50 protein-coding genes (2 of these 50 cut by a window edge) are annotated in these 57,671 nt (G+C 44.7%); 24 read left to right on the forward strand and 26 right to left on the reverse strand.

Annotation, left to right across the window (positions count from 1 at the left end; all coding sequences use genetic code 11):
* Window positions 1–801, reverse strand: the 5' portion of a protein-coding gene (locus HGH47_RS04680) for a helix-turn-helix domain-containing protein (protein WP_212565866.1). The gene continues 177 nt to the left of window position 1, outside the view; only the first 801 of its 978 coding nucleotides appear in the window; it begins with the start codon at window positions 799–801; its stop codon lies beyond the left edge, outside the window.
* A 205-nt stretch (window positions 802–1,006) separates the two neighbouring features.
* On the opposite strand from HGH47_RS04680, the gene fusA reads away from it, so the two are divergent.
* From fusA to HGH47_RS04700, 4 genes are all read left to right on the forward strand, one after another.
* On the forward strand, window positions 1,007–3,097 hold the full coding sequence (fusA, locus tag HGH47_RS04685) for an elongation factor G (protein ID WP_212565865.1): 2,091 nt from the start codon (window positions 1,007–1,009) through the stop codon (window positions 3,095–3,097).
* Between the two features lie 10 nt (window positions 3,098–3,107).
* The gene (locus tag HGH47_RS04690) at window positions 3,108–3,791 is read left to right on the forward strand and encodes a hypothetical protein (protein WP_432910699.1); all 684 of its coding nucleotides are present in this window, start codon (window positions 3,108–3,110) and stop codon (window positions 3,789–3,791) included.
* Between the two features lie 466 nt (window positions 3,792–4,257).
* Entirely contained in the window at window positions 4,258–4,425 is a 168-nt protein-coding gene (locus tag HGH47_RS04695; protein WP_016522731.1) for a hypothetical protein, read from the forward strand.
* A gap of 12 nt (window positions 4,426–4,437) precedes the next feature.
* On the forward strand, window positions 4,438–5,595 hold the full coding sequence (locus HGH47_RS04700) for a hypothetical protein (protein ID WP_432910702.1): 1,158 nt from the start codon (window positions 4,438–4,440) through the stop codon (window positions 5,593–5,595).
* 43 nt (window positions 5,596–5,638) lie between these two features.
* Here HGH47_RS04700 and HGH47_RS04705 read toward each other — a convergent pair whose 3' ends face one another.
* The gene (locus tag HGH47_RS04705) at window positions 5,639–7,651 is read right to left on the reverse strand and encodes a hypothetical protein (RefSeq protein ID WP_432910705.1); all 2,013 of its coding nucleotides are present in this window, start codon (window positions 7,649–7,651) and stop codon (window positions 5,639–5,641) included.
* A 227-nt stretch (window positions 7,652–7,878) separates the two neighbouring features.
* Here HGH47_RS04705 and HGH47_RS04710 point away from each other — a divergent pair, with 227 nt between their 5' ends.
* Genes HGH47_RS04710 through HGH47_RS04720 form a run of 3 tightly spaced genes read left to right on the forward strand, consistent with a single transcriptional unit; the run spans window position 7,879 to window position 11,248 of the window.
* On the forward strand, window positions 7,879–9,345 hold the full coding sequence (locus tag HGH47_RS04710) for a tetratricopeptide repeat protein (RefSeq protein WP_212565860.1): 1,467 nt from the start codon (window positions 7,879–7,881) through the stop codon (window positions 9,343–9,345).
* A gap of 9 nt (window positions 9,346–9,354) precedes the next feature.
* Complete coding sequence (locus HGH47_RS04715; RefSeq protein ID WP_212565859.1) at window positions 9,355–10,530, forward strand: TraB/GumN family protein; 1,176 nt, start codon at window positions 9,355–9,357, stop codon at window positions 10,528–10,530.
* Between the two features lie 22 nt (window positions 10,531–10,552).
* Entirely contained in the window at window positions 10,553–11,248 is a 696-nt protein-coding gene (locus HGH47_RS04720; RefSeq protein ID WP_414162754.1) for a DNA alkylation repair protein, read from the forward strand.
* 59 nt (window positions 11,249–11,307) lie between these two features.
* On the opposite strand, the gene HGH47_RS04725 is transcribed toward HGH47_RS04720, so the two are convergent.
* The 4 genes from HGH47_RS04725 to HGH47_RS04740 all read right to left on the reverse strand — a co-directional run bounded on the left by HGH47_RS04725 (window position 11,308) and on the right by HGH47_RS04740 (window position 15,057).
* Window positions 11,308–12,015: an ATP-binding protein gene (locus HGH47_RS04725; protein WP_212566510.1), complete on the reverse strand. Its 708-nt coding sequence runs from the start codon at window positions 12,013–12,015 to the stop codon at window positions 11,308–11,310.
* Between the two features lie 61 nt (window positions 12,016–12,076).
* On the reverse strand, window positions 12,077–12,724 hold the full coding sequence (locus HGH47_RS04730) for a helix-turn-helix transcriptional regulator (RefSeq protein WP_212565857.1): 648 nt from the start codon (window positions 12,722–12,724) through the stop codon (window positions 12,077–12,079).
* Between the two features lie 15 nt (window positions 12,725–12,739).
* Window positions 12,740–13,666: a tetratricopeptide repeat protein gene (locus tag HGH47_RS04735; protein ID WP_212565856.1), complete on the reverse strand. Its 927-nt coding sequence runs from the start codon at window positions 13,664–13,666 to the stop codon at window positions 12,740–12,742.
* A 71-nt stretch (window positions 13,667–13,737) separates the two neighbouring features.
* A complete protein-coding gene (locus HGH47_RS04740; RefSeq protein WP_432910710.1) occupies window positions 13,738–15,057 on the reverse strand; it encodes an OmpA family protein in 1,320 nt (439 codons plus the stop codon).
* A 347-nt stretch (window positions 15,058–15,404) separates the two neighbouring features.
* Between HGH47_RS04740 and vapB the strand changes: the two genes are divergently transcribed.
* From vapB to HGH47_RS04775, 7 genes are all read left to right on the forward strand, one after another.
* Entirely contained in the window at window positions 15,405–15,635 is a 231-nt protein-coding gene (gene vapB / locus HGH47_RS04745; RefSeq protein ID WP_212565854.1) for a type II toxin-antitoxin system antitoxin VapB, read from the forward strand.
* Window positions 15,635–16,039 carry a type II toxin-antitoxin system tRNA(fMet)-specific endonuclease VapC gene (gene vapC, locus HGH47_RS04750; protein WP_212565853.1) on the forward strand — a complete coding sequence of 135 codons (405 nt, stop codon included), beginning with the start codon at window positions 15,635–15,637 and terminating at the stop codon, window positions 16,037–16,039. The genes vapB and vapC overlap by 1 nt, the downstream gene beginning before the upstream one ends.
* 1,124 nt (window positions 16,040–17,163) lie before the next feature.
* Window positions 17,164–17,286: a hypothetical protein gene (locus tag HGH47_RS04755; RefSeq protein WP_269140250.1), complete on the forward strand. Its 123-nt coding sequence runs from the start codon at window positions 17,164–17,166 to the stop codon at window positions 17,284–17,286.
* Between the two features lie 54 nt (window positions 17,287–17,340).
* Window positions 17,341–17,550, forward strand: a complete 210-nt coding sequence (locus HGH47_RS04760) for a hypothetical protein (protein WP_212565852.1) — start codon at window positions 17,341–17,343, stop codon at window positions 17,548–17,550.
* Entirely contained in the window at window positions 17,537–17,911 is a 375-nt protein-coding gene (locus tag HGH47_RS04765) for a type II toxin-antitoxin system VapC family toxin (RefSeq protein WP_212565851.1), read from the forward strand. Before HGH47_RS04760 ends, HGH47_RS04765 begins: the two co-directional genes overlap by 14 nt.
* Window positions 17,912–18,339: 428 nt before the next feature.
* Window positions 18,340–19,779 carry a potassium/proton antiporter gene (locus HGH47_RS04770; RefSeq protein WP_212565850.1) on the forward strand — a complete coding sequence of 480 codons (1,440 nt, stop codon included), beginning with the start codon at window positions 18,340–18,342 and terminating at the stop codon, window positions 19,777–19,779.
* A gap of 84 nt (window positions 19,780–19,863) precedes the next feature.
* A complete protein-coding gene (locus HGH47_RS04775; RefSeq protein ID WP_212565849.1) occupies window positions 19,864–20,121 on the forward strand; it encodes a SemiSWEET family transporter in 258 nt (85 codons plus the stop codon).
* A 69-nt stretch (window positions 20,122–20,190) separates the two neighbouring features.
* Here the strand turns inward: HGH47_RS04775 and HGH47_RS04780 are convergent, their stop codons facing one another.
* Together HGH47_RS04780 and HGH47_RS04785 are read right to left on the reverse strand one after the other, a co-directional pair.
* Complete coding sequence (locus tag HGH47_RS04780) at window positions 20,191–22,101, reverse strand: bifunctional metallophosphatase/5'-nucleotidase (RefSeq protein ID WP_212565848.1); 1,911 nt, start codon at window positions 22,099–22,101, stop codon at window positions 20,191–20,193.
* A gap of 93 nt (window positions 22,102–22,194) precedes the next feature.
* Window positions 22,195–23,331, reverse strand: a complete 1,137-nt coding sequence (locus tag HGH47_RS04785; protein ID WP_212565847.1) for a YibE/F family protein — start codon at window positions 23,329–23,331, stop codon at window positions 22,195–22,197.
* 159 nt (window positions 23,332–23,490) lie between these two features.
* Between HGH47_RS04785 and HGH47_RS04790 the strand changes: the two genes are divergently transcribed.
* Entirely contained in the window at window positions 23,491–25,587 is a 2,097-nt protein-coding gene (locus HGH47_RS04790) for a methyl-accepting chemotaxis protein (RefSeq protein ID WP_212565846.1), read from the forward strand.
* A gap of 89 nt (window positions 25,588–25,676) precedes the next feature.
* On the opposite strand, the gene HGH47_RS04795 is transcribed toward HGH47_RS04790, so the two are convergent.
* Complete coding sequence (locus HGH47_RS04795; RefSeq protein WP_432910717.1) at window positions 25,677–29,174, reverse strand: UvrD-helicase domain-containing protein; 3,498 nt, start codon at window positions 29,172–29,174, stop codon at window positions 25,677–25,679.
* Window positions 29,175–29,505: 331 nt separating this feature from the next.
* On the opposite strand from HGH47_RS04795, the gene HGH47_RS04800 reads away from it, so the two are divergent.
* Window positions 29,506–29,628: a transposase gene (locus HGH47_RS04800; RefSeq protein WP_212565845.1), complete on the forward strand. Its 123-nt coding sequence runs from the start codon at window positions 29,506–29,508 to the stop codon at window positions 29,626–29,628.
* Window positions 29,574–29,894, forward strand: coding sequence for a hypothetical protein (locus tag HGH47_RS04805; RefSeq protein ID WP_212565844.1), 321 nt, complete (start codon window positions 29,574–29,576; stop codon window positions 29,892–29,894). Before HGH47_RS04800 ends, HGH47_RS04805 begins: the two co-directional genes overlap by 55 nt.
* Before the next feature lie 360 nt (window positions 29,895–30,254).
* Here HGH47_RS04805 and HGH47_RS04810 read toward each other — a convergent pair whose 3' ends face one another.
* The 8 genes from HGH47_RS04810 to HGH47_RS04845 form a co-directional block, all read right to left on the reverse strand.
* The gene (locus tag HGH47_RS04810) at window positions 30,255–30,377 is read right to left on the reverse strand and encodes a hypothetical protein (RefSeq protein WP_269140249.1); all 123 of its coding nucleotides are present in this window, start codon (window positions 30,375–30,377) and stop codon (window positions 30,255–30,257) included.
* A gap of 351 nt (window positions 30,378–30,728) precedes the next feature.
* Window positions 30,729–31,577: a carbohydrate ABC transporter permease gene (locus HGH47_RS04815; protein ID WP_432910721.1), complete on the reverse strand. Its 849-nt coding sequence runs from the start codon at window positions 31,575–31,577 to the stop codon at window positions 30,729–30,731.
* 31 nt (window positions 31,578–31,608) lie between these two features.
* The gene (locus HGH47_RS04820; protein ID WP_432910723.1) at window positions 31,609–32,544 is read right to left on the reverse strand and encodes a carbohydrate ABC transporter permease; all 936 of its coding nucleotides are present in this window, start codon (window positions 32,542–32,544) and stop codon (window positions 31,609–31,611) included.
* Window positions 32,545–32,713: 169 nt separating this feature from the next.
* Window positions 32,714–34,018 (reverse strand): ABC transporter substrate-binding protein, encoded by a 1,305-nt coding sequence (locus tag HGH47_RS04825; RefSeq protein WP_432910860.1) that lies wholly within the window; start codon window positions 34,016–34,018, stop codon window positions 32,714–32,716.
* Between the two features lie 198 nt (window positions 34,019–34,216).
* Entirely contained in the window at window positions 34,217–35,992 is a 1,776-nt protein-coding gene (locus HGH47_RS04830; protein WP_432910726.1) for a hypothetical protein, read from the reverse strand.
* A 115-nt stretch (window positions 35,993–36,107) separates the two neighbouring features.
* Window positions 36,108–36,497, reverse strand: a complete 390-nt coding sequence (locus HGH47_RS04835; RefSeq protein WP_253676050.1) for a cupin domain-containing protein — start codon at window positions 36,495–36,497, stop codon at window positions 36,108–36,110.
* A gap of 18 nt (window positions 36,498–36,515) precedes the next feature.
* On the reverse strand, window positions 36,516–38,090 hold the full coding sequence (gene lsrK / locus HGH47_RS04840) for an autoinducer-2 kinase (protein ID WP_432910730.1): 1,575 nt from the start codon (window positions 38,088–38,090) through the stop codon (window positions 36,516–36,518).
* A 202-nt stretch (window positions 38,091–38,292) separates the two neighbouring features.
* On the reverse strand, window positions 38,293–39,219 hold the full coding sequence (locus tag HGH47_RS04845; RefSeq protein ID WP_432910733.1) for a sugar-binding transcriptional regulator: 927 nt from the start codon (window positions 39,217–39,219) through the stop codon (window positions 38,293–38,295).
* Between the two features lie 298 nt (window positions 39,220–39,517).
* Between HGH47_RS04845 and HGH47_RS04850 the strand changes: the two genes are divergently transcribed.
* From HGH47_RS04850 to lsrF, 5 genes are all read left to right on the forward strand, one after another.
* Window positions 39,518–41,020 carry a sugar ABC transporter ATP-binding protein gene (locus tag HGH47_RS04850; RefSeq protein WP_432910736.1) on the forward strand — a complete coding sequence of 501 codons (1,503 nt, stop codon included), beginning with the start codon at window positions 39,518–39,520 and terminating at the stop codon, window positions 41,018–41,020.
* Window positions 41,021–42,025 (forward strand): ABC transporter permease, encoded by a 1,005-nt coding sequence (locus HGH47_RS04855; protein WP_432910739.1) that lies wholly within the window; start codon window positions 41,021–41,023, stop codon window positions 42,023–42,025.
* A gap of 4 nt (window positions 42,026–42,029) precedes the next feature.
* Window positions 42,030–43,022, forward strand: coding sequence for an ABC transporter permease (locus HGH47_RS04860; RefSeq protein WP_044014764.1), 993 nt, complete (start codon window positions 42,030–42,032; stop codon window positions 43,020–43,022).
* Window positions 43,023–43,101: 79 nt separating this feature from the next.
* A complete protein-coding gene (locus HGH47_RS04865; protein WP_315441810.1) occupies window positions 43,102–44,181 on the forward strand; it encodes a substrate-binding domain-containing protein in 1,080 nt (359 codons plus the stop codon).
* Window positions 44,182–44,263: 82 nt separating this feature from the next.
* Complete coding sequence (lsrF, locus tag HGH47_RS04870; protein ID WP_432910744.1) at window positions 44,264–45,148, forward strand: 3-hydroxy-5-phosphonooxypentane-2,4-dione thiolase; 885 nt, start codon at window positions 44,264–44,266, stop codon at window positions 45,146–45,148.
* A 129-nt stretch (window positions 45,149–45,277) separates the two neighbouring features.
* Here the strand turns inward: lsrF and HGH47_RS04875 are convergent, their stop codons facing one another.
* On the reverse strand, window positions 45,278–45,940 hold the full coding sequence (locus HGH47_RS04875) for a methionine ABC transporter permease (protein WP_432910747.1): 663 nt from the start codon (window positions 45,938–45,940) through the stop codon (window positions 45,278–45,280).
* Window positions 45,937–46,938, reverse strand: coding sequence for a methionine ABC transporter ATP-binding protein (locus tag HGH47_RS04880; RefSeq protein WP_212565832.1), 1,002 nt, complete (start codon window positions 46,936–46,938; stop codon window positions 45,937–45,939). The genes HGH47_RS04875 and HGH47_RS04880 overlap by 4 nt, the downstream gene beginning before the upstream one ends.
* Window positions 46,939–47,628: 690 nt before the next feature.
* Between HGH47_RS04880 and HGH47_RS04885 the strand changes: the two genes are divergently transcribed.
* A complete protein-coding gene (locus tag HGH47_RS04885) occupies window positions 47,629–49,131 on the forward strand; it encodes a Do family serine endopeptidase (RefSeq protein ID WP_212565831.1) in 1,503 nt (500 codons plus the stop codon).
* 199 nt (window positions 49,132–49,330) lie between these two features.
* Here the strand turns inward: HGH47_RS04885 and HGH47_RS04890 are convergent, their stop codons facing one another.
* From HGH47_RS04890 to HGH47_RS04905, 4 genes are all read right to left on the reverse strand, one after another.
* On the reverse strand, window positions 49,331–51,709 hold the full coding sequence (locus tag HGH47_RS04890; protein ID WP_230974540.1) for an adenylate/guanylate cyclase domain-containing protein: 2,379 nt from the start codon (window positions 51,707–51,709) through the stop codon (window positions 49,331–49,333).
* Window positions 51,710–52,085: 376 nt separating this feature from the next.
* Window positions 52,086–53,492 carry an ATP-binding protein gene (locus HGH47_RS04895; RefSeq protein ID WP_432910863.1) on the reverse strand — a complete coding sequence of 469 codons (1,407 nt, stop codon included), beginning with the start codon at window positions 53,490–53,492 and terminating at the stop codon, window positions 52,086–52,088.
* Window positions 53,479–54,165 (reverse strand): response regulator transcription factor, encoded by a 687-nt coding sequence (locus HGH47_RS04900; RefSeq protein ID WP_212565830.1) that lies wholly within the window; start codon window positions 54,163–54,165, stop codon window positions 53,479–53,481. The genes HGH47_RS04895 and HGH47_RS04900 overlap by 14 nt, the downstream gene beginning before the upstream one ends.
* A complete protein-coding gene (locus tag HGH47_RS04905) occupies window positions 54,165–54,740 on the reverse strand; it encodes a hypothetical protein (RefSeq protein WP_212565829.1) in 576 nt (191 codons plus the stop codon). The genes HGH47_RS04900 and HGH47_RS04905 overlap by 1 nt, the downstream gene beginning before the upstream one ends.
* A gap of 169 nt (window positions 54,741–54,909) precedes the next feature.
* Between HGH47_RS04905 and HGH47_RS04910 the strand changes: the two genes are divergently transcribed.
* Window positions 54,910–55,503 carry a hypothetical protein gene (locus HGH47_RS04910; protein WP_212565828.1) on the forward strand — a complete coding sequence of 198 codons (594 nt, stop codon included), beginning with the start codon at window positions 54,910–54,912 and terminating at the stop codon, window positions 55,501–55,503.
* Window positions 55,504–55,721: 218 nt separating this feature from the next.
* Here the strand turns inward: HGH47_RS04910 and HGH47_RS04915 are convergent, their stop codons facing one another.
* From HGH47_RS04915 to HGH47_RS04925, 3 genes are all read right to left on the reverse strand, one after another.
* The gene (locus HGH47_RS04915) at window positions 55,722–56,141 is read right to left on the reverse strand and encodes a TOBE domain-containing protein (protein ID WP_212565827.1); all 420 of its coding nucleotides are present in this window, start codon (window positions 56,139–56,141) and stop codon (window positions 55,722–55,724) included.
* Window positions 56,142–56,173: 32 nt separating this feature from the next.
* Complete coding sequence (locus HGH47_RS04920) at window positions 56,174–57,220, reverse strand: ABC transporter substrate-binding protein (protein ID WP_212565826.1); 1,047 nt, start codon at window positions 57,218–57,220, stop codon at window positions 56,174–56,176.
* Window positions 57,221–57,326: 106 nt separating this feature from the next.
* Window positions 57,327–57,671, reverse strand: the final stretch of a protein-coding gene (locus HGH47_RS04925; RefSeq protein WP_212565825.1) for an ABC transporter ATP-binding protein. It continues 435 nt past the right edge of the window; only the last 345 of its 780 coding nucleotides appear in the window; the start codon falls outside the window, past its right edge — the gene reads right to left on this strand; it ends in the stop codon at window positions 57,327–57,329.

Genomic DNA, 57,671 nt, shown 5'->3' on the forward strand with positions numbered 1-57,671 from the left:
GATCGGTTTTCCGTATACCGCCTTAAAACAGTCTTTCATTACCGTTAAACCGATGCCGTATTTTTGCGACAAATCTTTTAACCGCGGATTTTCGCTCCAGTGTTCCGTAATATCAGCTTTAATCGCTTTTATCTTTTTTATATATACTCCTGAAAAACAGGTATGTGCCGCAGACTGCTTTTGCGGTTTATAGTGCTGCAATAAAAACAACAGCTCTAAAACTTTCAGCCGCAGGTAGCCGTTTGTTGTATCAGAGGGAAAGCGGCAATCTTGGGATGCTTCATATAATTCATTGAATATACGGAGCAGCATTGGCGGTGTTTTAATAACTGCGCATTTATTGTCGGGACAATAGTTTTGCAGTAGTGCCGCTAGGTCAATGGATATGCCTTCGATAGTATTCTGAAAAACCATACCTGTCTTTTTGACATCGATAATGATTGTACAGCCGGTGTAATATCCTAACGGGAAATAAGGCTTTTCGGTTTGAGCTTCCAAAACACCGATGGCAAAATCACCTTCACCGATATATGTAAAATAACCGCTTTTATATTCGCATTCAAACCTGCCTGATTTGCAATAGGCTATTTCCAGAATATTCGGTACCGGCTCTTTTCGGTAATCACATGAGGCTGCTTCAAAAGTTGTAAGTGCATAATCAATCCCCGGAAATAAATGAAAGGTTTTCATACGCCCGTTCGGTGTATCGCAGTTGATAGCATATTCCGTTATCAAATTGGTATTAGATATAATAGCGGCGCGTGTCCCGTGCCATTCGGTTGCGTGTACACAAGAGTTCATATTAGACCTTCGCTTTTTTTTAAGAGTATATACAATCTCTATATATGTCAATAAAAAATGAATTTAAAAAACTTTACTCTTGCAATCCAAAACCGTTTCCAGTATAATTTATAATCTTGCTTACAGGCAGCTTACGAAAATTGATATTTTTAGCTGTCGGTTTTTGTGACGTAAAAAAATCTATTAGAAATGAGGTAGAAGAATTATGAGTAGTGATATTTCAAAAATGAGAAATATCGGTATAAGTGCGCATATCGACTCGGGAAAAACAACCCTTTCAGAGCGTATCTTGTTTTATTGCGACCGTATTCATACCATTCATGAGGTACGCGGAAAAGATGGTGTCGGCGCCGTTATGGACAATATGGAATTGGAACGGGAGCGCGGTATCACCATTCAGTCCGCATCGACACAGGTAACATGGAAAGACCACACCATTAACGTTATCGACACGCCCGGACACGTTGACTTTACTATCGAAGTTGAACGTTCATTGCGTGTTTTGGACGGCGCTATTTTGGTACTTTGCTCCGTTGCCGGTGTACAGTCTCAGTCTATCACCGTTGACCGCCAGCTTAAACGCTACCATGTTCCGCGTATTGCCTTTGTTAACAAGTGCGACAGAACCGGCGCTAATCCGTTAAAGGTGCGGATGCAGCTGCGCGAAAAACTGGGACTCAACGCTTACATGATGCAGCTCCCAATCGGCCTTGAGGATAAACTCGAAGGCGTTATCGACCTCGTAACGATGAAGGCGCTTTATTTTGAAGGAGACAGCGGTACCGAGCTCCGCGTGGCCGAAATCCCGGCACACCTTCTTGATGATGCAAAAAAATATCGCGAGGAAATGATCGATGCGGCTTCGATGTTCTCCGATGAGCTTGCAGAAGCATATCTTGAAGGCGCCGAAACGGAAGAGATGATTCGTGCAGCGGTACGTGTCGGTACTTTAAAAGAAGCCTTTGTGCCGGTATTCCTCGGTTCGGCCTATAAAAACAAAGGTATCCAGCCATTGCTCGATGCCGTTACCTACTACTTGCCCAATCCGACGGAAATTACCAATAAGGCGCTCGATTTGGATAAAAATGAAGAACCCGTTGTGCTGACCTCCAACCCCGATGATCCGGTTGTGTCGCTCGGCTTTAAGCTGGAGGATGGAAAATACGGTCAGTTGACGTATGTGCGTATCTATCAGGGAACGCTGAAAAAAGGCGGTGAATTGTACAACACCCGCTCACGCAAAAAGTTCAAGGTTGGACGTCTTGTCCGCATGAACTCTGCCGAAATGGAAGATATTTCCGAAGGCGGCCCGGGAGACATCGTTGCGCTCTTCGGTATCGAATGCGCATCGGGCGATACGTTCTGCGGCGGCGACCTCAACTACGCCATGAGCTCCATGTTCGTTCCCGATCCGGTTATTTCGCTTTCGGTTACCCCCAAGGATAAAAAATCCGCCGACCAGATGGGCAAGGCATTAAACCGCTTTACCAAAGAAGACCCGACCTTCCGCACATACGTTGATCCGGAATCGAACGAAACGATTATTCAAGGTATGGGTGAACTCCATTTGGATGTATATATCGAACGGATGCGCCGCGAATACAAGTGCGAGGTAGAAACCGGTATGCCGCAGGTTGCCTACCGCGAAGCAATCAGCCAGCGTGCGGACTTTAACTACACCCATAAAAAGCAGACGGGCGGTTCCGGTCAGTTCGGCCGTGTTGCAGGCTTTATCGAACCTACCTCCGAGCAAGACTACGAGTTTGTCGATCAAATTAAAGGCGGCGCCATTCCTTCGGAATTTATTCCGTCTTGCGATAAGGGCTTTAGAGCGGCCGTTAAGAAGGGCACGCTTATCGGCTTCCCGATTGTCGGCGTACGGGTTACCATTAACGACGGTCAAACACACCCGGTAGACTCTTCCGATATGGCATTCCAAGCCGCAGCTATCGGCGCTTTCCGCGAAGCGTACAAAAAAGCAAATCCGATCGTTCTCGAACCGATTATGAAGGTTTCAATCGAAGGCCCGCAGGAATTTCAAGGAAATATCTTTGGACTTATTAACCAACGTCGTGGTATAATACTTTCGTCCACTGAAGATGAACAGTTTACCCGCGTTGACGCGGAAGTCCCGTTAAGCGAAATGTTCGGATTTTCAACCATTTTGCGCTCTTCAACACAGGGTAAAGCAGAATACTCAATGGAATTTGCGAAGTACGGCAAAGCTCCCCAAAGCGTTACGGAAGCTTTAATTAAAGCGTACGAAGAAAAACGCAAAGCGGAACAACAAAAATAGGAGGCGGGAAATGGTTAAAGAGGATTTAATCGAACGCAGCGCTGTTCGTAATTTTGAAAAAGCGCTCGGAGGGGCGTTACAACCGGGGGAAATCGGTATTGTAACGGCTAAAAGAGGCGTTGGAAAAACTTCCATGCTGGTTCAGCTCGGATTGGATCAGCTGCTGCAAGGTAAACCGATTGTACATATCTCGTTCAGTCAGCAAACCGATTATGCCATTACATGGTATAACAATATGTTTGACGAAACAGCCGAGAAAAAACACCTTGAAAAAGCTGCTGAATTAAAATCTGAAGTTATCGCACGGCGCATCGTACTCAATTTTAATCAAGATATCGTGCGTACCACTCAGATTATCAAGACCGTAAAGGCGCTGTTTGAAGTAGGTTCAAAGCCTTCCGCACTGATGATCGATGATTTCGATTTTTCTAAAGCGGTTCCCGAAGCGATTCAGCAAATAAAGGCTTTTGCCAAAGAAACCGGTATGTTCGTCTGGTATACGGCTTCCGCCGATGTACGCGAAAAGGCGATCCACCCCGACTTAAAGCCTTATGCCAACGATCTTGATGTTATCCTGTATTTGGAACCGTCGCCGGAAGCGATTAAAATATACGCGCTGAAAGCCCGCGGTAAAGCGAATTTTGATACCGGCTGCAAGCTTGACACCAAAACAATGCTTTTAGCGGAAAAATAACTTTCCTTATAGCCCTGCTCAGTGCCGTAGCTATAAAAACTATTGCAGAAAGCCCTGTCGATTACGTTCGGCAGGGCTTTTTTTATGCGGTGACCATTTGAACCATCTTCAACTGTTGTACATCCGTGTACAACAGTTGAAGGCGAGTTTTGTGCGCGCACAAAACATCGCTGTACTGACAGGAAGTCAGTGGTTCCAAACAGTATCGAGTTTTTCATCAGGAAAACTCGAAGCTAAACAATGTACAAGGATGTACATTGTTTAGCGATGCCATCCTTGGCAGTTCTGTTCGAATAGTCTCAATTTTTCCGCGGGGCTGTTAAAAAAACGGCCTGATGCGTTTTCCCCAGCTCATTTTTGTTTTTCTCTTGACTTTTGAGGGGGGGGGGGGGTATAATGGAAGAAAAGTTCTAAACATGAATCAATTCCATAGTTTGGGACACCTTAACGAAAAAGGAGGGCAAAAATGCCGAATACGACAAAACGTCCGGCGGGAAAGAATCATCCTGCGGATATCCAAAATGCCAACAAAGGAACTAACGGAACCAATATTACCTATGATAAAAATCAAGGTAATCGCGGCGCTCAGTTGAATCCGAATCATGCGCCTAATAACAACGGGCAGAGTAAGTAGGAGATATTGATAATGAAAGTTATAAAAAAATATATCTCCGTTATAAGCGCTATTTTATTACTCTGCCTCGCGATTGGGTGCAAAGGATCTGTTGATAATTCGAAGCCGACACCAACACCAACACCAACGCCGACACCTACGCCAACACCGACACCTACGCCTACGCCAACACCAACACCAACGCCGACACCTACGCCAACACCTACGCCAACACCGACGCCTACACCAACACCTACACCTACACCTACTCCGACGCCGACACCGACACCTACTGCAAACGGGGCGTATGCGCCGACGGATGTAAAGGTTGAACTTGACAGTAACACGGTTAATGGCATAACTATTTCGTGGACAGATACCGGCGCAAAAACTTACTGGGTGTATTACAACACAAGTAACGATTCATCTACAGCAAAAGTTTTGACTGATTATACATTTTTATCAAAGTATTCCGCCACATTATCGGAGACAGGTACCTACTATTTTTGGGTAAGGGCCGCCGACGACTATTCACCATCAAGCAGTTTGAGTAGCTTCAGTAATGTTGCCTCATTATCGTTTACCTATAAAGCTCTTCAAGTACCGACTAATGTACAAGTAGCGCTTTCTACGACAGAACTCAATACGGTTACGGTGAGCTGGACTACGACCGGAGCAGAACGCTACTGGGTTTATTATGGGACAACCAATGATACGGCATCTGCAAAATTATTAAGTAAGAGTGTTTTTTCAACACGTTATTCTAAGACTTTTTCGGCTTCCGCTACCTACTATTTCTGGGTGAAAAGCGCCGACGGATACAACGATACCGACCCGACGAGCGATTTTAGCGCTGTCGTAAGTTATGATTTTGTTCACCAAGATTTACCGGTACCGGCAAATCTTACCGCTGCAAAAGATGGTACCGGAGAATATTCGGGAATAAAACTTACATGGGATTCCACTAAAAGCGCTTGGTATCATGTATACTGGGGAACGGCGGATGATATATCGGCTGCAACAGTGCTTGATAGATTTGTGTTAACCAACTCTACGCGAGTGTATGCAAAGCACAACCATCTCGTTTCCGGTACGACGTATTATTTCTGGGTAAAAAGCGCCGACGGATATAACGATACCGACCCGACGAGCGACTTTAGCGCTGTTGCTTCATATACGTGGACGGAATAAGGCATAAGGCAGCCTGTTCCGAAACGGAAGTCTCGGAACAGGTTTACTCTGCATCTTCCGGTTGAGCGGGATTTTCCGGTTGTGGAACCGAAACAGTCCCGGTTGTGCCCGCCGCTTGGTTAGAGGACGCTTGATCGGAGGCTGTAGGAACCGTAGAAGGAGCGGCTCCGGCATTTGTATTTGAACCGGAAGCAGACGGGGCAGTCCGCACGGAAGCAGGCTCCTGCGGAGCCGAACCGAGCGAGAGGCGTATTGTTTCGTATTCGCTCTTATGTCTCATCTTTAAGTATAAAATCTTACTTCCTGCATTATAGGCATAGCCGGAGGAGTTATACATTTCAAAACGGGCATCGCTCCTAAACGGAATACCATACATCTCAATTCGATAGAACGATCTAATACCGTGCAAGGTAAGATAGTGAGATTGTCCTTCCGGAAAGCGAATTCGCAATACCAAGGTTTTTGAAGTGTTTTCCAAAACCTCGATGTTCTGCGCACAAGTCCACGCCCAAATACCGGCTTCCGCCTGCAACGCGAGCGACTGAGCATGAGGATACCAACTGTTATCCGGTTTTAGCAAAGGATAGAGAGTACCGGCATCCAGCATACTGCTGTCATCGGCAGTAATTACAAGCTGTGTCGATTTGCTGCCGGTTACGGTAAACCCTACGGGCAACCCAGCCGATTCGCTCGAGTATCTCAGCAAAGAGGTTATCAGCATCCGGGCAACGGACTGCCATACCGAAGATTGAACTGCTCCGTACCGCATCAATATTTGTGCAGAAGTTAAAGAGGCTGCACTGTCGATATAGGTGCTGTTATTGCTTAGATATAAACCTTCATTAATCAGCAAGAGGGATTCGGTAATTTTTTTCTCACACAACGGCAGTAAATCTTCAAACAATGCCTTTTGTTCAGGGTAGTAATGCGTACAGTCGAGCCATACTGCCAACAACCCTGCCGCCTGCCGTGCGTCAAGCTGCGCAGCATCCAGCTTTCCTATCAGTCGGAATAAACCTTCTATGCTGCGTTTACTGCCGCGATCGGTTAAAAACGGTATTAAGCTGTCTTGTTCAAAAATTTCAAGCGAATTATCCGTGATAAGGGCAGCATATAACTCTCTTTTTTTTGTGTCGTCAGCTGCCAAACCTACATGGGTTTCCTGTATATTATCGTAAAAAGGATTTGAAAGATATGTTCGAAGGTTCCGCGACAGCGTTTGAGCAGGAGCAGCTTCCATCGCTCCGGCAAATTTGCTGCGCTGTCCCATTTCGGCAATATATGCTGTTAAGGTTTTCTCCGTTATCTGTTTAGATGAAAGCGCCTGCGTACCCGCGCGGATGACTGCCGAGGCAAAAGTGTTCAGCGCCGCCGTATACGATTCCGCAGAAGCCTGCACCATCGATGGGATAGTCGTGATATCGAGCTCTTCAAGCGGCAAATAGGTTTTGTAAGAGGCAATCGGCTGTGTCTTTTCGAGTACCAGATGAGGTCCTTCTAACTGCGCCGCCGTATTTTCCCCATCCGTGTCAAATCCAAAGCTGCCGGTAAACGTATATTGTTTTTTACCGGAACGCACAAAAATCTTATCGTCGGCACGCTCGATACCGGCATTTTGAGTAATTTTCCACGGAAGCAATACTCTTTTTATTCCTTCGGGAAGCATGGCTTCAATCAAGAGGCTATCAACTTCACCCCGCTTTTCGGAAAAAAAAGAAATAACCACATCATCAGAGCAGTGTACCGAAAAACGAGCTTCCGTTTCATAAAATTGGTACGATAGTATACGCATAGGAGAGAGCGTGTCCGCTACATCTACGGCATAAGCAGGATTTTGCTCGCTAATATATAAATCAAGCCCATTCGAGACAACATGCAGAGGTAAAAGAGGAAGCGTCTCGCCCGCTTCGGTACGCTCCTGTCTGCCTGTAACGAGCATAGAGCCTAAACTTAAAGAAAAAGTTTGCCCTTTGGTAAACTGAAGAACAAAAATACCGAAAATAACACTACAATAAAGGACGGTATACGCAACTACTCTGCCGACAATATGCTTCATAGGTTGTTAGTCTAATAAAAGGGGATAATAATTGCAATCCTCCCCTTTGCAAATATACGATACATCTGCGTTGTCGCATCATTAAAAGTGTACACGGATGTACAACTGTTTAACATAACCGCTAGACCAGATTGAAAAACTTGGGTAGACTAGCGGGGTTATGCAAAAGCGAAAGTCTTTGAGCAGTTTCTTTAGTTTTAGTTAATCACCGTTCCGTAGGAGTCTTCATGAAAAATTTGTATGGAAGTATTTCAAAAAAAACCGTATGTATTTGCCTTATAATCGGTATGCTTTCCTGCTTAAGCGCACAGAGTGCAAAACCTCATACACAGTCTAACCGGAAAGTATCCGAAAAGACCGCGGCAACCGACAATACGACGAAAGCTACTGAAGAAATCCCACCGCGTGTTATATTCGGACAGCAGCTTAGTGCATTACTAAGCGAGCAAAAATGGGAAGAAGCCATCGCACTCTTTGACACATTGCCCGAAGAGGACAGAGATTCCCTTTCAATACGGAATTTAAAGGTTGCCGTACTCATTTCAACCGGACGTATAAAGGATGCGGAGACAACGGCAAAAGCTCTGGAAAAACAATATCCCAACGACCTCAATGTTCTGTATTCAATGACAATGATTGCTCAAGCAAAAAAAGATAAAAAAATGCGAAAAACGTATTTAAAAAAGATATTAAAGCTTGAGCCAGATAATGTACAGGCATTACTGGAAGAAGGCATCGATTTTTACGACCAAGGAAACTATAAAGAAGCAGGGAAAACATTCAACAAAATTTTGCAAAAACACCCGAATGATATTGAAGCACTTATTTGGTGCGGTAAGGTGTATTATTTGGATAACAAGATGACGGAGGCGGAGCAATGCTACCTTACAGTCTTGAAGTATCAGCCGAAGAACAGCCTTGCAATTGCCGAATTAGCACGGATAAAATCGGAAACAAATCGCATGGCTGAAGCGATTGCGGATATACAAAAAGCAACTGAATTGGAACCCGATACCGCTTCGCATTGGACAGACCTCGGCTCTTATAATCTACAAATAGGAAGAAGAGAAGAATCACTTGCTGCATTTAACCGCGCCATCGAACTTATTCCCGATTCATATTTTGTCCATATTTACCTTGCGGGATTAAACGATGACCTCGGTAATAAGGAAGATGCGATAAAGCATTACAAAAAAGTAACCGAACTCTATCCTCAATATTACTTTGCGTATGAAGGACTCGGGATTTTGCTGTTTGAAAAAAAAGATTGGGAGGATTCCCGCCGCGCCTTTGTAAATGCCCTGCGTTATGCTCCCACAAATGTCTATTATGCACTATCCGCAACGGTATGCAGCTATAAAATGGGTAAGAAAAAAGAAGCGAAAGATTTTATGTCAAAATATCTTAAAACGATAGACCGCACAAAACACGAAACCGATTACTATCTATGCCGCCTCTTTATCGACTTCGCCGGTGATAGTGATGTCAATAACCGCATCACAAAAGAAAAAGATGAAACGGAACGCTTACGCAAGTTTTTTTATCTGGCTGAATTCTATCGGCTGGCAGGTAAAGGACATCTTGCCGAAAAAGTTCTGCTCGAAATCAAAACAACCCAGACTCCGAGCTTTTTTGAATACCGGCTTGCGGTAAGCGAGCTTACTGCGAATACGGATACTACGGCAAAAAAATAGGACAAGCTCATGAATCAAACGTTGAAACGTATTACCTTAAATGATAAAGAAATCATCTTGCTTGGAACGGCGCATATTTCAAAAGAAAGCATCGATGATGTTGAACAGTGTATCCACGACGAACAGCCCGATTGTGTTTGCGTCGAATTGGATGAACAACGGTACAAAGCGCTTACCGACGAAAAGCGCTGGCAAGAGCTCGATATTATCGAGGTGCTTAAAAGCGGAAAAGGCTTTTTGCTGCTTGCTAATCTCGTGCTTGCCGCTTTTCAGAAACGGATCGGCGCCGATGTCGGGGTTAAGCCGGGGGATGAAATGAAGGCCGCCATTACCGCCGCGAAAGAACTTTCGATTAAAACCGAACTTGTAGACAGGCCGATTCACATCACGCTCAAACGGGCATGGGCAAAGAACAATCTGTGGGGAAAATCGAAGCTTTTGGCAACGCTGCTCAGCAGCGCCTTTTCTACCGAAAAACTCAGCGCGGACGAGATTGAAGCGCTGAAAGACAAAAGCGAGATGGACAGCATGATGGCGGAAATGGCGGAATACTTGCCGCAGGTAAAAGAAGCCCTCATCGACGAGCGTGACCGTTATTTAGCGACAAAAATATGGAATGCGGCAGGAAAGAAAACCGTTGCGGTTTTAGGAGCGGGACACCTTGAAGGTACCGCCGCCTACATCGAAAAACTCCAAAACGGGACAGCGCCGAACGATGTATCCGATATTGCGGACGTACCGCCGAAGAGTGGTTTTGCAAAAATTTCGGGCTGGATATTACCGGCGCTGATTGTGCTGCTTATTGCAGCGGGTTTCATGAAAGGCGGTGTTGCAGCGTCAAGCGCGTTGCTGATGCGCTGGCTACTCTGGAACGGAAGCCTTGCCGCATTCGGCACACTGCTTGCGCTTGGTCATCCGTTGAGCATCATAACCGGCTTTTTGGGCGCCCCGCTTGCAACCCTTAATCCGTTTATCGGCGTCGGCTTATTCACCGGCATTGTTCAAGCATGGGTTCGCAAGCCTCAAGTTGCCGATATGGAAAATCTGACTACCGACGTAACGAGCATTAAGGGTTGGTACAAAAATAAAATTGCGCACATTCTGTTGATCTTCTTTTTATCCAGCCTCGGCGGAGCAATCGGAAACTTTATCGCAGTGCCTGCACTGGTAAGCGGCTTATTATAAGGAAGTGTCCGGCGCGATTGTCATGGAGAGAATGATGGAATCAATTCAAAGTAAGCTTTTAGCGATGCAAGATATATCATATCGGGATTTTAATGCAAAGCTCATCCCTACCGTAGACCCGAAACTTATGATTGGGATCCGAACGCCTCTTTTACGAAAATTTGCGAAAGACCTGTTTAAAACAGAACCGAAGCAGTCTGCTACTTTTATGCAAACCCTTCCGCACCGGTATTTTGAAGAAAACAATCTCCACGCATTCCTCATCGAAAATATCAAAGACTTTGATACCGCCATAACCGAAACGGAACGGTTTTTACCGTTTATCGACAACTGGGCAACCTGCGATACCTTTGTACCGCCGCTCTTTAAAAAATATCCAGATGAGGTATATCAAAAAATTTTGCTCTGGATACGGTCGCCCCGCACTTATACCGTCCGGTACGCCATCAATCTCTTGTTGTCGAATTATCTTGATGACCGGTTTAAACCGGAAATGCTTGAACTCGTTGCCTCTGTAAAATCGGACGAGTATTACATCAATATGATGATTGCGTGGTATTTCAGCTTTGCGCTGATTAAACAGTACGATGCAGCGCTCCCATATATCAAAAAGCAAAGGCTTGCCCCCTTTACCCACAACAAAACCATTCAAAAAGCGATAGAGAGCCGCCGGATTTCTCCGGAAATAAAGGACTACCTGCGAACGCTGAAAGTGTAAAAGAGCCTGCTATACACGCCCGTCGATAAGTGAACAATAACAATATATCGCAAATGTTGCTAGGGTAGGTACGCCACATTGATATTCCGTAACGCATCGAAGAGCTTACGCTTTAACTCATAGTTGCCGCCCGTTAGCTTATCCAATCGGGAACGGGCGATTTTTCTGCCTGAATTATCCTGATAGCTACAGGTACAGGTGGAAGAAATATACCCCTGCATTTCAGCATGACGGATAATCATCGGAATGTCGGCAAGGCAGAGCGGGCGGATAAATGTCAACGGGAATTTATCGAACCTCAGTACCGGAGGCATTGCCGCAAGCTCTCCTTTGGTGAGCGCATTCATCAGCGCCGTTTCAAGGATGTCGTCCAAGTGGTGCCCGAGCGCAATTTTATTAAAGCCGTGTTCCTGCGCATATTTGCTCAGTTCCAACCGGCGCTGGCTGGAGCACCACCAGCAGTTCATCTTTTTGCCGGTTTTAAGCCGCTCTAGTACCGAAATGGTTTTAACGGTTAAATCAATGCCCCAGCTTTTAAAGCGCGCCGCCAATTCAGGGGCAAACTCGGAGCCGATATCCGTAGCAATATGGAGCGCGGCGGCTTCAAAAATCGGATGGCGGCGCTGCAGCCGCGCTGCAAAATATTCCGTAAGGGCGGTCGAATCCTTTCCACCGGAAGCGGCAATCAAAATCCTGTCTCCAGCTTCTATCATGTTATATTCGGAAACAGCCTTATCGATGGTTCTAAACAGCTTGGGGTTTGCCATAGTGAAGAGCCGTATGTGCAAGCAGCCTATTACCGCTGCCGGTATAAAGTGCGGCTTGAAATCATTGATGCCCGTTTGCACCGGCATCTATATAACTGTAGAGCGTGTACTTGGAAATGCCGAAGTGGGTTGAAATCTTATCGCCGGATTTTGTAATTAAAAAAGCACCGGAGTTATTTAAAAACTTAATAGCCGCGATTTTGTCTTCTTTATTCATTAACGCAACAGGCTTACCCACAATACGGACGGACTGTTCGATAAGTTCGTCCAACAAATCGTTGACATTTTGAGGAATATTTTCAGGTTCATTTTTAGTGCTGACGGGTGAAATAAGCTGCTGTAACACATTTTCTGCCATCTGCATCGGCGTAATATCAAGATTGATCGAGAGCACCGCCTCGATTGCATTATCTTCGCCTCTGATAAACATACTACTTGATTTAAGAATGCGCCCGTCCTTTGTTTTGGTCAGATAGCTCAGTTTATCTTCCAACGTTTTATGATCGCTATGCAGCGCCTCAAGCACTACATGAGACGGGCCGTCGCCTAGCTTTCGCATGGTAACATTGCCGTTTTCTATGATAACGATGGAGCTGTTAGTATAGTCAGCCGTCAGATCATGTACAAGAACTTCGCAATTATTACCGAAGTGAATCGCAATACCATGTGCAATTTGTTGTAGCAGCGTAAGGGTGTGTTTGGACATCATACCGTGTAATTCCTTTTATCTTTCATTGTTTTTTAACTGAATATCGTTTTGCAACTTATGTATTGCCTGATTGAGCTGCTGCACCGCGGTGTTTTGTGGATCGGCTTGAATCGCTTTTTGCAGGTATCCAACGACAGTTTCCGTATCGGCGCTTCCTGTCATCAAATAGGAATAAGCGGTTAAATACCATGCAAGTTGCAATTCGGCGGGAGAAAGATCGCCTGTTTCTGCAGCGGCTTTGTACTCATCACCTGCTTTAAGATAATTCCCCTGCTGCGCAAAGCTCTTTGCCCGTATGTCGGCGCTCATCAATACGTACTTTCCTTTGAGTCCCGATTTATTATGAGGATCCAGTGCGGGGACTTGCATGCGTAAAGAATCATAGCGATGCGCCTCCGCATTGCCGACCGTATTTAAAAACTCATCGATCGCACGGGCTTTTTCCGCTCCTTTTGCCGTATTGATACGCTTTCGCGCTTCAACGACGCTTGTCCGCTGTGCAGTCAGCGCTTTGATTTTTTCTATCAACTGAGCTTCTGTTTTTATATCAGCTTCTATAACGGCAGCGGCATACATATCTCGTTCGGCTGTTTGTAGTACGACAAAAGGAACTTCAGGCACTGCATATTCCGAAAACAATAGATAATTCTTTTGCGCCGTCTTTCGTTCACTTTCAGTAGGATTGTGTAACAAGTCGATAAAACGGGCGGCATAGTCCTCCGCTAATTCCGTTTTGCATGATTCGGTAAGGATATTTTTTGAAAACTCTTCCGCTTCTTGTGACCAATCGGAACCGGTAAAGATAAGCAGAATATCCCGACCATCCTTGCCGTAATTTTGAACTTTTCCCCCATCGCGTTTTGCCGAAGAAGTAGAAACACAGCTGCTCACCATAAAGGCAAAGCAGATACATAGTAATCCATATCGATATAATTTATACATAAAGCGATTATATCATTAAACTAACAAATCGCAAAGAGATCTTTTTGTGTATGTCAGTGGGTGGGGATAGTTTATTCCATAACGGTGATTTCGACACGCCGGTTTAGTGCGCGTTCCGCTTCGGTTCTGTTCGACGCAATCGGCTTTGTGCCTCCTGCGCCGCTATAGATGAATACACCGGCCGGGATGCCGCGTTTGGTCAGCTCATCGACAACTGTTTTTGCACGCCGGAGAGAGAGTCCGTGTTGGGTGCTCTTATCGCCGACATCAGCGGTATGGCCTTCAACAAAAAGGTTTTTAAAGGTCAGCGTTTTTAATATGGCGGCTATTTCATTGAGTTTTTTATCTTCTCCGTGTAATAATTCCGCTTTATCTGCCACAAAGTTTACATTCTTCAAATTCAGCAGTATGCCGCGCGGCGTTTCCTGCACATTAAAAATACCGTCTCCCTTATCTTTTATGCGCTCCTTGTTTGAGCTCTCCGGTTTTGCCGGTACGTGCGGTGTTGTCTCGCTTAGCGTTTTCTCAGATTGCCGGACAGGAGGTTTCGCAGGTTTCTTACTGTCGCCAAGTAATGCCGGTACCGGTATGGAGCCGCCGTTATAAACGGTATGCTGTCCGTAGTTATAAAAATGCAGCAAAAAGCCGCGCTGCCGGATTGTTTCGTCACCCTTGTAAAAAAATGTTTCATCGATTTTTTCTCGAATAAAGAGCGGGCGGCTCCGCTCATCCAGATAAATATCCGCCGTCCTGCTTCCTTCCGAACGGAGCATATCAGCATCGCCTAACTGATCTTCACCGTGATACCGCACGGCAAACACCGCCTTTACATAATGAGTATCCTTTCCATTATATTTCTTTTTGCCGATGTATTGATATTCAGCCAATACCGGAATCCGCGTAGCATTTTTTCCTTGCTGTGGACACACTACGATCACACTTTCTGCTGTCCATTTTTTTCCGATATCTTGCAGGTCAAGCTGTTGTGCGGGGCTTGCCGGAAAGTTCCGCAGCAGCGGATAACCCGAGTCTTGTGTAAAGTCCAGTCTGGAATGGTGTAGTCCTGACCGGTTCGCGTTTCCGACTGCCGGATGAGCCGACTGTGTAAAAGCAATCGGTCTAATTTCATCAAGTTTTTTTGCCATACCAACCATATTCTTGCGGGTTTCTTCCAGCACAAAGGCCTCCCCCTCATATCGATAGGCCGGCTCATCGTTATAAACGGCAGCTTTTTCATCAAGGTAGATATACGCTTCCCGATAGGTAAGCCCCGCATACGCGCCGTTTTTGTAAACCGAATAGTCGGCGCGCTCCGAAATGCTGATTCTCCCGTTCGTAAATGCAATAACCGGAATCAATACACAGGCAATAGATAGTATCGGTCGTTTCACTCATTTCTCCTCTAACAAAGCGTTCACTGCACCGGCTCTTATCGGCTGTCTTTATTATCATCGTCAAATAAAAAAAGATAATTACCGCCTCTGCCGCGGTTGCAGATTCCGAGGTATGTTAATAAAGTTAAATTATGGGGTTCCCCTCACTTCGTTCGGGTCGCTACGTCCGCTGTTCCGCTTTCGCTCCATTCCTCCACTTCGTTTCGGAACACCTTCGGTGCAGCTCCCATCGCTAACCCTGCATACAATAAGATTAAAAAAGCTAAAAATTGATTTCCGGGACAAATAGAAGTTGACGATAATTTTACTCCTGTATATACTATAATGTATACGGAGGCGCTGATATGGTTTGTACAAAAGTATTCACAAGTGGAAATAGTCAGGCTGTAAGGATACCGAAAGAATTTCATATTGATGTTTCTGAATTATTCATCAAGAAAATCGGTTCATCAATAATCCTAACACCAAAAGAAAATAATTGGGAAAATCTTGAAAGAAGTCTTTCCGAATTTTCTGATGATTTCATGGCAGAAGGAAGAAGTCAACCGGCAATGCAAGAAAGGGAAGGTTTTTGATGTATTTGCTCGATACAAATATCTGTATTTTTCTCATAAAGAATAAAAATCAACATTTAAAGAAAAAGATATTTAACTGTAAAAAAGAAGAATTATTTCTTTCTTCTATTACAATTGCTGAGTTGGAGTATGGTGTTTCAAAAAGTCAATTTAGAGAAAAAAATCGCCGTGCTCTTCTGAATTTTTGTTCCGATTTTACTAACATAATAGATTTTACGACAGAAGATACAGAAATATACGGGATGATTAGAGCTTATCTTGAAAATAAAGGGATTCCGATTGGACCTTTTGATACACAGATTGCTGCTCAAAGTTTAGCAAGAAATCTGACTGTGGTTACAAATAATACAAGAGAATTTTCCAGAATACCCGGATTAAGAGTCGAAGACTGGACAAAAGAATAATAAAAACCTACCCCAATTCAAATCTGACATTGCAAAGTCCTATACGGGCAATGTAATAGACCTACTCTGAAACTTTCGTTTTCGAATAGATCGACGAATTCTTGCATCACACAAATAGCACCTTAAAATGCAACAGTTGAACAAAGTGTGAGCTTTGGAAACTACTGCATTGATGCGCTGAACGCGTATATGTTAATAAGCGACATCGTCAATTCACACCATCCGTGGCGTAAATTGACTTGCGAGTTTCACAAAAATATAATTTTTGTGAAACGTCGTTGCTGTTTTATTCGCCCGTCATCCTGAAGCGGTTTTGTGCAAACTCGGCATTCACTACTGCCTCAGGACGGCGGTGGTTCCATGCAGAAACGAGATTTGCTTATCGCAAATCTCGCAGGCAAAAATGTACAAGGATGTACATTTTTGACGAACGCACTATTTCAGTGGCTGAAAATAAACCTACGATGCAGGAACAATTCACATCCTTATACTGATGTAACAAGTAGAAACTCTATAAAAGAAAACGATTCCTTAAGGTTTGAAGCAACTTTGCCTGACGGTAAAATTGTAGAAAATTGGTAATCAATGGTGTTAAACAGGAATATGAAACTGGTGTAAAGATGTATTACGATGTAAAAGCAGCTGATCTTGGAAGCGATAAGATTGAAATCAGCGTTGTTTTTAAAGACATTTAGAGAAATACTATTAGCAAAAATAACACGGTAAAACCGGCTGGCAATCAATCAAATATGCAAAATCCCAATAAGGGAACAGCTGGTGCAAATCGCAGCACGCCCAAAGCCAAGAAAATCGCGGCGAACAACTTAATTCAAATAAAAAAGGGAAGTAATGTATAATAAAAAAAGAATCTAACATCCGCCTGTCGTCCGGCGCACAGCGGCGTCCAACACGCGAATTAAGCTGACGGCGGAACTCAAAAGCCTTACGGCCTTCTCGCTTCTTGCAGCTTATCCGCCGCCCGTTAGATGGATGGCGCAGAGCGCCACTTGCTGTTAGTAAAGTAAATCTTCCGACATTTTTTACCAAGAAAAATATAAAATCGTTGGCGGATTTTATGAAAGGAGTACTATTGGCGATGTATTATTGATAAATGGGGAATTTCTATGGCCATCAATTCCATGCCGTTTGCAAATCGAGGAGAGCAAGCTGCGATTGTTTTTGGAATTTTGGGCGTGGAAATATCGACAAAAATCCAGCAAAGTCAAGCTTGTCTGGATTTTTTATAGAAAAACGTGACTTTTTATGTTATACTATTGGTAAGTTGCAGAAAGGATGTCGTTATGTCTTATGAAACAATGGTTGAACAAATAAAAACAGTTCCTCAAGAATGTCTTGTTGATATTGAAAACTATATTCAGTTTGTTTTGTATCGATATAATCAGAATGTAAAAACTGAAAAAACTCCAAATCTCTCAAAATATTTTGGTTCTGTAAATTTAAAAAAAGATGGTCTTTCAATTCAAAAGGAAATGAGAAATGAATGGAACTGACTTTGTAGCTGATACAAATGCGTTAATTTATCTTCTAGACGGTAATTCTTGCATGAGCCCATTTTTACAGAGTAAACTTGCATTTTCAGTTATATCTGAAATGGAACTCTTGTCTTTATCTGGAATAACAGCTACAGAAGAAAGTAATATAAAATCACTCCTGCTTGATTGTAAAGAAATTTCTCTTACAGGCGAAGTAAAAGAAAAAACAATCGAAATTCGCAAAAAATATAAAACAAAACTTCCCGATGCGATTGTTGCAGCTTCCGCAATTGTAAATAATCTACCACTTATTACCGCTGATAAAAGATTTAATCAGATAGAAGAATTACAATTGGAATTAATTATTCCAGTTATGTAAATAAAACCTAACACTCTTCTTCAACCTGACATTGGGGATGTCTCAAAAGTTGGTTACTTTTTCGCTATCTATGCGAATTTAAGTCTTTATACGGTAATAACTTTTAAATCTACCATGGATGGCAGTGGTTTTAACAATAACAAGTTTTCGATGAGAAAACTTGAAGATAAAAACGGTACAAGGACGTACCGTTTTTATCGTAACATCGCATCTAAATCTAAGGAAACTATCCAAAAACTGTTACACAATACGCTTTAGCGGATATGATAAATCATTTTCTTACAGAAAAAACCGATAGGCTTTCAGTTTTTGGACAGCCCCATTTTTCCAACAAGCGGGCAAACGTCCGATACATTTGCTCTGTCTGGCTCTGTTGATTTTACTGCTAAAATCGGTACAATCGGCATAGCTACAACTTTGAGGTTCCTATGATTCTGTTTGTTTCCTTTCTTATCATTTTGGCCATGCTGTCAACCAAAATCAGTGATAAATTCGGACTGCCGCTCCTTATCGGTTTTATTCTTATCGGTGTCCTTGCCGGAAGTGATGTCTTAAATTTGTTCTATTTTGACAATGCGCTTTTAACCAAAAAAATTGCAGATATCCTGTTGATTTTTATTATTTTTGACGGTGGTTTTTGTATTACAAAGGAGACGTTTCACAAAGTTGCAGGACCATCGATGACGCTTGCGATTCTCGGCGTTGCACTGACTTCGGCGACACTCGGCTTTCTAATTCACTTTGTCCTTGAATTCGATTTAGCGTATTCGATGCTAATTTCTTCCATTATTTCTTCTACCGATGCGGCCGGTGTTTTTATGATTACCAAGTCGAACCCGATTAAGGATAACCTTGCCGCAACGCTCAATGTTGAATCCGCAGCGAACGATCCGATGGCGATCTTGCTTACCCTTACCTTTGTGCATATCGCGACAGGGGCTTTTCAATCTCCAGCTCTGGCTGTTGCACAGCTTATTTGGCAGTTTGTCGGCGGCATTATTATCGGTTATTTTGCTTTTCAAATTTCAGTCTGGTTGTTTAACCGGCTGCAGTCGGATAATAGAGGGAATTATAACGTTTTGATGCTCGGATGCGTACTGCTTGGATACGGTGCAGCGGAGCTTTGCCAAGCAAACGGGATTATCGCGGTGTTCTTTATGGGCTATTGGATCGGCAACACAGCCTTCCCTGCAAAGCGCAGTGTCGGAAATTTTCTCGAAAGTGTTTCCACTATTTTTAATATCACGCTCTTTATTATGCTGGGACTTTTATCGTTTCCGCATCAGTTTGTCCATATCTGGAAAGAAGCGCTCATCATTGTCGGTATTATGATGTTTATCGCCCGTCCGCTTGCCGTGTTGGTTTCTACGTTCCCGTTTCAATATACCCGGAAGGAAAAATTCTTTTTAATGTGGGGCGGCATTAAAGGCGCGGTTCCGATTGTTCTTGCAACCTATCCGCTTTCAAACGGGCTAGATGAAAACGGCTTTATCTTTAATACAATCTTTTTTGCCGTTTTCCTTTCCTGTATTATTCAGGGAACGACGCTTGCGCCCCTTGCTCGATTGCTTAAATTTACCAATCCTAAAAAACCGGAATCGCTGTATTCGGTTGAGTTGTATTCACTTAAAGCAAGCGACATCGATATCTTCGATATTTATATTGAAGATCATTCCGGCAGTATCGGTCAAAAAATCAGTAACCTCCATTTAGATAAAGATACGCTTATCAGTTCAATTGTGCGGGATGGTAAAATCATCTTTCCTAAAGGCGATACCGTCATTCAAAAAAGCGATATTCTCTATGTACTCGCTCATTCGGCAAAAATAAAGGAAATTACGGAAAAGCTTAACGAACCGAGCGAGTGAGATATAGGGCGTGAATATTGCTCAATACCGATAAAACAGATATAGTAAATCCATTAATTCCGGACTAATACAAGAGGAGTCACAATGAGCGAAAATAAATTGAAAATTCTTGGATGGATAGGAACGGCATTGTCGGTTACCATGTACATATCTTATATCCCTCAGATTATGGATAACTTACACGGAAATAAAACCGTTTTTCTTCAACCTTTGGCAGCAGCTGTCAACTGTACGATATGGGTTTTATACGCATTGCTGAAAGATAAAAGAGATTATCCGCTCGCAGCAGCAAATGCACCGGGCGTTATTTTCGGTTTGATAGCAGCAATTACCGCTCTTTAGGCGCCCGCGAGTTTCTAATAAGTCTATAGATATACAGAACTTATTAGAAACCCGCAAATTATACTTTTCCTACTTCTTCAATTCATGAATATTGATGGATTTAATGTTCGGGGTTCTACCGTCTGAAGAGGTCGGAATCTTAATAGTTCCAGCCCTAATCTCATCAAAAATCTTATCCCGTCCGGCAACATTCGGATCAAAGCCGATGAGCTTCCAGTTGTAGCTAACCTTGGGAGTAATAACTCCCTTATCAACATCCTTTACATACGCGCCGATTAAATCACGTATGCGTCCGGCGTCCTGCATCACTTCATACGAATCGTAATACACGTCTTTAGGCGTTGCAAGCTTCAAACTTTGCAGCGTACCAAAGCGGTAGTTGTTGACAGCAACCTTATACACCTTTTTAGGATCAAGGGCTTCCCCTTTTATCTTCGCGTTTGCGATTCTATTCCCAGCCTCTTTTGAAATATCGATGTCGTAGTCGATACCTTCAAACATATCGTAGTTGTAACCGCGAACATTGGGGTTGAACGAAATCGTTACGTCGCCTTCCTTTGCAGTGTTATAATATGATGCCGACCACTCCATGTATTTTAAGAGGTTCTCGCCGGTCATATTAACGCCCATCAGCGTATTGGAATATTTATAGATAAAGGCGACATCTTTTTTCTTAAAATCTCCTTTCTTTAAATTCATGTCAAAGCGGAAGGCGGCCGCAGCAGCAACATCAGCCTTCGTGTAATACAGCTGCACATCATTGATTAAGTCGATAAGGGCGGTATCTTCCAGCTGAATGGTAGGCATGGTGGTAACCTTGTCTTTTCCGGTAATGTAGTCTACGCGCGGGATAAAATCAGCGGTAACCTTTCCGACGATGAGGTTTGCATCCGCAACAGATTTGTCATGCACAAATTCAAACTCTTTTTCCATCGCTTTATCGGCAGCGATTTTGGCAGTTTCGCGGTTTTCCGCTTTTACGGAAACAACCTTCCATGCGCCGTTATCCTTTTTAACCTGTACTTCGCCAACGGCCAAAGCCCAACCGTAGCAGCCCGGCTCAATGATCCATGTTTTATCACCGTTCTGGCCGTCTATAAGGGTGGCATACCGAGCGTGTTCATGCCCGCCGAAGATTAAATCGAACTCAGGGATTTGCTTCGCCATTTCGATAACGCCGCTGTTGGTGCCGTATTCACCGTTACGTCCAAGGTGGAAGGCGCCGATTAAGACATCGTATTGCCCTTTTAAGGAGTCGACGGTTTCGCGCGCAACGGCAATCGGGTCTTCAAACTCCAGTCCCTTAAAGTGAGAGGGGGCGGCAGCTTCCCACATCGGGATATGGGGCGGCACCATACCGATAACGGCCACGCGGACTCCTTCAATATCAAACAGCTGATAGGGCAGTACAAAATTGCTGCCATCCTTGGTGTTTTTGATATTGGCGCTTAATACCGAACCGTTAAAGTGGCGGATATTACGGGCAAGGAATTCTTTTTCAAAATTGAATTCGTGGTTACCCAATACCCAAATATCGTAGTTCATGTAATTGAGCGCTTGAATCATCGGGTGGGTGTCAAGGTCGTTAAACAGGTCGGCGCTGTTATCTTGCACCGTGTCGCCAACGTCGATTAAAACGGTGTTGGGATTCTGTGTGCGAAGTTCCTGTGCAAGCACGTAAGTTTTTACAAAACCTGCTGCCGGTGTTTCTTCGCACACTGCGTAATCGTACGCATAGAGCCGTCCGTGTACGTCGCCTGTTACGCCGAAGGTAAGGGTAACGGCATCCGCGCCCGGTTGTCCCTTTTGGATAATCTTGTGGGTAAGTTTTACCTCATCAGATTGCTTTCCGCGTGCCTTTGCGGTACGTGCAGCGGTCTGTTCCGTGCTTCGTGATGCAGAATTTGTTTCGACGCAGGCTGTCAGCGAAAAAACAAAAACCAGTGCGGCTATAAAGCCGAGCATTCTTTTCTTGATCATGTGCATACTCCTTCACATTTTTTAAGCAAGTCCACCACAACTACATTGGGCTGCAGGAACTTCCTTCTTATCTATAGAACGGATATTATCCGCCTATTTTCTCATTTCATTTGCAGCCGGTATCCGCAGTATAAAAAGCGCAACCAACGCCGTACACGGAACCGCGGCGATAATGCCGATGCTGCCGGAAATGCCGTGCATAATTTCTATGACGATGCGCGGTATATTGATAAACTGCGTAAAACTCATGCCGTAGCCCCAAATCATCATCACCAGCGGCAGCGACGAGCCGGCAAAGGCTAAAATGAGCGTGTTACTCATCGTGCCGGTAATATCTTTACCCACCGTCAGCCCAGACTGAAACAGCTCTTTTTTAGTGAGGCGCGGATTGGCGGCTAAAATTTCCTGCATGGAAGACGCAATCGACATGCTGACATCCATCACGGCGCCGAGCGAGGCAATCAAAATTGAGGTGAACAATAGCCCATCCAGCTTGAGATTGTAGTCGGGCGCTAAGTTGAGTAGCTGCTCGCCGCCTTCCATATTAACGCCGGAAAGCTGCGCCGCGAAGGACACGATTACCGAGATAATGCCCGCAATGGTAATGCCGGCGACGGTGCCTGCGATGGCCGTATAGGTTTTGCGCGTAAAGCCGCCTATCAAAATAAAGCTGACGATGGTCATAACGGAAACAAGCCCGATAGAAACCGGCACGGGCGGGAACCCTGCAAACAGGGCGGGGATCAGTACGGTAACGATGAGCACACAGGTAAAAATGAGTCCAAGTGCGGATTTTAAGCCCTGTCCCCTACCGAGGAGAATCAGTGCAGCAAAGAACAACCCCACCAGCACAAAAACATAGATGTCGCGTTTGAGGTTATAGAGCCACACGGCCGTTTTCCCGCCGCTCTCCCGCAGCGTGAACACCGCCTTTAAGCCCCTATAGGCAAAATTGCTGTGCAAGCTGCTCAGCGTGTTATACACTTCAAATACTTGGTTTTTATATTTCCCTTCGAGAATTTTAACGCGAAGTTTTTGCGTACCGCGATATCTGCCTTGCACGACAGGATCGGGAGAAAGGTCTTCTTCCAAAATCTCCATCACAATCCCCTCAGCAAACTCTTGGATAAACGGAGATTCCGGCTTGAGTTTATTTGAAATTTTCGGCATACCGAAACAGAGAAGCGCTGTAATCACCAGCACTGTCCCTGCAAATACTTTTTCTTGCATACTCTATGGTAGAATTATATCGCGAGATTCCCCCACCCGTCAACATTTTTTCTCTATGTCAATAGTTTTCTCCCTATAGTTTTCTCCCTATTTTCAAAAGATATAAAATATGATATACATACCGCTCAACTCAAAATTATTTAAAGCAGGATACAGAGCATGGTAAAAAAACGTTTTTCAATCAGCAATAAGTTGATTATCATTTTCGGGCTTTTAATTGCAGCTGCCTCGCTGACGGAAGGTGCACTGGCAATCGGCTTTGCACGGAAAGCCGTAATTGAAAAATTGGAAGTGCAGCTTGTCGATAAAGCTTTGGATGAAGCGGAAATTATCGACGCAAAAATCAGTGCTTTTTTTCAATTTTTAGAAGGGTTATCTCATATCCCAATACTGTATGATTCAACCGCTTCCTATCAAGAAAAAATAGAACAACTGCAGAAAAATACAATGAGCAACGATATAATAGAAGAACTCAACATCAGCGATACCGCAGGTATTTGTTATGCAAAAAGCGGCACGGTAAATGTAAGCGACAGGGCATGGTTTAAAGCTTCAATGAAAGGGGAACATTTTGTTTCCGACTTACTGATTTCAAAAACAACTCAAAAGTTGATCAGTACGTTTTCGATTCCGCTTTATGATGAGGAGCAACGCATCACGGGTGTTTTATCAGCCGATATTTCCGGTCTATGGTTCAGAGATAATATCAAAGATATTACCATCGGCAAAAGCGGCAATTGCTACATCATAGGGCCGACGGGAGCAACGATTGCCGATCAGGATATTGATGCAGTAACAAGTATGCTCAATCCCAGTCAGGAAGGACAGAGCAATATGGAATTAGATTCTTGCGGAAGATTTGAACGGAATGCTATCGCTTCTTCGCAACCCGGCATCGGCTATTATGAGTACGAAGGGGTTCCTAAAATTGCAGCTTATACGAAACTGAAATCAGCCGCATGGACTACTATTGTATGTGCGCCCGTACACGAATTTATGGAAACCGTCAATACACTCCGGCTCAGTCTGATTTTAATCGGATTTGGTATTTTTGCAGGATCTGTTATCATTGTCTATTTAGTAGCCCGAGGAATGATAAAACCGGTTAAACGAACGGTTTCGGCTTTAAAAAACATCGCACAGGGAGAAGGTGATTTAACCATAAACCTTCCTGTAACGGGGAATGATGAGGTAACAGACTTATCCGAATATTTTAATGAGACGATTGCAAAAATAAGAAACGCGATCAAATCGATAGGCGTAAATTGCAATGAAATGGAAGAAATCGGAAACGAGCTCTCTACCAATATGACCGAAACGGCGAGCGCGGTGCATCAAATCAGTACGAATATCGACAGCGTAAAACAACAGGCAATGACTCAAGCAGCAAGCGTTACTGAAACCGCTGCAACCGTTGAAGAAATTGTTCGCACTATCAAACAATTGAATACAGGTATTGAAATGCAGGCAGCGAGTGTTGCTCAGTCTTCGTCCTCTATCGAAGAAATGGTCGCAAATATTGCCTCCATCACACAGACGCTTGCTAAAACCGACAACGCTATTAAAGACCTTACAACAGCGACAGGCGACGGCAAAGCAACACTTGTAACATCAAATACCGTAACTCAGAAGATTGCGGAAGAATCAGGTTCACTGATAGAAGCTTCGAGCGTTATTCAGCACATTGCATCGCAAACCAACTTACTCGCAATGAATGCTGCTATCGAAGCAGCGCATGCAGGAGAGGCTGGAAAAGGCTTTGCTGTCGTCGCCGATGAAATTCGCAAGCTTGCTGAAGATTCCGCAACACAAGGAAAGACAATTACCGCAACCTTAAAAATGCTCTCAGCGGAAATAGAAACGCTTTCCGCTTCATCAAAGACGGTAGAAGATAAGTTCAATGCAATATTCAACCTTGCTCAGCAAGTTAAAGAAATGAGCGCCAGCCTAACGGAATCGATGAAGGAACAGGAGCATGGCAGCAAAGAAGTTTTAACCGCTATTAAAAACATCAACACGGTAACAGCGGAAGTACAAGCCGGCTCCGAAGAAATGCTGAAAGGCGGTGAAGGGGTCGCTCAGGAAATGCGAAAGCTTGATAATCTTACCCGCATCATAACTGACAGCATGAACGAAATGGCGGCGGGCGCGATGCAGATTAACAATACCATGCAGGAAGTAAACGAGATTACGCAAAAAAACAAACAGAGTATCGATAATCTAGTAGAAGAAGTGAATAAGTTTAAAACTCATTAGGGGTTATCCTAAGAATCTAAGGAAACACTGATAATGCATTACGCTTCTGTCGTCTTGCTTTTATTATAATAACAAGACGGATGCTAGCCCTACACTACCTCTACGGCGGTCTTGCTGCGGAGATAGAAAATATAGGCTTTAACCGATTTGGGCGACTGTTGTCCGCCGGGGGCTTGACCGAACCCTTCCATTTTATAAAAATTTTCTACGGCAGCTTTGTAGATTAAAAGCTGCCTTCGATGTTGTTCAGGATAGATTTTTTGATCGGTTTTATAATCGATGATATACGCGGTATCTTCGTATTCAAAAAGCAAATCGATTTGCCCTATGACGAGCTTCCCTTCGTAGAGGGTTAAAAAGCCGTATTCGGTCTTTCTGAATGAAGCCTCTGCCGCCTTTTGTCCCAGCGGAGAAGAAAGAAAAGCGGTGCACAGTTTTTCCACTTCCCGGGCGTACTTTGCAGGCAGTGTACACGGGCGGTCTAAAAAGCGGGCTTCCATCGCTTTGTGCACCAAGGTTCCGAACTCGGTGGAGGAAAGCTCATCGCCGTCCTTTTCACCGGTATTGTCGCCCTGCTCGATATGTTCATTTAATTCGGTATGTTTCATAGTTTTAGATTGAGCCATCGTTTGTGAATATTCCATACTTTGCGCTTCCTTACTTTGAAGCATTGCAAGCGGTGCTTCGCTTAACCGGAGCCACTGCCGGTCTTTTTCAAATTGAGTTGCCGGTATGACGCGCGGTTCCGCAAGTGGAAAGTTTTTTTCCGCAGCCTGTCGGTATAGGGCACGGGTTTTATCAAGATTGAAGTGCTGCCGGTCTTCTGCGGTGTACTGTACGGTCGAGGCGGGGAGCGGTAACACTTCCGTAAAATGTACGCAGTTGATATCTCCGGATAGCGCCGGTAATAAGAGCTGAAAAAAACTTCGGTTATTTTCTTCCTTCTGAGGTTGTACAAGCTGTTGGCGGATTTCGTCCAAAGTTCGGGGCGTTTCCGATAGTTCCTCAATATCGCCGTCGGTTTCCTGCACACCGCTCATCAGCAGCCGAACCTTAGCCCGCGTAACGGCGACGTAAAGGAGCCGCTTTGTTTCGGCGAGGTGTTTAGCATTCGCTTCCTGCCGCAGTTCCTCAAAAAAGATATTGACGGAAGGATCGTTTTTTGTTTCCGGCGGCAAATGGATAACCGGCCCTAAATCCTTGTGCAAAAAGACCATGCCTTCCTTTTTTTCAGACTTTCCCGCATTGCCGCAGTCGGGAATACAGACAATCGGGAACTCCAAGCCCTTGCTCTTATGTACCGTCATAATTTTAACCGCGTCGCCGCCGTGTTCGAGCGGAATTTCCATATCTTCGACCCGCTCTTCCGCGTGAATATACGAAATCAGTGTGTCGATAAAAGCCGAAAGACTCTGCCCCGTGGCATCCGCTTTTACCGCAAGCGCAAACAGGTAGTCGTATAGTTCCAGATAGCGGTGGTAGCGCGGCTCCGTAAGCAATATGTACCGGTACCCTTCGTCATACCACAGTGCGGTAATCAATTCGGCATTACTCTTTTTTTTGATAGAGCCTTGGAGCCGCTCAAAAAGGGCGCAGGCATTTAAGAAATACTGCCGGTCTTCCGTATCCAGTTCTTCGGCAGCGGAGGGAGTAAAAGGTTGGGGGGCATGCTCAAGGCTGTGCAGCATCAATCGGGTAAAAGAGCGGTCGCTGAGGTGGACAAACGGCGAGCGGAGTACTTGGGCATACACGGCTCTGTCATGCGGGTACACCGCTAGGCGGAGCAAGGCGCAGATATCGTTGAGCGGCGCGTCGTGGAACAATCCTTTTTGCTGTACGGAAATGTACGGGATTTTAAATGCACGGAAAAACCGTTCGTAGACTGCTTGATGCGTCGAAGCGCGCAGCAGCACGGCAAAATCCGACCATGTACAGGGACGGGTAGACTGTGAGGCGTCATCGTATACAAGGTAGTGTTCGTCATGGAGCGCGGCTATTTTTTGCGCAAGTGTATACGCCTCGCATTCAATCGGTTTGAGAAAAGCGGTATCGGTGTCGGCGCCCTTCGGAAAGCGTTTTTTGTCGATAAATAAAATATCCGTCTGAGGCGCTAAATGGGGAACCGCCTCTCTGCTGAGGATGGGAATAAATTCCGCTTCAAACGCAGGCACGGTGCCGATAAGGGGTCGATTGGTTTCCGAATAAAAGACCCGCATAAATATGCTGTTAAAAAAGTTGAGCAGTTCCGGTTCAGTGCGGTAATTTGTTTGCAAGTTAATAGAAGCGGAACCGCCTCCTTGCCGTAAGTCCTGTGACAGCGTGCGGAACACCGAAACATCGGCGCCCCGAAACGCATAGATCGATTGTTTTTCGTCCCCGACAAAGAAAAGTTTATCCGGCACCAGCTCATCCGGCTTCGGTATCGATTGGTCGGTACGTTCTTCTTTTTCCGCAAGCAGAAACAAGAGGTCGCGCTGAAGGCTGTTATTATCTTGAAATTCATCGATCATAATTCGATGGGTTTGTTTTTTATAAAAGAGCCGCAAGTCGGGATCGGTGATGAGCGCGTCAACGGCAAGCTGAGCAATGTCGCCGAAATGCAGTATGCTCCTCCGCTTTTTTTCGGCAATGAACCGTTCCTGCAAAATACTGCAAAGCGCGTATATCTTTTGCATCTGCTCTTTGTGTGCATAAAAATGATACAGACTTTGCAAGCGGCCGGAGCTTCCGCTCAGTTCACCGCAGAGCGCCTTGCACGCTTTTACGTCCTCATCCTTTTTTGAACCCATCGTTTTTTTAACGCTGCAAATCGCTTTCAGCCGTTCAAGAAAGACAGGGCTCTGCGGGTCTTGCAGCGTAAGCGGGAATTCAGGGAGTTGCACGTATGCTTCTTTTACTGCGCTGATGTAGTTATCGTTTCCTTCAAGATGAGCGGCAATATCTCCGAGAATGCGTTCGGCTTGTTTGCGATAGCCGGTAAATAATGGTTCGGCAGCGGTCAGCTGATTCTGCAAGGCCTCAGAAAAATCAATCGGGCGGGAGACCGTAACGTAATCGTTTAATATTTTGACAAAGAAGTCGTTGATAAAATCGGTAATCGGTTTATCGCCGAGTAGATATTGCAGGTTTGTGTCCGCGCGGTGTTCAAGGAAAAAATCCAGCGAAAGGTTATAGGCGAGCCGTTTCGATTCGGTAAGATCGATAGTGAAATCCGGACTGATACCGAAGCGTCGGCATGCGGTTACGGCAATCTTATGACAGAATGCATCGATAGTCATAATTTGCGCCTTAAAAAAAGAATCCAATGCAGCGCCGGCGCGGTTCCGCTGTACCGCATCATCGGTTCCCGCATACATCTTTTGCAGCTCCCGATAAATACGCCGGTGCATTTCCGCCGCCGCCTTGTCCGTAAAGGTGAGGGCAAGGATATTTTCAACCTGATAGTTTTTTTCGGTAATCAGGTACACATAGCGGCTTGCCAGCACCTTTGTCTTGCCCGAACCGGCGCCCGCCGCCACAACGGCATTTTCATCCGTTTTTACCGCCTGTTTTTGATGTTCGTTTAAATCTTTGCAAATGTCTATCATGGTTTCTGCCCGTGTGTTCTTTGCGTGAGGGATTGCAGCGATAGTTTTTTTGCCGTTGGTTTAAGCAGCAGCAGTTTATGAAGCGAAACGTAATAACACTGCCCGGAACTTTTCAGTAATGGCAAAAAGCTACAAGCGGAAAGCCCGACGGTTTTCGCGAATGCGTAAACCGGCACGCCACTATTCTTAATTAAGCATTCCATAATCCTCAATCACTCATTAAATAAATTGAATCTATATCTGTGAGAAGCTTATGGAGTCAGTGTAGGATATGCGGTATATTCTGTCAATTATATAGTAAGGTTATCACCGACTCATGGCGGTGCCGCAGATGCTGTTAAAAGTATTGATATACTGCTACCTTACCGGTTGCTATTCGTCGCGGCAGATTGCCAAGCAATGCCGAGAAAAAGTGCAGCGAATAAATATACGTTTGTGTGGAAAGGCTCGGTAGAAAAGTACGAAAAGAAACTTGATGAGAAAGTAAAAGAGTTGATAAAAGAAATTAACACGATTGCCGAACAAGAAAATGAGATATATGGAGATAAAGATTTACAGGAGCTTGGAGAAGGAGCAACGGTTACGAGTGAAGAGATCAAAGTGGTTGCGCAAAAGATAAACGACAAGCTTGAAGCGTTGGCAGAAAACAGTGAAAAAAAAGCAAAGACGGTTAAAAAAAACCGGAGAAAGCGAAGAAAGCACTTGAGAAAGAGTTACTGACGCGAAAAGAAAAATACAGTTAGTTCTGTGAAGCAGGGACTATACAATTGGTAATAAAACAAAACTTTTGGGACAGCCCCTGTCGTTGAGCGATATACTCGGACGTACATCGCTCAACAGCGGCACGGATGCCGCGCGTATTAAGCAGAAACAAGTTTGACACTGGTCAAACTTGTGTTCAGCGAAGTACACGGACGTACTTCGCTGAACGAGCAACGCCGTAGATGCGTCGTATCTCCAGCGCTTTTGAAAATAGTGGCACAGTAGATGCCCCTTTCCGTAAGCCTTTTGAAATAGACTGTTAAAAAACGTACATCCGTGTACGTTTTTTAACGACAAGTTTTTCTAACGAAAAACTTGCTACTGCTCACAACCACCGCCGTCCATGGCGGTACTGATACGTTGAGGATTGTCAGTAGCGGCACGGATGCCGCTCGTGATAACCGGAAGCGATGTTTCGGCTTCTGCCGAAACTCGCGCCAAAACTATACACGGATGTATAGTTTTGGCGCAGATGTGCCGCCTTTCCAGCGCTTTTGAAAATAGTGGTACCGGATACAAGGCGCAGAGCGAATAACACCCGCAGGCACGCTAACGAATGTACGTCCATGTACATTCGTTAGCTACGAATTTAGCCTTACGTCTAAATTCGTTTCTGCTTCATACCCCCGCCATCCTTGGCGGTTCTGAAAAGCTTTTGCCGTAAGCCTTTTGAAAATAGACGGGGCAGGTACGAGGCGCGAGCACAAATTAACCGCAGGCGTATCTTTGATACGTTGAGGATTAATTTGTGCGCAGCAACGAAGTAGATGCCCCGTATATTTCAAAAGGTGGTTAGCCTTTGCGGGATTCGTATACAACCGACCCCCCAATAAAATATTTGGAAAGTCCGAAGAATATCAACATCATCGGGATGCTGGCAATAACGGCAGCGGCCATCATTGCACCTTCGTCGGTGCTCCGTTCTGCCGTGAACGAGGTGATATACTGCGGGATGGTTTTCATCGTATCGGACTGGGAAACCAACAGTGGCCACAGCAGGTTATCCCACTGCGTCCTAAACGAAAGGATTGCGAGCGTCGCGATAACGGGTTTACAATTCGGCAGTACGATATGCGAATAGATGGAAAACTCATGCATACCGTCCACACGCGCTGCATCCAAAAACTCATTCGGAAAGGTAATAAGGTATTGTCGCATCATAAAAATACCGAAAGCGCTCACCATAAAGGGCAGTATCAGCCCCGTGTAGGTGTTTTGAATATGCAGCTTAGTCGCAATCATGTACAGCGGTATCATAATAGCCTCAAACGGAATCATCATCGTTGCCATAATCAGCATAAAGATGAGGTTGCGTCCACGGAATCTGAATTTCGCCAGTCCGTAACCGGTGATGGATGCGAGGAGAACCGTGGTAAATGATACGCTAATTGCCACGATAAACGAGTTGATAATATTCCGAACGTAAATGTAATTGCCGTCATTGCCTTTAATTGCCGTTATGAAGTTGACATACCGCCAGCTGTCGGGTATCCATTTATACGGCATCTGCATAATCTCTTTTCCCGACATAAATGAAGCGGTCAACATAAATACCAGCGGCATTACGGTAAAGGCTGCAAGCGCCAGCAATAATACCAGTTTAATAACCGAAAGCGCTCCCGTCGTCATAGATTGTTTCATAGTTAACTCCTATGCGTCTTACGGCGCTCTTTTAATAATCCGTCTCGTCGGGTTTTGACGAGCGGAATTGCAGCCATGTTAAAAGGAGCATCATTAAAAATAACACGATACTCATCGCGCTTGCACGGCCGATCCGCTGCAGCTTAATACCGGTCTGATAGATATTCAACGTGATAACGTTAATCGGCCCGAGCGACGCTCCGTTCTGGGTAAAAAGATATTGGGTGCTGAACGTTTTTAAACACTGCAGCATCGCCATAATTGAAACCAATACAACCGTCGGTTTGAGGAGCGGCAGCGTAATAGACCAAAAGACTTGGAATCTATTTGCACCGTCGATTAAAGCCGCTTCGTATACCACCGGAGGGATGGTTGAAAGGCCGGTAATAAAAAGAATAACGAAGTATCCGATATATTTCCAAAAATATACAATCATTGTAGAAAGTTGAAGCATCGTACTGTTTAGCAACCATTGATGGTCAACGCCGGGCGTGGAAAGCAGTTTATTAATCCAGTAATTTCCCAGTCCGCGAGGATCAAAAATAAGCAGCCAAATAGCCGCAGCGACAACCGATGAAAGGATAGCAGGCGTGTAATACGCTATCTGAAAAACTTTTTTTAAACTGTTCCGCTGCAATGAGCTGATAAGCACCGCAAACAAGAGACTTAATATCACAAGCGGTATAAATGTTCCCAATGTAAAGACAACTGTTGCACGCAGTGAATTTAAGAATGACATCGGATTATCGTATCGAGAAGCGTCAAAAATATAGAAATAATTTTGCAGCCCTACAAACTTAGGGGGAACATTGCTGAGTACGCGCTTATCGAAAAAGCTTTCGATGAATGCATTTATAATAGGATAAAAACTGAATACAGTAAAAAACAACACTGCCGGAGTAACAAAGATAACGCCCCACCGTGCGATTTTTTTTTCGATACCGCCGCTTTTTTTTGAGTTAGACATAACCGCTTTTCCTTTACCGATGAATAAGGTGGTTGCAGTCGGCTTTAATACCCTTTGTTACTGCGTGGAACAACCGCCATCCATGACGGTTGAGGAACGGCGGGTATTAAACCGAATGAAACAGCCTCTAAAAACACCGGTTTTTAGAGGCTGTTAATGAGTGTTTTAACTATTTGTTTTCTTCGTCAAGAATTTCTTGTGCTGTTGCTCGCAAAGACTCAAGTGCTTTTTCGGGAGCTACGCCGGACAGCATAACCGACTCAACTGCCGAGCGGATTGCCGTTTGCAGCTCAGCACTGTTCGCTCCGTAGTATACCATGTGTCCTTTGTTCATATCGTTGATAAATACATCGGAATACGGCATATCTTTAAGCGTCTGAGATTCGAGCAGGGCCTTGGTGGGCTGGATAATGTTACCGCCTTCCCGCAGATAATCTTCCCCGTGCTTGAGTAAAAAGCCGATGAGCTTCCATGCAGCCTGCTGCTTCGCCTTGGAAATATCGTTGTTCACCATTAAGAAATGTCCGTAATAGCAAGCGGGAACTTCTTTAACTGCGTCTTTAAATTGAGGGAACGGCACAACCATCCACTCACCGCTATTATAGAAGTCGGGATTATCCTTGCGGATCCGTCCCTGCTGGTATAAACCGGTCGTTGCCATTGCAATGTCGTTATTGTCTTTGTTGAACAGGTTACGTGCGCTCTTGTAGGTAGGAGAGCCGAGGTTCTTTCCGGAGGGACCCCAATCACGCATAAAGGTAAGGAATTTGATCCATGCTTCATCACCGACAATCGCTGTTTTTCCATCATCGCTGATCAGCTGACCACCGAGCTGTTCCACCATCGGAACAAAGGCAACAAGATAATACGGATAGCGGAAATCGAACCCTCTGCGTACCAAGATATCGCCGTCGCGGATAACCAATTTTTCGGAAACGGCAACCATATCCTCCCATGTTTTGGGATAATCTTTTTCGGGATCCAAACCGGCATCGCGGAAAATTTTCTTATTGATATAGATACACCAGTTGGTAATTTCAAGCGGCAAACCGTATACTTTTCCGTCTTTCGTTACGGCATTGAGAATTTCCGGCAAATAGCTATCATAGATCGCAGCCTGATCGGCATAACCGGCGGCTTTGGGATCGACCGGAGCAACTCTGCCATTCGCAATGTATGAATATTCATCTTCGATAGATAAATTGAAAATATCAGGCCCCTGATTAGCTGCAAACGCAGTCTGTACCAGTTCGATCAGCTTTGCAGCGCCCTGCGTCGTCCGCTCGACTTTGATATTCGGGTTATCCTTTTCAAATTCGGCGATAAGCTTTGTTTCAAGCTCGGTACGGGCGGGATCTTCATGCGTCCAATAATGAAGCGTGATAGGCCCCTCTTCCTTTTTTTCCTGCGCACACGACATAAGAGCCGCAATCATCAGCCCTGCAGACAGAATGCTAACCAATTTTTTTAACATAGGTTTCATACTCCTTCTTGCCCTCATCTGTAGATTTTATTTGTTACGTTGAGAACATCTTTTTTATTTTCTCACACTATCGCTGAAAGGTCAATTGGAAAAACAAGACATTGGAAAAAAGAGATACCGCACGAATAAAAAAAACGGCCGCGCGTTATGCACGGCCGTTAGCGTTAAAGTATTCGTTCTATACGCGGATTACTGTTTAATCGTAAATGTACCTTCGTTTATAAAGCGAGATTGCCCCGTTACTCCGATTGACGATGCATTTTCATTTGCACTAATAGGCGTTCCGTTGATTGATAGGGAACCTACCGTCGTCGTCGCGCCTTTTTCGTTGCTTACGAGAACGTAGAAATTTTTATTCGTATTTTCAACCGATACTTTTCCGCCTATATCGACGATACCACCTTGAACGATAAACTGTTCATTGCGTACGTCTTCTGCCTCAGGAGCAATACCGGGCTTGCCGCCTTTTCCCATATCGGGCCCCGGCGGTACCGCGCCGATAAACGGAGCAATTTTTCCGTCATTGTATCCGCTGATTTTGACATCACCTTTTACATAGGTGCCGAAGCCATCAAAGGCTGCACTTTGAAAAAATGCGTTTTTTCCTTTTGCAGTTGCTTCTACCGAACCCATCCTCGAAATTGTTTTTTCCGCACCTGTCCATCGGTTGTGCCCTGTTGCGACGATTGCAGCGGCTCCTCCGTTCGGACATTCCACTTTTACCTTACCGTCGACAGTCGCTTCGAAAACACCCTGCACGGTGTATATCGCCGAAAGCGGACCATCTTTGTCTTTTTCGGCTGCATTGTAGACATATACATTGCCAAAGCGAGCTTTCGGTCCTGTCTCCGTTACTTTACCGCCGAGGATGCCGCGTGCGGTATTAAAATTCGCTAATGCAACGGTTGCGTCCGCTGTCGTTCCCTTATTGTTGCATTTTACGATCATATGATCGACATCGATTGTACCACTTGGAGCGACATAGTAAAAGCCTGCCGTCGCGTTGTTTCTGTAGCCGGGGCTTCCGTCGACAGTACCATCGGGATTGTAAATTCCTTCGATTCCTTCTGCAACGATTTCAATCGTACCGAGTTTAATAAACGGTTCATCGATCCAATCCATACCGTCGGAATATTCTCCGCGGTCGAATTCGTTGATTGCAAAGATTGCGTTCCCGTGTATTTTATTTAATCCGTGAATGTACAATCTACCTCGCCCTATCAACGTCGAACCGCCGCCTCTGAGATTTCGTACCGTGCGGATTTTGGCAACGCCTGCACCGGCACCGCATGAAATTTGGAGATCACCGTCAATGCGGATTGAACCCGCGTACGGACTCGGATTCCCATCGGCTCCGACGGATCTGCCGTCTGCGAGCCAGAGAACTGCTGAATCATTTGCGTTGGCGTTGTTTGAACCAAGTATGAGCGTACCACCCTTATCGACATCGATCGCATGATTGAACGTATCGTTTAAAACACTTGTCGCTGCCGCATCATTTGCTTTTTGCGACACTTCAGGATTACTCGTTCCGGTACCGCCGACGATAAAATGAAATGTATCGAAATCATTGACGGTTTTTCCGCTCCATATTTGAAGCTTTGCGCCCGATTTTACTTTAATAAATTTTCCTGCCGGAACGAAAAGTGTTTTTTGTCCGTAAGATATAACTTTGCCGGGTACGCACACTTTGACGTCTGCACCGCGTTCGATGACGACACCGTCAAACGGCAAACCCGTATCGGCTGCTTTCCATTCGCGGATATCACCGTTCAAAAAACCGATGGTACTGTTTGCTGACCACCCGCCGTTAAAACCAAGCAGTGCGTTCATGTCTTCCTGATTTCGAATGACACGAACACGATCAGTCAGTACTGTAGCGCGAGTCGATACGCAAGATGCAAGAATTGCGATGAATGCCACTGTAAATATCAGTCGGATTCCCTGTTTCTTCCACTTATTCATATATACCTCCTCCATAAAAATTTTCTAATTTCAAATTCTTCAATCAACAACCCCGACGCAAGCGTCGGGGTTGTTGTTCTCATAAGGTGGTTGCAGTCGGCTTTAATACCCTTTGTTACGACGCAAGCGTCGGGGTATTAAACCCTCCGCACGAATCAATGACCGGATTATCCACTTCAATTTTGTCGTTGTCTTGATAGGGGGCAAGCGTCGATACCATGCGCATCACGGCATTTGATCGATTGATAACATAATGAACTTCCTTAGGTTCAATATGGATGAATTGCCCCTTTGTCAGATGGTGTACGACGTTATCGACAACAATATCTACCTCACCTTCAAGGATGTAAAAATTTTCTTCCATTATGTCGTGATAATGCGCTCTGAAATCCTGTCCCGGTTGGAACTGGACTATCGCAAAATTCATTCGAGGCCCTTTCATCAAATACTTCGGCCCGTGATCCTGAAAACGATACTCTTTATCTTTTTCATCTACTATAAACATATTATTCTCCTATTATTTCTATTTTCCGGTAATGCCCGGCGCAGCCCACATGTACTGCGTGATGCCGCGATCGCTCAAATCGAGTTGGGCATCGTATATATTCCGCCATATTTTATACATTTCCATGTATTTTTTATGATGTTCCATATTCGGCTGTAGTGTCGTTTCGATTTTCACCATCATCGCTGCCGCTTCTTTTATACTGCCGTATATACCGACACCTGTCGCCGCAAGCATTGCCGCCCCAAGCGCGGTTGCTTCTTTTACGACCGGTATGCGCAATGGAACACCGAGTGCATCGCATACGATTTGCGCCCATAACCGGCTCTTCGCAGCTCCGCCGCCGAACGTTACCGCGGACGGCAGTCCGCCGCCTTTTGATGCAACCAGCTGCATATGGCCGTAAGTGATCAGCGCAGTGCTTTCGAGGATGGAACGGTAAAAGGTGTACTTATTGAACAGCTCCGCTTCAAAGGTGAAGTTCGTAAACGTAGGGGCTGCATGGCGCCATGCGGAAAAATTCATAACATCGCTGAATGTGCAGAACATACCGTTCGAACCGACCGGGATTTTTTCGGCGCGTTCATCCATCAGCGCATAGACATCTTTACCTTGCGCGGCAGCTTCTTTTTGTTCTTCGGTACAAAATCCGTCGCGGTACCAGCGCATCATAAGGCCGGGCTTAAATGCAAGCGCTTCATACTGCCAAAGGTTCGGCTGTACATGGCAGTTCACCCGTATATCGCAGTCGTCCGATATGCTTCCGCTTGCGGTGTTATATTCATATTGCCAAAATGTCCCGCCGAAAACAGCTGCTTCGTTAGCTTCCGTTACGCCAACTCCGATTGTGCCGAGCTGAGCATCTCCGCCGCCGACAATAATAGGGGTTCCTTCTTTCAATCCGGTTTCTTTAGCGCCCTCTTTGCTGACGTGGGAAACGAGCGTACCGCATTCCTGTACCGGCGGGAAGATATCGCTTTTAAGACCGCAACGATCTGGAATCGTTTTATCCCATGTCCGCTTTGTCAATGAAAAAAGCCCGCTTGTAGAGCCGTTACTCGGTTCCACAACCAGTTTCCCGCTCATTTTATAAATGAGCCAGTCGTTAAACATACCGAGAGAAGCAATGTTCTCATATACTTCCGGCAAATTATTTTTTACCCAAAGGATACGCGGCAACGCACTGAGCGAATACGTTTGTCCGGTCTCAAGGTAGAGTTCATGTTCAAGGGAGAGCGACTTTTTTTTAAGCTGTACCACTTCGTCGGTACTACGCGCATCGACATTTGCACAAGCCCAGATTTCTTTTCCTGTCTTATCGTATAAGATAATCCCTTCGCGCATACAAGTTGTCGAAACGGCAACGATGTCGGCGTTGTTGATGTGTGATTTTTCCATTACTCCGGCGATACAGCGGCGCGCATAGTCCCAATTTTTTTCCCAATCGAAGTTCATACTCCCGGGATATTTCGGATCTTCAAGATGTTCCCATTCTTGCTGCACGCATTCGATTTGATTTCCTTTTACATCAAAAATGACAGCGCGAACGCTCCCCGTACCGGCATCTATAGCCATCAAATACTTTTCACTCATAGAACCTTCCTTTTGTGGGAAATTTTATCTAAAATTTCCCACAATTTTTTCAGAATAAAGGCAAACGCATCAGAGGCGAGTAGAACATATTCGCAGAATAAGAGGCTCGTCGACCATTTGAACCGCGAAGTGGTTCAACTCTGGTTGAACAGACTCTTATTCTGCGGGACTGCTAAAAAAAGTCTGATGCGTTTGCCTTCCTTTACTTATTTTCGATAAGCCACTCTGCGGTTGCTTCATCCGTTATGAGAATATTCGGGTACTGTCCCCGAAGCGCCGCTCTGATTGCGGTGCGTTTAACCGTTCCTGCAGCAACGGCAATGACATTGTGTAGTTTCTTTAATGCTTCCGGTGAATACGTGATAAGGCGTTCTTCGGTAGATACCGGAATAAAAGTTCCGTTTTCGTCAAAAAAATGAGCAAGCACATCACCCGCAGCGCCGCGCATTTTGAGAAAATCGAAATCGTTTTTTTGTATGATACCGGACTTAATAACAGTCGCATTATCATCCATACCGCCGATGCCGATAACCGAACAGCTTGCCGTCGGGTGCATCCGCGAAATTTCAATAACGGCCGTTTCCTTTTTTATTGCGTCAACAATTTCTTTTGTCGATGCAACGAAAGGAGCCGGAATAAGGTAGAGTGATGCATTTCCGGCAGAGAGCTGTGTGTTGAGCAGATAAATACTGACTCCACCGGTGAGCGAGATATACGTCGGTTTCTTTTTTGAAATTTGTGAAAAATAGTTCATAAATCGTCCGGTCGTATCACCATATCCGATATTGATGATGGGTGTGTCGGAAAAGTGTTCGTCGATGTACATGGCAGCTGCCTTCGCAACCGCATCGTTAAGCGTTTCGGAGGTATGGCGTTCATCGGAAGGGATTACAAAGGCATCATCAAGCCGGTAGATATCGATCAGCTCTTGCTCAGTTTTCAACCTGCCTCTAAAATCGTTATGAATGCTGATTTGCACAACGTTTTCCCGTTCAGCCTTTTCAAGCAATCTGATAACACGCATACGGGAAACACCGAGCATATCAGCTATTTCTTTTTGCGTTTTCTTTTGTATGTAATAATACCATGCAATACGTACGATAAGCTCTTTTTCCCAATCATCCGCCATTGTATTTTTTTCTCCCAAACGAACAAAATATCACACTATGAACATATTATCACATTAGATCTAAAAAAACAAGATTTAACTAACAGATTATTAGGACTAAATATTCGTTTTCTTCATAAGTTAATTGATAAAACTTTAAAACAGCAAGAAATTCCTATCTCGCTGAAATTTTGCTATTTTATCAAATATACATTTGACAAATCGTTTTTTTCGTCTTATACTTAATTTATTGATAAATGTTCACATCAAGAACAAAAGTTCTTTAATTTTTACTCTTGAGCGAGAGAGGAAACAACCTATGGATGAAAACGCAGCGCCGTTGCTGTCGGTAAAGAAAATCTATAAATCTTTCGGTTCCAATGCCGTACTTAAAGGCGTTGACCTTAATGTCTACCCGGGAGACATCCTTGCCCTTATCGGAGGTAACGGTGCCGGTAAAAGCACGCTGGTAAAGACTATTATGGGAATAAACAGACCGGAAAGCGGTGATATCCTTGTAGACGGGAAGCCTATTCATTATGGAAGCCCGTCGGCCTCGCTGCACGCAGGAGTATATCTTATACCGCAGGAGCCGATGCTTTTTTCAAATATGACGCTTGAAGAAAATATTTTGATGGGGATTCCCGGTAAAAAGAAGGAGCTTCATAAGCGTCTTATGGATATTATGCAGCAGCTCGGCTGGAAACTCGATTTTGATAGAACAGCGCGTACGCTCTCGATTGCGGAACAGCAGTTGGTAGAAATTTTACGGGGTCTGATGCGTGAGGCGCGTATCATGTTTTTTGACGAACCGACTTCTTCACTTACGTTTGAAGAGGTTAACTCCCTTTTTAACATTATCGCCGAATTGAAAAAAAAGAAAGTCGGCGTCATTTATATAACACATCGTTTAAATGAAGTATTTGCTATAGCAAACCGCATTGCGCTTTTGATAGATGGTACTATTACGATGGACGGCGACACCAAAGACTTTACATACGATATGTTGTTAAAAGGGCTTGCACCGGAAAGTGTCGAAAAAATGCTCGAAGAAAAAACGATTGAGACGACGGAAGTCGAAAAAAAAGAGCCGGTACTTTCACTTAAAAATCTCAGCGGCTACGGTTTTGCCGATGTCAATCTTGATGTCTATCCCGGAGAAGTTCTCGGTATGACCGGTGTCGTAGGAGCCGGTAAAACGGAGCTCGCAACGACACTTTACGGCCGCGATAAGGTGCTGAGCGGAAAAGTGTATTTAAACGGAGAAGATATTACGGGGTTGAAGACTAAGCGGATCATTGCAAAGGGGATCAATTATCTTCCCGAAGACCGGTTTTTAAACGGGATTTTTAAATTGACAACGGTGCGTAATAATATTACTTCCATAAGACTTACAACATTAAAGCGAATGCTTATCAATACCGTGCAGGAAAAATCGCTTGCAAAAAAATACATCGATGAATTTCATATTAAAGTTACCGGCGACGGCCAGATAATGGGTTCTCTTTCCGGCGGTAATCAGCAAAAAGTGATTATCGGAAGATGTTTTTCTACAAATCCGCACCTTGTTATTCTTGACGAACCGACACGTGGTGTTGATGCGGGAGCTCGCAGCGATGTGTACGCGATTATCAAAGAGCTTAAAAAAACAGGCGTAGCTATCTTACTGATCAGTTCCGATATGGAAGAAATCATTACGATGAGCGATCGTGTGGTTACCATGTACCGCGGTAGAATTAATCATGAATTTTCAAAAGATGAAATAAACGAACAGGCGCTGATGGCTGCTTCTTTCGGTGTAGAAAAAGGGATGGTTGGATAAATGCAGTATATATCCTTTAAGCGGATTGTTAAGGCAAGAAGCCTCTTTTCGCTTGCGGTAGTAGTTATACTTTTTCTTCTTGTCGGTATCGTTAATCCCGATTTTCTCGGTACGCGAAATTTAATGCAGACGGTAAACTCAAGCGTCGTATTTGCGCTTTTGTCTATCGGTATCGCATTTGTACTGATTATCGGTGAAATCGACGTTTCAGTCGGCGCAGTGATGGGGTTAACTGCTGCGGTAAGCGCAACGTTAATTCGTGACGGCAGTCCGTGGACGCTTGCTATTTTAGCGGCCGTCGGAATCGGTATCGTATGCGGTCTCATAAACGGCTATGGGCTCGTATATCTCGGTATTCCTTCCATTATTATGACACTTGGTATGAACGGTGTTATCCGCGGTCTTATCTATGTCTATACCGGCGGAAAATGGGTTGAAAACATTCCGTTTGAGTATAAGGCGATCAGTCAAGCGACTGTCGGCGGTATCACTTACATTTACTTGGCAACATTCATTATCGCAGTCGGCGGTTCACTATTACTGCGGCGTATTGCCGTAGGACGAAATTTTTATGCGGTAGGGGACAATATCGGCGGCGCCGAGCTGGTTGGTATTCCGGTAAAGCGTACGCGGATAAGCTCCTTTGTGCTCAGTTCGTTCTTTGCCGCAGCAGCCGGTTGTATCTATGTAAGCCGCATCGGATTTGTTACGCCGATTGCAGGAAACGGTTACGAAATGAAAGCGATTGCGGCCTGCGTTCTAGGCGGCATCAGTCTGTCCGGCGGCGTAGGTTCGTTGTTCGGTGCGCTGATAGGAGCCATCATCATGGCGTCGATAGACCGCATCCTCGTATTTTTAAAATTTTCTTCCGATTATGACAGCACGATTACCGGTATTTTATTGATTACGATTGTTACGATAGACGGACTGGTACAGCATTATGCGGCTGAAAAGGCGCGGAGAACGCGCCTCTTAGCAAAGACAGCCGGAACGGAGAGTAGGTAGCTATATGGGAAAGAAACGGTTTGCTTTTACAAATGAATTACTGCTGATTGCCGTTATTGTATGCGAAATTATCTTATTCGGTATGTTGAACCCGCGCTTTTTACGTCCGATTGTACTGCTCGGTTCAATCAATGACTTTATTTCAATCTGCATCATCTCGCTTTTTGTAACGATGGTTATTATTGCCGGCGGGATGGATATTCAGGCAGGTTCAATAGTCGGGCTTTCGTCGATTGTTGTGGGCGTATTCTTTCAAAGCGGTGTAAATATCTATGCGGCCTGTTTGCTTGCGATTCTTGCAGGTATACTGTGCGGACTGTTAAGCGGTTTTATTATTGCGTATACCAATGTGCCGCCCATGGTTGTAACACTCGGCGGTTCGTTTTTGTATTCCGGTTTAGCGGTTTCGATTACCCGTATTGCAAAGGTTGAATTGTACAAGGGTATCAGCGGTTTCCCTGCTGCATTTACAGCAGTTACGCAGTTCCGTTTTTTTGGAATTATTCCTTCTCAAATTTTATTGTTTTTAATTATGGCGATAATTGCCTATATTATTCTGCACCGTACTGCCTACGGACGTTCCGTGTATTTGTGCGGTATTAACTCGAATGCAGCCGAATTTTCCGGGGTAAATACGCGATTTATCAAGATGACGACGTATGCGCTTTCCGGAGCCGGTGCGGCAATCGCCGGGATTGTACTTACCTCATATCTTGGTACCGCAAAGGCGGACTTTGGTAAAGAATTAACCCTGCCGGTTATAACGGCCGTCGTACTCGGCGGTACGGCAATTACCGGCGGGAGCGGCAGTATTTTCGGGACGGCGCTTTCTGCGCTGGTAATTGGAATTATGCGATTCGGTTTATCGATGGCAGGAGTCAATACTCAGTATCTTGATATACCGGTCGGCATGTTACTGCTCATTATTGTTGCATCTCGCGGATTTTCCGGGAAAGGCTTTTCGAGCAATCTCACCGGTATTTTCCGCAAGCGATAGGGGATGACATCTTTAATAGTTCTACTTTTAAAGATGTCTATAGGTGAAAACAACGGACGACAAAATCAGGAGGTAAAAAATGAAAAAACTGATGTCGATTATGTTGGCAGCGCTCTTGGTCGGCGTACCGGTATTTGCCGGCGGCTCAAGTGATCAGGGCTCTGGTGGTTCAAAGAAAGACGTTGTTGTCGTATTTATTCCGAAAATCAGCGGCAATGCTTTTTTTGAAGTAGCAAATGAAGGCGCTCAAAAACTGGCAAAGCAGGTCGGTTTTACCGTAAAGTATGACGGCAGCCCCGATGCAGCAGTGGCGAATCAGGTTAATATCATTAACAATGCTATTCAGCAAGGTGCCGATGCAATCTCAATTTCGACCGTTGATGCAGCCGGTGTCGATCAAGCATTGAAAGCAGCGCGCAAGGCCGGTCTTGCCGTTATGACATGGGACTCCGATTCCAATCCCGATGCTCGGCAGCTTATGACATCTCAGGGAACCCCCGATATCCTCGGCAAAATGCTTGTTGATATGGGCGTTACCTCTCTTAAAGAAAGAGGTAAAAATCCCGATACGGATGTTATCAAATACTGCTGGCACTATTCTCAGGCAACTGTTACCGATCAGAATTCATGGCATGTCGCAGGCGAAGCTTATATTCGCCAAAAGTATCCCAAATGGGTTAATGTTGCGCCGGATAACTACTATTCGAACCAAGATGCGGAACGTGCAATTACAGTTGGAGAAGCGGTTCTGTCTGCTCACAAAGATATCGACTTAATTATTTGTAACGACTCAACCGCTCTTCCCGGTCAGTGTCAAGCCGCACAAAACCTTGGTCTTAATCAGAAAAAGGTAACTATTACCGGTTTTGCAACGCCGAATGCGATTAAGGGCTATTGCCGTGCAGGTATTCTTACTCGCTGGGGCTTGTGGGATTGCGGTATTCAAGGTGCAATTTCCTGTTACCTCGCCTACTGGGCAGCAACAGGACACAGTATGAAAGTCGGCGACACAATCGATATTCCTACCATCGGTAAGGTAACTATTCAGCCGAACACGGTACTTGATCCGAAAGCTTATACGGCAAACAATTCCGGTGTTGTATTGCTTCCGGAACGTGCAGTATTCACAAAAGAAAACATGGATAAATATAACTTCTAAATAGAGGTTATAGGGGAACCTTTAAAGACACAGCCGTTTTTAGAGGTTCCCTGTTATCACTTTAAATGATAGGAATGATAGTATGGCAGATTTAGACGGTTTAAAAACAGCTCACGATTATCACACGGATGTCCCTTTCGCCGTTGACGGAGCATTTTATGTAAAAGGGGCCGGCAATCTCGACTGGGGTATGAAAAAACACTTGTCGAATATTTTTAATCCTCAAACCGGTAATACCGTGATGTTTGCATTTGATCACGGTTATTTTATGGGGTCCGTTTCGGGACTCGAACGGCTCGACCTTTTAATTCCCCAGCTTAATGATCATGTCGATGTCCTTATGGCAACACGAGGAGCATTGCGCACCTGTGTACGCCCTGATTGCAAAAAAGCTATTGCGCTCAGAGTGTCTTCCGGTTCTTCTATGGTACAGGATGACTTAACCCATGAAGTTGTTGCCGTCAATATTGAAGATGCGATAAGGATGAATACCGACTGTCTTGCAGTTCAGACTTTTATCGGCGGCGACGGTCAGCTGGAAAGCATCGATAATCTTTCTGCGGTTATTAATGCGGGAATCCGTTATAGCATACCGACCCTTGGCGTAGTCGCAGTCGGTAAGAATATGGAACGCACCGCACAGTATTTTAAACTTGCAACACGTATTATTGCCGAACTCGGTGCAAACATCATAAAAACGTATTATTGTGAAGATTTTGAAGAAATCGTTGCTGCATGTCCGGTACCGATTGTAGTAGCCGGCGGGAAAAAGCTCCCCGAAAAAGAAGCGCTCGAATTGGCTTATCATGCAATCCGCGACGGAGCCAGAGGGCTTGATATGGGACGTAATATTTTTCAGAGCGCTCATCCTGTAGCAATGGCCGATGCAATCGGAAAAATCGTTCACCACAAATATACCGACAAAGAAGCGTTTGAATTCTATACGGAACAAATTAATAAAAAATAGGCATTGGACTAGGGCAAACGAATCTGACATGTTTGCCCTTTCTCTCAGCTTTTTAGTAGGAAGGCCGATTAATCGGTACCGTTTAATCGGCCTTCCCAGTCTTTACAAAAGACAGTGAGCAAGTATCTCTTACCGCCGTTTTGCAAGCGCCGTACTGATCCTCGTGCCGATAAATTGAATAAGCTCTACCATCACTAAAATGACGATGACCGCCGCCAGCATAATATCGCTGCGGAACCGCTGATAGCCGTACCGTATCGCCAAATCGCCGAGACCGCCGCCGCCGATTGCACCTGCCATTGCCGAATACCCGATAAGGTTGATAATAGTGAGCGTAATACCTGCAACGAGGGGCGGCAGCGCTTCCGGTATCATCACTTTAAAGATAATCTCCATCGTAGAAGAGCCCATCGCGAGAGCCGCTTGGATAACACCGCGGTCGATTTCCAGCAAGGCGCTTTCGATAACCCGTGCAACAAAGGGGGCGGCGGCGATGGAAAGCGGCACGACCGTTGCGGCGGTTCCGATGCTGGTACCGATGATGAGCCGCGAAAACGGAAAGAGCAAAATCATCAATATAATAAACGGGAATGAACGTAATACGTTTACCACCCGGTCGATAAGTTGATGCAACACCGGTCTCGGCATAAGGTTCCCCTCCGCAGTGATGCATAGCAGCACGCCGAGCGGCGCTCCGAGTATAAAAGAAAAAAGCGTAGAAAAGAATACCATTATGAGCGTTTGCGCCGTCGCTGTTCCCACAAGCTGTACTAACGTTGACCATGAACTCATTGATGTGTCTCCTCTACTTTGATGCCGTTTTGATTAAGATAAGCAAACGCTTTTTGCATATCTTCGGGTGAACCGTTAATATCGACAAAGAGGGTTCCGACCACCGTTTCACCGACCTTTTGCATACCGCCTGCACAGATATTAAATTCAATGCCATAATCGCGGGAAATTTTACTCAAAACCGGCTCACTCGTGGGTTCACCGGAGAACCGGAGCGTATAGGCGCCGCCGCTTTTAGACCATCGGATAAGCTGTGTGTCTTCGGGATTGAGCGGGTTGATATGCATTAAGAAGTCTTTGGTTACTTCCGACTTCGGCGCAGAAAAGATTTCACGCACGGAACCCGTTTCCGCCACGGCGCCGTTATCGATAACGGCCACTTGCTGGCAACAATCGCGCACCACTTCCATCTGATGCGTTATCATCACAACACTTAAATTCATATCCTTTTGCAGCCGCTTGAGCAGCTCCAAAATTGAGCGTGTTGTCTGCGGGTCAAGTGCGCTCGTCGCTTCGTCGCAAAAGAGGATATCGGGAGAAACCGCCAAGGCACGGGCAATAGCCACCCGCTGTTTTTGTCCACCGGATAGGGTACTTACCCGTGCATCGCCGCGTCCTTCAAGCCCGACAACATTCAGCATTTCTTCCACTTTTGCTGCGATAGCACGCTTCGGCATTCCGGCAATTTCAAGCGGATAGGCGATATTGCCCGCAGCCGTGCGCGATGCAAATAAATTGAAATTCTGAAAAATCATCCCGATTTTTTTATGTTGATTGCGTAAGAGCTTGCCTGTCAAGGTGTCTACGCGGGAGTCACCATAGTAAATCTCGCCCGAATCCACCGGTTCCAAAAGGCTTATCAGCCGCACGAGCGTCGATTTTCCCGCGCCGCTTTTTCCGATAATCCCGAAAATCGTATTGGAAGGAATTTCAAGGCTGATATTATCCACCGCTTGAAGTTCTCCGTACCGTTTGTTTACGTTTACTAACCGTATCATCCGTACATACAAACAAAATATAAAAGCTCTGTCAAGTTATTATTGCCGATGCGTCAGGGTAAACACATCAGACGTTTTGTTGATCACCCCGCAAAATCAGGAGGCTGTTCAAGCAGAGTTGAACCTCTTCGCGGTTCAAATGCTTGCCCACCCTCCTGATTTTGCGATCTATATTCTATTCGTCTGATGCGTTTACCCCTTTGCTGAAAAAATGTACGAAATTTTATTTCCTTAAAATGCAACAGTTGAACAAAATATGAATTTTGGAAACTGTTGCATTCGTGCGCGAAAAGCGCACACATCAATACGCAAGTTTTCGAAAGAAAACTTGACGGTTAATACATCCGCCACGGACGGCGGTGGTTAGAGCAGAAGCGATATTTTGGCTTTGCCAAAATTCGTTATCAACTGATGGACAGGGATGTTCATCAGTTGATGAAGGCATCATTGTAGACGCTCACCTTATACCTATGAAATTTCGCACAGAAGGAAGACAATCGCTAAAAATTTTTTAATGCGATTGCTCTAGCCGATACGTGTATCATAATAGTATTTTATATGTTTAAGAAGTAATTGAAAACTTCTCAAAACTTCAGTTTTAAGAAGTTTTCCTCGGCTTTATTTTTTATTTGCGAAATTACAGAGGCTGTGAAAATTCTTTCGCGGCGTTCTTATGTTGGAGGTAAACGTATGCATTTAAGACAAAGATTTCAAACGGTACTGTCATTTACCGCACTGTTGAGCATGGTTGTAATGATTTTTGTATCATCCTGCTCTGCAAGTCCTGCTTCTGCAACAACAGTATATGCTGACACAAAGCATTCGGAAGCAATTACAAAAGAGACGATTTCCTTGTTGGAAGGGCTGCAAAGTGCGAACCGGCAAGTATCGGCGGCAATTTTACCGTCAGTAGTAACGCTATCGGTTACGGAAATTAAAAAAGTCCGCAATCCCCTTTCGGGAGACGGTTTTCCGTGGTTCTTTTTTGGAATGCCTAATCAGAATAACGGTGAAAAATCAGAAGGGAACGATAGCGGCGAGCAAGAATATAAATCAGAAGGGATGGGTTCGGGTGTTATCGTTCGTAAGAACGGCAATACCTATTATGTGCTGACTAATCAGCATGTTACCGGTACGGCTGAAAAGATTATCGTCAAGTTATATAACGGACATACCGCAGAAGGAAAACTGGTCGGCGGAGATCAGCGACGAGATATTGCACTGGTTTCATTTGAATCCACCGAAAAAGATATTGCTATTGCTGAATTGGGAAATTCCGATGCGGTAGAGGTTGGCGATATTGTCTTTGCTGTCGGTTCTCCGCTCGGGTATGTTTCGACGGTTACCCGCGGTATGGTCAGCGCGGTCGGGCGGTCGGGCGGTCCGAATAATAACATCAACGACTTTATTCAAACCGATGCCGCCATCAATCAGGGAAACTCCGGCGGCCCGCTCGTCAATATCTACGGGCAAGTTATCGGTATTAACACATGGATTGCATCATCAAGCGGAGGGTCACAGGGACTTGGTTTTTCCATTCCGATCAACAACGTCAAAGGAGCAATCGACTCACTTATTTCCGACGGTAAATTGAAATATGGATGGGTTGGTGTCCAACTGACGAGCGCCGACGAAACGGTTATGAAAGCTCTGGGGCTCGGTGAAAAAACCGGCGCTTTGGCTATCGACATCTTCTTAGGGTCTCCTGCATTTAAAGGCGGCATCCGTCCGGGCGATTTTGTCGTTAAGCTGAACGGTAAAGAGGTTAAGAGCGTCGATCAACTTGTCCGCGATGTCGGCGATCTTCGTAGCAACACTACCGCTGAATTTGTGGTTATCCGCGATGGTAAAGAACAAACATTCTCTGTAAAGATTGAAGAGCGGGATCAGAAAATCGTTACCGACTCGTCGAAATTATGGCCGGGATTTATCGGTTACGAACTCAGTGATGAAATACGCGATAAATTAAAGCTTGATAAAAAACAAACAGGCGTGCTGGTAACCAACATTACCAATAAAACGCCCGCCGTTATTATCGGGCTTAAATCAGGTGATATTATTACTGCGGTAAATGATGTACCGGTAACCAATATGCGCGAATTCTATCGTGAATTATCAAAGATCAAAAAAGAAGTGTGGTTCGATGTACTGCGTGAAGGACAAACACTATCGACTTTACGCTATAAGTTTTAAGTTAAGATAAAAGCTGAAAATGAAAAGCGCCGATTAACCGTCAAGATTAATCGGCGCTTTTTTTTTATTCGTGCAGAGGGGTTAACCCCTTATTGCTGTGCAACGTATGCTCTGCGTCGGGGATGTTGGCTCGTAATATATTTGGTAAATATCGCAGAGAAACTCTAAAAAATGCAGTGTATAAAAGCTTTCCTGCCATTTATTTCATCCGCATAGCAAAGACACCCTTCCAGTCTGCCGGAGGTGGAGAACTGCGATAATGAGCTATTCTGTCTAAGAAAACTTTTGCAGGTTGATCGTTATATTTTTCTACACATTCCATAAAATACTTTTCTGCGGTCTTCCATTTGCGTTGTCGATAATAGTCAAGTCCTGTTTCAAAAAGCTTTTTTAAATCATAAATTTTATCGCTGGTATTTTTTTTGGTTTCTTGCAAAACTTCAAAAATACGCACAACTTCTGTTTTCCCTTTTACTGTTATATAATCAAGTTCACGGCAAATAAATGCATTGTTCAAATTGTTGTAGACGGCTTCAGAAATAATAGTCTTTGATCCATATTGTTTATTTGCACCTTCAAGCCGTGCTGCCAAATTAACCGTATCGCCAATGGAAGTGAAATCTTTTCTTGTTTCGGAACCGACAGGGCCGAATATAACATAACCCGTATTTATACCGATACCGAGTGAAATTGTTTCTCTTCCTACTTTCATAGCTGCTTGGTGTTCACGATAAAGCGCTTCCCGTATTTCCATCGCTGCCTTACAAGCATTTATCTCTTTTCTTGGACCTGCAAAAAAAGCCATCATTTCGTCCCCGACATACTTATCAACATCACCACCGTTATCAAAAATAATTTTAGTTTCGATGTTAAGATAGCGATTTAACATCGATATAACCTCTCTTGCCGGCAATTTTTCACAAAGTTTCGTAAAGCCTCTAATATCGGTAAAAAGGAAACAAAGATTCCGCGAGATACTTTTTGAACCGACATCTTTTTCTGCATTTCGAAGGGTATGGAACGAAATATATGGAAGCATACCACGCACAAGCGTAATAATATTTTTTATTTCCTTCGAAAGTGTTTTTATTTCATCGCGTGTTTTCAGATTATCTTCAAATACAAGTCTGTTTGCCTCAATCTTTGCATTACCCGAAAATATTTCGTTTAATATATTGGTCGTCTTTCTAATATTTACGCAAAGCTGAATAATAGGCTCGGCAATAAAATCGGCAAGGAAAAGCGTAATGATAATTGCAGCGTATGCAAAAACTGCTGCAAGTGCAAAGATAAATACTTTTGCTTGAAAATACGGACGCTCCAGTATTTCTTTCATATATGTTACAACGGCGAAACCAACCAGCCTTTGACCGTCTTTGCGCGAAAAGGTTATAGGATATATATATATGCAGGAACCCTTTTCCGGTTTATAAATAGGCTGACTTCGAGTGAGTGTATTTTGAAAATGTTGTATGTAAAGAGCAGCTTCTTCCGCAGTAATGCGTTTTTCTTCTGCCGGTATATTACGCACCGCCCCCTGCTCCGTTGTATACGAGAATACATTGAAATCGGGAAGTACTGTAGTGTCATTAATCTTATCAAGAAACACCGGCTCGTTACTGTCTGTTGTAATAATATCTACACGGCGATGCGGAAATGGAGAAGATGCATTTGTCTTTTTTATGCCTTCAAGAAAGGCGCTTATTTTTGCATGAAGCCCATCTGAAAAATCATAAATGGCCGCAACCTGTTCGGCTTGATTCTTACCGGTTGTATTGACATTTTGCGTTAAAAGCAATTTGTAGTTCTTTAAATCCGTATAAATAAAGACAGAAATATTAACAATAATTGTAACAAGAATCACCGCTGCAATTTTATTTTTTAGATGCGTTTTCTTGTCAGGATCTTTTACTCGCCCGATCAAGTTTTGGATTTGTTCTTTTATATTTATATTGAATCTTTTCCCTTCCGGTTGTTCGGCTACTATTGTTCCCGATTTAGTGCTTACCTGTGGTTTATTCAGTTTATCCGTTTTTTCATCTTCCAAAATCAGCTGCTTGTATTCAGAGTACGCCTCATTATTTGCTTTTATCAAAGGAATCCCGCGACTGATTAAAAAGACATGAAAAATAAAAGCAGTAAAAAAAGCAGCGTATACTAAAATACTTAACCCCTGAAACCAGCGTATAGTGTTGGCAAATGTCATCATCCCCGAAATAGCAGCTGCAAGATAAAATGTTACTGCAACAAAAGCAGAAATAATAACGATATTCTGTGTTATTTTTTTATTAAAGATAGAAGTTAAAATAATGAGAAATGCTACGGGCAATAAAAAAAAGGAGAAACAGCTTATATAAAAAAAATGTAAATTCCTTTGAACTAACCCTGAGAATAGAACCGTAAACGGGTACAAGAGCTGCGGAGTTTGCTCATAATTGAGCAGATCCATTTTATCCATGCCGAACGGCATAAACATCAATGCAGCCAAAATAACAAGGGAAACAATTTGCAGCATATAAGGGAATTTTGCTGTCTGTGTATGTACTGTTTCTAACTTTTCATCTTCGATTTCGCTCATCACAATGTCCTATATTTTTAGAATAGCTTATAACCTGAAGGAACGTCTTTCAACGACCTGCCGATATATTAATGATTACCTATAGTGTATATTCTCGGTATTTTTTGTCAAGTGAACGTCCTGCGTGCCATGATAAACGCATTAGGCGATTTTTTTAACAGCCCCGCAAAATAATTAGGACTGTTCGACCAGAGTTGAACCACTTCGCTGTTCAAATGGTCTCACAGCCCCAATTATTTTGCGCTTTTGCTCTACTTTGCCTAATATGTTTACCTGTTTCATCTGCTAAAAAAATGTGCGAAATTTTGAATAAAATTTCACACAAAAGGAAGGCAACCGCTTAAATTATTTCTGGTACGGTTGCCTTAATTAGGAATCACGGCAGCTGCAGCATTATACAGGCGCCTGTGTCTTGAGTATTTACGGCACTGATTGAACCGCCGAGCGCATGCACAATGCTTGCCGCTATCGACAATCCAAGTCCCGCACCGCCTGCACCTCTCGTATGTGCGGCATCTCCGCGGTAAAAGCGCTCAAATATATGTAGCAGTATATCTTGCGCAATTCCCGGACCGTTATCCGAAATCGAAATAATATATGCGCCTTCCGATGCAGGCGCATCAGGAAGGCGCTCTGCTTCTAAAAGCGGCTGTACCGAAAGTTCGATATGAGTATATTCTCCGGCAAATTTTACGCTGTTGGAAATTATAATAGTGCATACTTGATGGAGCAGCGCTTCATCCGTATACACGGTTGGCACCCCAATACTTTCGGTAAAGCTCACATTCGGTGCGTAGCTTTGTGTACTGTCGATAAGCCGCGTAAAAAATTCGGCAACGGGAACAGGCGTTTTATGAATCCGTATATGCCCGTTTTCAAGCCGGGTCATTTGCAGCAAATTTTCGATAATAGCTTCCATCGAATGTGCTTCGCGGATCAGTGCCGAAAGCGATTTTTCCAAACGGTCGGGATCGTGCTTTCCCCAACGACGCAGCAGATTGGCATGACCGAGAATTACGGCAAGCGGTGTTTTTAACTCGTGCGACACATCAGCTGTAAACCGGCGCTCCCGTTCAAAATCGGTTTGCAGGCGAGAAAGCAAATCGTTCAATGTTTTTGCAAGGACATCAAAGTCGTCGTCCTTATCCGTAACGGGAAGCCGGTCGGTTAAATTGGAGCCGCTGATGTTCTTTGCCGCATCGGTCATAGCACGAACGCTTCGCATTGTACGTTTTGTCATAAAAAACACCGCGATGTACGAAAGCAGCAGCAACGGGACGGTAACCACGGCGAGAATGCTCGGTATGCCGGAAATAATGGACTCCGCCGTATCGGAATCCATATTCAACGCCGTCTGTATAACGTAAGCCTCCCCCGCATGAACGGATACTGCATAGTAGAGAATATTTAAATCGCCGTCGATAAAGTATTGCTTTGCCGTATACCGTTCTGCACGGCGGGGTGTTACCGGCAGCATCGGTAAAAAAGGGTCGTTCGTTGCAATCACTTCCTGCGTGCCGCTCTGATACACGGAAAACGTAATATAATACGGAAGCTCCGCATCAATTTCTTGTACGCGGCCGTTCTTCAGTGCTTCGGCAATAATTCGAGCGGCGGAAATAAGTTCGCGGTTTTGCTGCTGCCTAACGCCGGAACGAAGCAGCACAATAATACCGGCGGAAAAAAGGGCAATCATCACGGCAAACAAAAGAGAGAAGCGCAGTGAAAGCTGCCGTACCGTCGATATGCGGAGCTGCCGTACCGGTGAATCAGATGCTTGCATTGCCGGTGTCCCGTATAACATAGCCGACGCCGCGTACCGTAGAGATGTATTCCTCACCGGTTTTGTCATCGATTTTTGCACGCAAATATCGCACATACACATCGACCGAATTTTCATCGATGTAATGATCTGCACCCCATACCGTATTGATGATGGTATCGCGGCTTAAAACGGTGTTCTTGTGTTCAAGCAATGTCTTCAACAAAAGGTATTCGGTTTTCGACAACATAACCCGTTCTTTGTTTACCGTTACTTCCATACTGTTCGGATTAAGTTCGATACCGCGCAGTTTTAACGGCGTTATTCCCTGTGCATTATTCCGGCGCATCACAGCCCTCATCCGCGCAAGCAGCTCTTCAATCTCAAACGGTTTTGCAAGATAGTCATCCGCCCCGGAATCAAGACCGCTCACCTTATCGAATGTATCCCCCCGCGCGGTGAGCATAATAACCGGCGTATTCGACGTTTTTCTGATTCGCCGCAACACTTCAAGTCCGTTCAGCTGGGGAAGCATAATGTCGAGCAGCACAAGATCCGGCTCATTCTTTTCAAAAATATCCAAAGCGGTTCTGCCGTCTGCAGCGTAGAGAATATCATATCCTTCATGCTCAAGTTCAAGCTGTAAGAATTCGGCAATGCCCGAATCATCTTCAACGATTAATACCCGTGCCATCAATCTTTTTCCTCAAAACGAACATATTCATAATGGTGATGATTATGCATTTCTTCGTGCATTTCCTTAGGAGGTTTCTGCGGCGGAATATTTAAAAATCTAAATTTATATTCTTTGTTGCATTCCATATCATCAAAGTGTGAAAGATAGAGCGGAATATGATTAAAGCTTTTCGCTTCCGGTAAATCAAGATGAAACGGACGATTTGGCGTATCTTTTCCCGCAGATAAAAAAGAGTCCCGAATCAATATTTTTATTTTATCACCTGCTTTGTTAAAAGCAATTAGCGCATCGGCAGGTAAAAACTGACCGTTTATGCTGATATGTTTTTTTTGGAGTGTACGCGGATCGGCAGGCATATTGAATTTAATCTCTATTTCGATAATGCCGGCTTGCTCGATTTCGGTTTCTATTTTTGTAACATAAAAAAGGCCGTCGGCATTTGCCATCCGCATACCGCGGTACGAAAATGCATGTTTAGCGTCCTTCGGTTTATCTGCAAAAAGTGCACTGTGCATAATAAGAAAGATACATACCGATATGATAGAGACACTCAATGTCTTACGGGTAGTCATAACCGTATCATACCGTATTCTTTCCGTTTTGTGTCAAAATTCCCGATTAAAATATTTTAATCTTTTTCCAATGCAGGCTTCATGATACGGCAAGCCCAATACGGTATAGTCGTGCACAGACGGTGTGAAAACTTAAACAACCGTACTTTGTTTTTTTAGGAGTATACAAATGAACAAACAAATGGTGAAAAAGGCTGCGGCATTCGGTATCGTTGCGGTATTAGCGGTGGGAGCCGTTTTTGCAAAACCGCATCAGTCGAATTCAAAAGATTGGAAACATCATAATGATGCCGGAGCCGCGGAACGTCCGATGCCGCATAACGGTAAAGGCGGCGAGTTTAACGAACGCCAAATGCAACCTGACGGCAAAAGCGGAGAGTTCAACCGGCGCCCGATGATGAACGATGCCGCTGCACAAACGGGAAATTCGGTTATGGGTAAATGGATTGCCCGCGATGAAAATAAGGCAGTCAAGGTCGAGTTTGACCGCGACGGCAGCATGGAAATCGAATGGCTGCAAGGCTTTACTTCATCGACGGAGTGGGAAGGTTTCTGGACTGCTACCGATACCGAAGTTACCTTTACCGTAAGAAGTAAAGAAACCGAAACATGGACAAACGGCTCTAAAAAGGAAATCCGTGAAAGCATGAACGCAGTGTGGAAGCTCCAGTACACCCGCAATGACGATAATACGCTCACACTGACCGGCAGCGACTTACCCAAAGAGCTGGCAAACCTTACCTTGTCTCGGCAGGGTCGCTAAGCTGTATCAAAACGCAGGGTAAACGCATCAGATGCTTGTTTACTATTCCCGCAGAAAAAGTGGAGCTGTTCAACCGGAATTGAACCTCTTTGCGGTTCAAATGGTCTCACACCCCCACTTTTTCTGCGATTTCTCTTTATTCGTGCGGAGGCTTTAATACCCCGACGCTCGCGTCGGGGTTGTTGATTGGTCTGATACACTTGCCCAGCTCCTGAAAATCAGTCAATACCAACCATCACGGAAGTAGCTTTGATAACAGCCAGAGCAGCCTCGCCCTCTTTCAAGCCGAGTTCCTCTACAGCGTTGTTGGAAATGGTGGCGGAGATGGTACAACTGCCCAGCGCACTGATGCGTACGATGGAATTGACGGCACCCTTTTCTACTCCCAGTACCTTGCCGGGAAATTGGTTGCGGGCGCTCAGGGGCAGATGTTCACCACGGCCGACCATAACCTCCGTGGCTTTGATGACAGCGTAGGCCTTTTTGCCCGGTGCCAATCCCAGCTCCCGTATGGCATTCATAGAGATCGTTGCGGACACGGGCGTTCCGTTGACATCAATCGTAACAATGCCGTTGACGGCTCCCTCGGCCACCTTAGTTACGGTACCGGGGAACTGATTTCTTGCGCTTAGTTTCATTTAGAACCTCCAAATTATCGAATGATCGAAAATTAGTCTAATTTAGGCGTTTCATAATTCAAAATCATCTGCGCCTGCTGATCGCTGAGTTCATAGTAGAAGAACGTGTGATAGAAGTTTTTCAGTTCCTGCGCAATGTCAAAATCTTCAAACAACTCCGGATACAGCAGCTTTGCACACCACTGGGGCTGCAGTGCAGACTCCACGCCATAACGATCCCATGCGAAAACTCCCTTGGGATTGGAATACACCCGTCCGTTCTTCACCGCTTTAAGATTTGCCCATGCAGGATCGGACATAACCTGCTCCACCTGTTTCTTGGGTTTTCCGGTAATCAGAACATCGGGATCCCACTGCAGCACCTGCTCCATAGAAATGGTTTGCAGATTACCTGTCATCCCTTCGGCAGCTGCGTTGATACCGCCGGCATATTTGATCCACTCATCGATGATGGTGTTGGCGCCGTCGAAATTCAGCTCATAGATAGAATTGCCGTGCGCTACCGTTGTGCGGTTTTCTTCGGGGATATCTCCTACGCGTTTTGCAACCCAGTCCAGCCGCTCTTTAAGATAAGCCGTATAACGGTTAGCAATATCAACAGCTTCTCCTCCGAAAACTTCGGCGGTAAGCTGTACGGATCGTATCATCTCGTTATATGTTTTGAACGAACAGTTGATAAAGGGAATGCCGACCGCGGTGAACATCTCACGGTATTTTTCGTTGGAACCGAACACTACATCGGGCTTGGCAGCTATAATCTCTTCCAGATTCATATCTGCGGAGAAGTTAGTCGAAACAGCCTTGTAGAAATTCGGACATACGATATACATCCACGGCTGCGAATTCTTGTTGACACAGGTAACCAGCATACCCTCAGCCTTATTCAGCATCAGATCAACAGCGTTGTGGGCGAACCAGCTCTCTACATACGTGTTGACCTGAGCGGGGATCGTAACCTCAGTTCCGGACATATCCACAACAGTACGAGTGGCAGGAGTCTCTTTTTTAGCGGTACACGCCGTAAACAGCATCAATGCCATCATCACGGATAACAGCAATGCGAGCATCTTTTTCATCATTTTCCTCCTCAATAATTCCCTGATACAGGTAAACTGAATCTACAGAAAACCTCTAACAACAGTCAAGGTTTTCTTCTATATAAATCAGACTGAAAAACAGTCCGGTTCATAACAGCGGAACGCAGCTTCGAATCTTTTCTCCGGCCTCCGTAACTGTTGTGGTGATCCGAACCTCTACGCCATAAGCTTTGCGCAGGTTTTCTTCAGTAACGATTTCGTCAACGGTTCCTTCCAGCACCTGCTTGTCTTTTGTCAGCAAAATAACCCTATGGCAGCACAAAAAGGCATGATCAGGATTGTGAGTTGTCATCAAAACTCCTAAGCCGGAGGCGGTGAGCTTTTTAATACTCTGCAATACATGAATCTGATTGCCGAAGTCCAGATTGGCAGTAGGCTCATCCATAACCAATAGACTGGAGTTTTGCGCCAATGCACGGGCAATGAGAACCAT

This window comes from Treponema sp. OMZ 805, from assembly GCF_050937395.1.
Classification (GTDB): Bacteria; Spirochaetota; Spirochaetia; order Treponematales; family Treponemataceae; genus Treponema.

Bases quoted from the DNA above. Each gene is read 5' to 3' on its own strand.
- fusA (WP_212565865.1), top strand. From the start codon at position 1,007: ATGAGTAGTGATATTTCAAAAATGAGAAATATCGGTATAAGTGCGCAT.
- HGH47_RS04690 (WP_432910699.1), top strand. From the start codon at position 3,108: ATGGTTAAAGAGGATTTAATCGAACGCAGCGCTGTTCGTAATTTTGAA.
- HGH47_RS04695 (WP_016522731.1), top strand. From the start codon at position 4,258: ATGCCGAATACGACAAAACGTCCGGCGGGAAAGAATCATCCTGCGGAT.
- HGH47_RS04700 (WP_432910702.1), top strand. From the start codon at position 4,438: ATGAAAGTTATAAAAAAATATATCTCCGTTATAAGCGCTATTTTATTA.
- HGH47_RS04705 (WP_432910705.1), bottom strand. From the start codon at position 7,651: ATGAAGCATATTGTCGGCAGAGTAGTTGCGTATACCGTCCTTTATTGT.
- HGH47_RS04710 (WP_212565860.1), top strand. From the start codon at position 7,879: ATGAAAAATTTGTATGGAAGTATTTCAAAAAAAACCGTATGTATTTGC.
- HGH47_RS04715 (WP_212565859.1), top strand. From the start codon at position 9,355: ATGAATCAAACGTTGAAACGTATTACCTTAAATGATAAAGAAATCATC.
- HGH47_RS04720 (WP_414162754.1), top strand. From the start codon at position 10,553: ATGGAGAGAATGATGGAATCAATTCAAAGTAAGCTTTTAGCGATGCAA.
- HGH47_RS04725 (WP_212566510.1), bottom strand. From the start codon at position 12,015: ATGGCAAACCCCAAGCTGTTTAGAACCATCGATAAGGCTGTTTCCGAA.
- HGH47_RS04730 (WP_212565857.1), bottom strand. From the start codon at position 12,724: ATGATGTCCAAACACACCCTTACGCTGCTACAACAAATTGCACATGGT.
- HGH47_RS04735 (WP_212565856.1), bottom strand. From the start codon at position 13,666: ATGTATAAATTATATCGATATGGATTACTATGTATCTGCTTTGCCTTT.
- vapB (WP_212565854.1), top strand. From the start codon at position 15,405: ATGGTTTGTACAAAAGTATTCACAAGTGGAAATAGTCAGGCTGTAAGG.
- vapC (WP_212565853.1), top strand. From the start codon at position 15,635: ATGTATTTGCTCGATACAAATATCTGTATTTTTCTCATAAAGAATAAA.
- HGH47_RS04755 (WP_269140250.1), top strand. From the start codon at position 17,164: ATGGCCATCAATTCCATGCCGTTTGCAAATCGAGGAGAGCAAGCTGCG.
- HGH47_RS04760 (WP_212565852.1), top strand. From the start codon at position 17,341: ATGTCTTATGAAACAATGGTTGAACAAATAAAAACAGTTCCTCAAGAA.
- HGH47_RS04765 (WP_212565851.1), top strand. From the start codon at position 17,537: ATGAATGGAACTGACTTTGTAGCTGATACAAATGCGTTAATTTATCTT.
- HGH47_RS04770 (WP_212565850.1), top strand. From the start codon at position 18,340: ATGATTCTGTTTGTTTCCTTTCTTATCATTTTGGCCATGCTGTCAACC.
- HGH47_RS04775 (WP_212565849.1), top strand. From the start codon at position 19,864: ATGAGCGAAAATAAATTGAAAATTCTTGGATGGATAGGAACGGCATTG.
- HGH47_RS04780 (WP_212565848.1), bottom strand. From the start codon at position 22,101: ATGATCAAGAAAAGAATGCTCGGCTTTATAGCCGCACTGGTTTTTGTT.
- HGH47_RS04785 (WP_212565847.1), bottom strand. From the start codon at position 23,331: ATGCAAGAAAAAGTATTTGCAGGGACAGTGCTGGTGATTACAGCGCTT.
- HGH47_RS04790 (WP_212565846.1), top strand. From the start codon at position 23,491: ATGGTAAAAAAACGTTTTTCAATCAGCAATAAGTTGATTATCATTTTC.
- HGH47_RS04795 (WP_432910717.1), bottom strand. From the start codon at position 29,174: ATGATAGACATTTGCAAAGATTTAAACGAACATCAAAAACAGGCGGTA.
- HGH47_RS04800 (WP_212565845.1), top strand. From the start codon at position 29,506: ATGCTGTTAAAAGTATTGATATACTGCTACCTTACCGGTTGCTATTCG.
- HGH47_RS04805 (WP_212565844.1), top strand. From the start codon at position 29,574: ATGCCGAGAAAAAGTGCAGCGAATAAATATACGTTTGTGTGGAAAGGC.
- HGH47_RS04815 (WP_432910721.1), bottom strand. From the start codon at position 31,577: ATGAAACAATCTATGACGACGGGAGCGCTTTCGGTTATTAAACTGGTA.
- HGH47_RS04820 (WP_432910723.1), bottom strand. From the start codon at position 32,544: ATGTCTAACTCAAAAAAAAGCGGCGGTATCGAAAAAAAAATCGCACGG.
- HGH47_RS04825 (WP_432910860.1), bottom strand. From the start codon at position 34,018: ATGTTAAAAAAATTGGTTAGCATTCTGTCTGCAGGGCTGATGATTGCG.
- HGH47_RS04830 (WP_432910726.1), bottom strand. From the start codon at position 35,992: ATGAATAAGTGGAAGAAACAGGGAATCCGACTGATATTTACAGTGGCA.
- HGH47_RS04835 (WP_253676050.1), bottom strand. From the start codon at position 36,497: ATGTTTATAGTAGATGAAAAAGATAAAGAGTATCGTTTTCAGGATCAC.
- lsrK (WP_432910730.1), bottom strand. From the start codon at position 38,090: ATGAGTGAAAAGTATTTGATGGCTATAGATGCCGGTACGGGGAGCGTT.
- HGH47_RS04845 (WP_432910733.1), bottom strand. From the start codon at position 39,219: ATGGCGGATGATTGGGAAAAAGAGCTTATCGTACGTATTGCATGGTAT.
- HGH47_RS04850 (WP_432910736.1), top strand. From the start codon at position 39,518: ATGGATGAAAACGCAGCGCCGTTGCTGTCGGTAAAGAAAATCTATAAA.
- HGH47_RS04855 (WP_432910739.1), top strand. From the start codon at position 41,021: ATGCAGTATATATCCTTTAAGCGGATTGTTAAGGCAAGAAGCCTCTTT.
- HGH47_RS04860 (WP_044014764.1), top strand. From the start codon at position 42,030: ATGGGAAAGAAACGGTTTGCTTTTACAAATGAATTACTGCTGATTGCC.
- HGH47_RS04865 (WP_315441810.1), top strand. From the start codon at position 43,102: ATGAAAAAACTGATGTCGATTATGTTGGCAGCGCTCTTGGTCGGCGTA.
- lsrF (WP_432910744.1), top strand. From the start codon at position 44,264: ATGGCAGATTTAGACGGTTTAAAAACAGCTCACGATTATCACACGGAT.
- HGH47_RS04875 (WP_432910747.1), bottom strand. From the start codon at position 45,940: ATGAGTTCATGGTCAACGTTAGTACAGCTTGTGGGAACAGCGACGGCG.
- HGH47_RS04880 (WP_212565832.1), bottom strand. From the start codon at position 46,938: ATGATACGGTTAGTAAACGTAAACAAACGGTACGGAGAACTTCAAGCG.
- HGH47_RS04885 (WP_212565831.1), top strand. From the start codon at position 47,629: ATGCATTTAAGACAAAGATTTCAAACGGTACTGTCATTTACCGCACTG.
- HGH47_RS04890 (WP_230974540.1), bottom strand. From the start codon at position 51,709: ATGAGCGAAATCGAAGATGAAAAGTTAGAAACAGTACATACACAGACA.
- HGH47_RS04895 (WP_432910863.1), bottom strand. From the start codon at position 53,492: ATGCAAGCATCTGATTCACCGGTACGGCAGCTCCGCATATCGACGGTA.
- HGH47_RS04900 (WP_212565830.1), bottom strand. From the start codon at position 54,165: ATGGCACGGGTATTAATCGTTGAAGATGATTCGGGCATTGCCGAATTC.
- HGH47_RS04905 (WP_212565829.1), bottom strand. From the start codon at position 54,740: ATGACTACCCGTAAGACATTGAGTGTCTCTATCATATCGGTATGTATC.
- HGH47_RS04910 (WP_212565828.1), top strand. From the start codon at position 54,910: ATGAACAAACAAATGGTGAAAAAGGCTGCGGCATTCGGTATCGTTGCG.
- HGH47_RS04915 (WP_212565827.1), bottom strand. From the start codon at position 56,141: ATGAAACTAAGCGCAAGAAATCAGTTCCCCGGTACCGTAACTAAGGTG.
- HGH47_RS04920 (WP_212565826.1), bottom strand. From the start codon at position 57,220: ATGATGAAAAAGATGCTCGCATTGCTGTTATCCGTGATGATGGCATTG.